Genomic DNA, 49,344 nt, shown 5'->3' on the forward strand with positions numbered 1-49,344 from the left:
GGTCTATCGGGTCCGGCACGACTTCGACGGCTCGGTCGACACGCTCTACCGGCTCACTTCCATCGCCAACTTGGCCGAGAACTGGATCAGTGTGGCGCCGAGCCCGACGCCGTGACGGAGCAACGTCCAGACTGACAGAGGACAGTGACCATGGACGACACCATCCTCGAGATGCGTCGTATCACGAAGACCTTCCCCGGAGTGACCGCGCTGGAGGACGTCAACCTCGCGGTGCGCCGGGGCGAGATCCACGCCATCTGCGGCGAGAACGGCGCCGGCAAGTCCACCCTGATGAAGGTGCTCTCCGGCGTCCACCCATCCGGCTCGTACGACGGCGAGATCCTCTTCGACGGCAAGCCGATGCAGTTCCGGGGCATCCGGGACAGCGAGGCCAATGGCATCGTCATCATCCACCAGGAACTCGCACTGGTGCCCTACCTGTCGATCGCCGAGAACCTCTTCCTGGGCAACGAGCGGCGGGGCCGCAGCGGTCTGATCGACTGGAACCGGGCCAACGCCGAAGCGGCGAAGCTGCTGGCGTCCGTCGGGCTGCACGAGAACCCGGTCACCCCGGTCATCCAGCTCGGCGTGGGCAAGCAGCAGCTCGTGGAGATCGCCAAGGCGCTGTCCAAGAAGGTGCGCCTGCTCATCCTGGACGAGCCGACGGCCGCTCTTAACGACGTCGACTCGGCGCACCTGCTCGGCCTGCTCCGACAGCTCAAGGAGCAGGGCATCACCTGCATCATGATCTCGCACAAGCTCAACGAGATCACCGCGATCGCCGACTCGACCACCGTCATCCGGGACGGTCACACGGTGGAAACCCTCGACATGCGCGCCGACGACGTGAACCAGCAGCGCATCATCCGGGGCATGGTCGGCCGCGACATCGAGAGCTTCTACCCCGACCGCGAATCGTCGCCCGGCGAGGAGGTGCTGCGGATCGAGGACTGGTCGGTGCGGCACCCCACCCAGGAGCGGATGGTCGTCGAGGGCGTCAACCTGTCGGTGCGTGCCGGCGAGGTGGTCGGCATCGCGGGTCTGATGGGCGCCGGCCGGACCGAGCTGGCGATGAGCGTCTTCGGCCGCTCCTACGGCCGCGACATCACCGGCAAGCTCTACATGCACGGTCGGGCGGTCAACGCCCGCAACGTCGCGGATGCCATCCACCACGGCATCGCGTACGTCACCGAGGACCGCAAGCGGTACGGCCTCAACCTCATCGACGACGTCCGGCGCAACGTCTCCGCCGCCGCCCTGGACCGGCTGGCCCGGCTCGGCTGGGTGAACGGCAACGAGGAGATCAAGGTCGCCGAGACGAGCCGGCGGGACATGAACATCAAGACGACAAGCGTGATGGCGGTCGTCGGGAAGCTCTCCGGCGGCAACCAGCAGAAGGTCGTGCTGTCGAAGTGGCTCTTCACCGACCCGGACGTGCTGATCCTCGACGAGCCGACGCGGGGGATCGACGTCGGCGCCAAGTTCGAGATTTACACGATCATCAACCGGCTGGTGGCCGAGGGCAAGGCGGTGATCGTCATCTCCTCCGAGCTGCCGGAGCTGCTGGGGATGTGCGACCGCATCTACACCCTCGCCGCGGGCCGGATCACCGGTGAGAAGCCGGTAAGCGAGGCGACCCAGGAGAGCCTCATGGAGCTGATGACAAAGGACAAGGAGCTCGTCGGATGACCAGCATCAAAACCCCGTCGACGGAGCGCCCGACACCGTCGGACCCCGCGCCGGCGGCCGCTCTGCACACGGGGACGAGCGACCTGCGCGCCCTGGTGCTGAACAACCTCCGGCAGAGCGGGATCTACGTCGCCCTGGTCGTCATCGTGGGGCTCTTCGCGGTCCTCACCGACGGCGTGTCGCTGAGCCCCGGCAACATCACCAACATCGTCCTTCAGTACTCGTACATCCTGGTCCTCGCGATCGGCATGGTCATCCTGATCATCGGCGGTCACATCGACCTGTCGGTGGGCTCGGTGGTCGCGCTGACCGGCGCGGTATCCGCAGTCCTGGTGATCCAGCAGGGCCACCCGTGGTGGCTGGGCGTTCTCGCGGCCCTGGCCGTCGGCATCGCGGTCGGCGCCTGGCACGGCTTCTGGGTGGCGTACGCCGGCATCCCCGCGTTCATCGTGACCCTGGCCGGCATGCTGCTGTTCCGCGGCCTCACCCTGCGGGTGCTCGACAACATCTCGCTGTCGCCGTTCCCGGCCGAGTACCAGAAGGTCGCGGCGGGCTTCCTCAACGGCCTGCTCGGTGGAAACGGGTTCGACGCCTTCACGTTGCTGATCGGCGCGATCGCCGTGGCCGGGTACGCGGTGAGTGGCTTCCGTACCCGCCTGGCGCGTATCCGCTACCAGCAGCCGGTCGAGTCGTTCCCGCTGTTCGTCGCCCGGGTCGTCCTGGTGGGCGCGGTCATCATGTACTTCGCCTGGCAGTTGGCGCACGCCCGAGGGCTGCCGATCGTGCTGATCATCCTGGCGGTCCTGGTGCTCGTCTACGGTCTGCTCACCCGGCGGACGGTCTTCGGCCGTCAGGTCTACGCGATCGGCGGCAACCTCTCGGCGGCGGCGCTGTCGGGCGTGAAGGTCCGCACCGTCAACTTCTGGATGTTCGTCAACATGGGCTTCCTGGCGGCGGTGGCGGGTGTCATCTACTCGTCGCGGTCCAACGGCGCGCAGCCGGCGGCCGGCAACATGTTCGAGCTGGACGCGATCGCGGCCGCCTTCATCGGTGGCGCGGCGGTCACCGGTGGCGTGGGCACCGTGGTCGGCGCGATGGTCGGTGGTCTGATCATGGCGGTGATGAGCAACGGCATGCAGCTGATGGGCGTCGACCAGTCGACGCAGTCGGTGGTGAAGGGCCTCGTCCTTCTCGTCGCCGTCGCGTTCGACGTCTACAACAAGCGTCGGGCGGCCGGCACCCGCTGACACCATGACGGCACGTACGTGTGCCCCTGCCCGAGGTACGGGCAGGGGCACACGTCGTCAGCGGGTCAGTGGCAGTTGCCGGTGCCGCTGTCGGCGTACGTCTGGCCGGCGACGGGCACGAACTGCCAGTCGTAGCTGCCGGAGTGCAGGGTGAACTTCAGGAGCCCCCACGCGGAGCTGTTGCGTGCCTCGCTGTTGGGCTGGATGGTGCCGAAGCCGTAGTGGTCCGCACCGCCCATCCCGGCGACGAAGCTGCGCATCCCGCGACTGGCGTCGTAACTGCCGGACGGGTTCATCGGGCCGAACCGCTCGTACACGTGGTTGTGGCCCCACACCACGACGTCGGCGTTGTAGTCGTAGAGCGCCTGGTACAGCGGGCGCGTCGACGTGGACGGCGAGTGGTCGGAGCTGGACGTGAACAGCGGGTGGTGCCAGTACGCGATCGTGCACGGCTTGCTGCTGGCCGCGAGGTCGGCGCGCAGCCACTGCTCCTGGGTGGAGCCGGCCGACATGCTGATGTTCGAGTTCAGCGACACGACGTGCCAGTTGCCGAGGTCGTAGGAGTAGTAGCCCCGGCCGCTCGGGCCGGCGGTCGTACCGAAGTAGTTGTAGTAGCCGGTCGCGCCGGACGTGTTGTAGTCGTGGTTGCCCGGCGACGGGCGGGTGCGGCTCTTGTGCCGGCCCCAGGTGGGCTCGTAGTAGCTGGCGAACTGCGCCGCGGTGCCGCTGTCGTAGACGTTGTCGCCGGTCGTGAAGACGGTGCCGGAGATGGTGTCGAGTAGCGCGGCGGTGGCCGTGTCGCCGGAGCCGGAGGTGGCGATGTCGCCGGCGCCGACGAGGACCGGGTCACCGGACGGCGGCGTCGTGGTGCCGGTCGTGACCACCAGCTGTGGTGCGTCGCCGCCACTCTCGCGGGTGTCGTAGTACGCGCCGTCGCCGCTGGTCGAGGTGGCGCCGAAGCTGTACGTGCCGTTGCCGGTGACCGCCGAGGTCACGTCGACCTCGTACCAGGTGTTGCCGGAGACCGCGCCCAGCGACCCGAGCGTGGCACCGTCGATGGCCGGCTGGTTGTTCCAGGTGGTGCCGGTCTCCGACCAGGTGGTGCTGGACATCCTCCGGAACGTGCCACCGGCGTCGCTGCCGCTGTTGCCGCTGATCGTGCGCAGCCGCAGCTTGGCGCTGGTCACCGTGCCGCTGACGCCGCTCACCGTGAAGCGCAGGAACATGCGCCGCGACGGTGAGTTGTCGACCACGACCTGCGTGGACGTGCCGTAGTTGGTGGATGCGGTGTCGCTCTGGACGTAGGTGTCGGCGACCGGCGTGAACGTCACGCTCGCCGCGGAGGCCGTGCCCGAGCCGGTCAGGATGACGGCGGCGGTGGCGGTGACCAGTACCGCGACCGTTCCGATCGTCACCGGTGGGCGGGCGATTCGAATGTCCATCCAGGACCCCTTCGTTGCGGGTGGAGAGCGCAAGGAACGTAGGAAGGCCGATGAACCGGCGCACTGCCGCCAGATGAACAGTACGCTCAAACAGCGAAACACTTCGATGTTCGCGTGTTGTTTATCCATCGCACGCCTGCCCGCTGCCCACGCTCTCTTGTGGCCTCCCGCACCGGGTCGTCACGATGGCTGACCGTCACCCGCCGTCGCAGAGGAGATGCGCGTGTACCTGTCGACCGTCTCCCGCCCGGTCGCCGACCCATCCGGGCCACGACGCCGACGGCTCGCGCTGGTCAGCGGCAACGTGGTCGCGCTCGGCACGGTCAGCCTGATCACCGACGTCTCGGCCGAGATGGTGGCCGCCGTCCTGCCGCTCTACCTGGTGCTGGGCCTGCACCTCAGCCCGGTGGCCTTCGGTGTGCTCGACGGCGTCCACACGGGCGCGACCGCGCTGCTGCGGGTCGTCGGCGGTTTCGTCGCCGACCGGTTCCGACGGCGCAAGCTGGTCGCCGGTGTCGGCTACGCGCTCTCGGCGGTCGCCAAACTCGGCCTGTTGCTCGCCGGCCGGTCGGTCACCGCCATCGGCGCGGTCATCGCCGTGGACCGGGTCGGCAAGGGCATCCGCAGCGCGCCCCGCGACGCTCTGATCACGCTGTCCACCCCACCCGAGGCTCTGGGCAGGGCGTTCGGAGTGCACCGGGCCATGGACAGCGTCGGCGCGTTCCTCGGGCCGCTCGCCGCGTTCGCCGTCCTGCTGGCCGTCGGGCAGTCGTACGACGCGGTCTTCGTCACCAGTTTCTGCATCGCCGCCCTGGCCGTGGTCGTGCTCGTGCTGTTCGTGCGGGAGCGCCCGAGCAGCGAGGCGGCCGATGCTCCGGGCGAGCCCCGGGTCTCCGTCGGCGAGGCGTGGGGCCTGCTGCGCAGCCAATCCGTACGTCGGCTGTTGCTGGCCGCGACGATGCTCGGCCTGGCCACCATCGGCGACGGCTTCGTCTACCTGGTGCTGCAACGCCGCGAGGACCTCGGGCTGCGGTGGTTCCCGCTGCTGGCGGTGGGTACCAGCCTCGCGTACCTGCTGCTCGCCGCCCCACTCGGTGTGCTCGCCGACCGGATCGGGAGGCTGCCCGTGGTGGTGGGTGGCTACGTCGCCCTCGGCATGACGTACCTGCTGCTGTCCGGACCGTTGCACGGCTGGCCGGCGCTCGTGCTGACGCTCACCCTGTACGGCACGTTCTACGCGGCCACCGACGGCGTGCTCATCGCGCTCGCCGGCCCGGTCCTGCCACCGCGACTGCGCACCACCGGGATCGCGCTGGTGCAGACCGGGCAGGCGCTCGCGTACCTCGTCTCGTCGATTCTGTTCGGTCTCGCCTGGCAGGCGTGGGGGCCGCAGACGGCGGTCCGGGTGGCGGCCGTGGCGGTCGTCGGCGTGCTGGTGCTCACCGTGTTCCTGCTGGCCTTTCCGTCCCGTCTGTTCCCCCGGAGGGTGTCCCCGTGACCGCGATGTCGACCCGGGCGAAGCTCGGTGTGGTGGCCGCCTCGGTGGTGCTGTTGGGCAGCGGGGCGGTGGGCTACGCGGCCATCGCCGCCGAGCCGCCCCGGACCCCGCCGCCGGCCGCCGCCGGGGACCAGGCGGTCACGCTGACGCCGGGTCCGCGCCTGCTGGCCGTCACCGACAGGTACGTCTCCAGCGTCAGCATCGCCGACCCCGCCGGGCCGCGTACCGTCTCGGGTCTGGAATGCCTACGGGTGTACGCGGCGGCCGGCACCGGTGTCTGCCTGAAGCCGGAGACCGCGTGGTCGTACCAGGTGGTGGTGCTCGACGCGGCGCTGCGCGAGAAGCGGACACTCAGCGTGCCCGGCCTGCCAAACCGGGCCCGGGTCTCGGCGTCGGGCCGGATGGTCTCCTGGACGACGTTCGTCGGGGGCGACTCCTACACGGCGAGCGGCTTCTCTACCCGCACCGGCATCCTCGACACGGTCACCGGCGCCACCGTGACGTCGCTGGAGGAGTTCGCCGTCACGCTTGACGGCCGCGCCCACCGCAGCCCGGACGTCAACTACTGGGGCGTCACCTTCACCGCCGACGACAACCGCTTCTACGCGACCATGTCGACCGGTGGCAAGCGTTACCTGGTACGCGGCGACGTGGCGGCCCGGACCGTCGAGACGCTGCGGGAGAACGTCGAGTGTCCGTCGCTGTCGCCCGACGGCACCCGGATCGCCTTCAAGCAGGCGGTCGACGCCGACCCGAAGAGGGGCTGGCGGCTGTCGGTCCTCGACCTGTCGTCCGGGCGGATCACCGCGACGGCGGAGCAGACAAGCGTCGACGACCAGGCTGCCTGGCTCGACGATGCGACGCTCGCCTACACGCTGCGGCAGAGCGACGGTCGGCCGGACGTCTTCGCCGTCCCCGCCGACGGGTCCGGCACGCCGAAACTGTTGATCCCGGGTGCCGAGTCGCCGTCGCCGCTGACCTGACGGCTCGGCCGTCGAGCCAGGACACCTGACCGCCTTGACGCGGCCAACGTCCCGTCATGTCGGCTTCCGCGCCGCAGCCTTCGCCGTTCATCGACGGCCCCGAAGGTATGGACCATGACAAGGCTGAGTCGTCGCATCTTCGTCCTCGGTGGACTGGCTGCCGCCGGTGCCGCGGTCGCCCCCTCGCAGGGTGCCCACGCCGCGGTGCCGTACCCCTTCAAACTCGGTGTGGCGTCGGGTGACCCGGCCCCCGACAGCGTGGTCCTGTGGACCCGACTGGCACCGTCACCGCTCGACGCCGACGGGCAGGGCGGCATGACCAACGCCGACGTGACGGTCGAGTGGCAGGTGTCCACGAGCGACCGCTTCTCGTCGCTCGTCGCCTCCGGCTCGGTGGCCGCCCGCTACGCCGACGCCCACTCGGTGCACGTCGTCGCGGGCGGCCTGGCGGCCGACTCCGACTACTACTACCGCTTCCGGGCCCAGGGGCAGATCTCCCCGGTGGGGCGGACGCGGACCGCGCCGGCCCCGGGCACGTTCGGCCGCGACCTGGTCATGGCGTTCGCCTCCTGCGCGCACTACGAGGCCGGCTACTACACGGCGTACCGGCGGATGGCCGAGGAGAACCCGGGGCTGATCCTGCACCTCGGCGACTACATCTACGAGGGCGGCGTCAACACCGCGGCGGTACGCCAGCACGTCGGCGCGGAGATCGTGTCGCTGGCCGACTACCGCCGCCGGTACGCCCTCTACAAGTCCGACCCCGACCTCCAGGCGGCCCACGCGGCCGCACCCTGGCTGGTGGTGCCGGACGACCACGAGGTGGAGAACAACTACGCGAACATGGTCCGCGCCGACAGCAGCCCGACCCTGACCGCCGCCCAGTGGACGGCACGGCGCACCGCCGCGTACCGCGCCTACTACGAGAACATGCCGCTGCGGCCGGCCTCCGCGCCGAGCGGCAACAGCATCGCGCTCTACCGCCGCGTACGGTGGGGGCAGCTCGCCACCTTCCACATGCTCGACACCCGGCAGTTCCGCGACGACCAGGCGTGCGGTGACGGCTGGAAGGTCTGCGCGGACGCCGACCTGGCCTCCCGGTCATTGACCGGCGCAGCCCAGGAGGCGTGGCTGCTCGACGGGCTGGCCCAGCACTACGGCACCTGGGACATCCTCGGCCAGCAGGTGTTCTTCGCCCGCCAGTTCGAGGCGAGCGGGGCGGCCAACATGGACGCCTGGGACGGCTACCGGGCCTCGCGCAGCCGCATCCAGACCGGCTGGCAGCAGCGTGGGGTGCGCAACCCGCTCGTCCTCACCGGTGACGTGCACAAGTCGTGGGCCAACGACCTGAAGGCGGACTACGCCAACCCGTCGTCGGCCACCATCGGCACCGAGCTGGTCTGCACCTCGATCACCTCGACCGGCAACGGCACCGGCAGCACGACCATCCCGAACGCGGCGACCAACCCGCACCTGAAGTTCTACTCCGACCGGCGCGGCTACGTCCGTACGACGATCAGCCGCAGCCAGGTCCGCGCGGACTTCCGCGCGGTGAACACGGTGACCGAGCACGGCGCTGCGGCGTCGACGGTGCGCTCGTTCGTCATCCTCGACGGCCAGCCCGGCCTGCAGGCCGGGTAGAAGGAGTACCCCGATGACCGCACTCACGACACTGCTCGCCGCATCCCTGCTGGTGCCGACCCCGGTCGCGCCCGCTCCGAAGGCCATGACCGCCGACGCGGTCACCTGGACCACCGCCAACAGCGTCGCCGCCGGCGACCAGGACCTGCCCGCCATCGCCATGAACCGCAACGGTCAGGTCGCGGTGGCCTGGGAGGACGACCGGGACAGCACCGCCCCCGAGGACGACACCCACACCGAGATCTACCTGCGCCTGTTCCGCGACGGCACGCCCGGCTACGAGCTGAAGCTCTCCACCGGCGGCACCAGCGGTGCCGCCTGGCGGCACATCAGTCCCGACGTCGGGCTCGACGACCGGGGCAACGCCGTGGTCGTCTGGGCCGCCGACGGTGACGGCAACGGCGTCTACAACATCCAGTACCGGGTGGTGTCACCGGCCGGCGCGATCCTCGGATCGGGGCAGGCCAACGCCAGCGACGCCGGCCAGCAGATCTGGCCGAAGGTGGCCGTCGACCCGGACGGCGCGCCCACCAGCGCGGCCGTCGGCTTCACAGTCGTCTGGGAGGACGTGCAGGGGACCGCTCCGGCGACCGTGAAGGCCGCCGGCTTCACCGGCCCCACCACCAAGGGGTACGAGGTGACGGCCTCGCAGACGACCGGCACGCACCACCGCCCCGACGTGGCGGTGTCCGCCACCGGAGAGGCGCTGGTGGTCTGGGACGAGGACGCCGACGCGAACGGGTCGTACAACATCGGGCTGACCCGGTTGGCCCGCTCGAACGGAGCGGTGGTGCTGTCCCGGCGTACCGCCAACGCGCAGAGCGGCGGACAGCAGCAGCGGGCCTCCGTCGCGGCGACCTTCGCCGGTGACTTCACCGTCGGTTGGGAGTCAGACCACGCCGGAACCCGGGGCGTGTGGGCCCGCTCGTTCACCGCCGCCGGCGCCGCCCGGCACGAGGAGGTCCAGGTGTCAACCGGTACCGGGGCCGTCGCCCCCGGTGTCGGCATCGACGACGAGGACAACGTCGTGGTGGGCTGGACGGTGTCCGGCGCCAGCCCGGACGTCTGGGCGCGCGGGCTCAACCCGGACGGCAGCCCCACCGGTCGGCTGGCCGCCCAGGCGTTGAGCCAGACCACGACGGGCCGGCAGGAACACCTGGCCGTCGCCGCCTCCCCGTGGGGCGAGGTGAGCCTCTGCTACACCGACGACAACGACGGCAACGGCTTCGACCAGGTGCTCCTCGGCCTCGGGGCGACGAACTCCACCTGGCTGATGACCGCCGAGGAGTTGCGTCAGCGCAAGGCGCGGGCTGCCGCTCGGGTGAGCTGAGCTGAGCTGAGCGGAGTGCGAGGGACGGGCCGTGACTCGACGTCGGGTCACGGCTCGTCGGTCGTGCGGGTTCCGCCGAAGAGCAGGTCGAGCTGGGCGTCCAGGGCGTCCAGCGCCTGCTCGGCGGTGTACTGCCCACCCAGCAGGTAGACGCCCAGTCCCTCCATCAGCGCCAGCAGGCCGGCCGCGGCGGCCGCGTCGTTGGTGGGCAGGATGCTGGCGATGAACGCGGTGAACTGCGCGGTGTCCTCGCGCAGGCTGGGCGCGGCCGACGGTCGCACCGCCGTGTACGCGAGAAACGCGAGTGCCACCCGACCGTCGTCGCGGGTGTGCTCGTCGAGCGGCAGGAGCGCGGCGATCATCGTGCGCAGCAGCAGTCGTGGCGGAGGGTTCTCGCCCAGACCCGCCACCGCCTCGGTGACGCGGATCTGGCTGCGTTCGCGGACCACGCTCAACGCGAACGCCATCATCTCGTCCTTGGTGCCGAAGTAGTGCTGGACCATTCCGGCGGAGACGCCCGCCTCGGTGGCGACGTGGCGGAGGCTGACGGCCTCCAGGCCCTGGTCCGCGGCGACCCGCATCAACGCGTCCGCGATGAGGGTGCGTCGCTGCTGGTGGTCGACCTTCTTGGGCATGGCCTCGATCGTTTCACAGTGGGCGACCGGGAGCCGCCGTCGCGCGGCGGTCAGCCTTCGGCGCGGGCGTGCCCCGGGCACTGCGCAGCAGACCGTCGGGGTCGTCGGCGTACAGCCGCAGCTCGTCCATCGGCACAGACCGGCCCGTGGGCAGGTCGAAGGCCGTCGGCCGGCGCAGCAGGACGTCGATGCTCGTCTGACTGCCGACCGAGAGGTGCAGGACGCGGCGCTCACCCTCCTGCTCGACCTGGACGGATCTGCTCGACGGCAGGGAACGGTGGCGTTTGCGCAGCGCGGCGACGTCCGCCCAGGGGAGCCAGATGTCGATGCCCGAGTTGAGGCGTACCCGCAGCCCGGCGTCGGCGACGACGTGGGGGTGGATGGTCATGCTGGCCCAGAGGCCGACCATCCAGAGCAGACCCCAGATGCCGAGGCCGAGCACGATCCAGCGGGCCGGCCGCCAGGGCACCACGTGGGTGACGATCAGGTCGAAGATCGGAATCTCGACGGCCGACAGGGCGATGAAGATACCGAGGATCGGTCTGACCACGCCGAGGTAGCCGAACGGCTCGTCGCCCGGGCCGAGCGGCAGGGGACGGCGACGCGCCCACAGGTAGAGGCTGCGCCACATCGCGGCCTCGGTCACGACCGCCCGGCGCAGCAGCGGTCCCACCCTCGCCCTGGTCGGCGTACTCGTGTCGGTCATCTGCGTCGTCCTCGGATTTCGGGGTGCGTGGTCAGTGGACGGTCACGGCGCCGGCGGCGCCGTCGACGGTGACGAGTTGGCCCGTGCTGATCGTCCGGGTGGCGTCCGGCACGCAGATGACGGCGGGGATGCCGTACTCCCGGGCCACCGTGGGACCGTGCGCCATGATCGCGCCGGTCTCGGTGACCAGCGCCGCGGCGGTGAGGAACAGCGGGGTCCAACCGGGGTCCGTGGTCGCGGCGACCAGCACCTCGCCGGGTTCGACGTGGGCGGTGGCCGGATCGTGCACCACCCGGGCCGGGCCGGTGACGCGGCCCGCGGACGCTCCCACGCCGACGAGCGTCCCGTCGTCGCCGCGCTCCCGGGGCAGGACGGCCTCGATGTCGGTGCCGTCGGACAGCAACGCCACCGGCACCGAGCGGCGACGCAGCTCGCGGCGGTACACGGCCCGCCGGGGGGCGACGACGCCGCGGTGGTCGACACCCTCGTGTACGGCGGCACGCACCTCGTCGAGAACCAGGAACATGATGTCGTCGGGGTGGTCCAGCAGCCCGACGTCCGTCAGCTCGGCTCCGATCAGCAGTAGCTGTCGACGGCTCTCCCGCAGCGGGTACAGCCCGGCGAACTTGCCGGCCTCGCGCAGGCCGGCCAACGAACGGGCGCGGCGCAGCAGGAACCCGGCGAGCCGACCGCGCACCGGCCGCCGCCGACGGGCCCGCGCGACCAGCTCCTCCAGTGCCGCCTCCGCCGTGGCCGCAGCCCGATGGAAACGCTGGTCGGGGCCCTGTTCCGGGTCGGTCACCCGCAGGTAGTTGGCGAGTGCGGCGAAGACCGGCGCGGGGTCCTCGGCCCAGCGCGGCACGCCGAGGTCGACCTCGGCCGCACTTCGGTGGCCGTACGCGTCCAGGAAGTCGGCCATCCCGATGTCGGGCAGCGTGCCGCGCAGATGGCGGGCGGCCAGCTCGTCCGGCGAGGTGTCGAGGAGCAGTCGCCGGTGGTCGCCCACCCCTTGGGCGAGTCGCCAGAGCGCCAGGTCCATCTCGATGGTGACGTTGTGCGGCATCCCGCCGAGCACCGCGTGGATCTCGTCCGCGCCGGCGACACCCTTGAGCAGTGCGGACGGAAGCGCTGCGGCGAGCATGCCGGCGACGATCGGCCACATGATGGCATCGCTGGCGTCCGTGTCGTCGCGCGCCTCGACGAAGCGCAGCCGTTCGGCCGCGGTCCGCAGGTCGTCGGGGGCCGCCGAGCGGGCTTTGAGTTGCGCGATCGCCCCGAACATCCGGATGCGTGCCGCGTCCGGGCGGGCCAGGGCGCGCACGATCCCCACCACCGCGCGGCCGGCCGTGCGCAGTGACGCCGCCTGCTGCGCCGCGCCACGTCCGGTGCCATCGTCGGTCGGGGCGAATCGCGGATCCGCCAGGACGTGCCGCATCACCGCCTGCGCCCGGGGGCCGAAGTCGACGGCCATGAGCTTGACCAGTCGCCTCCGGGACGACCTGCTCCTGGCCAGGTCGGTCAGGTCGCCGTAGAGGCGGCCACCGATGTCGACGATCTCCACCCGGACACCGAGCGCCGCGAGCGTCGCGGTGATCTGCGCCCGCAGGGTCGCCATGCCCATCGGGGTGACCGGTCGCAGCATGCCCTGGACGTGGCCGAACTCCAGGAAGACGCGGGGGAGGGGCTTGCCGTTGGCCGGCGGCGGGGGAAAGAGGCTGGTGATCGGGCGTGACTGGAGCAACCACAGCACGTCCTCCGCGTCGATCGCCCACTCGACGTCCTGGGGGAGGCCGAAGTGCCCGGCCAGCCGTTCGCCGGCGGCCCGCAGCCGGTCCAGGTGTGCGGCGCTCAGGCACCCGCTGTCGTCCCGCGCGACGCCGTCGAGGACGTAGTGGTCCACTGCCGTCGCGCCGTCGACGACGGCGGTGCCGAGCCCTGGTGCGGCGTCGACCACCATCTCGTCGCGACGGCCGGTCAGCGGGTTGGCGGTGTGGAGCACCCCCGCCACCGTGGGCGTGACCATGCGTTGGACGACGACCGCCATCGCCACCTCGTGCTGGTCGATCTCGTGGGCCTCGCGGTAGGCGGTCGCCCGGTCGCTGTGCAGCGAATCCCAACACTGCTCGACGGCGGCGATCAGCTCCGCCGTGCCGCTGACGCCCAGCACGGTGTCGTGCTGGCCGGCGAAGCTGGCGTCCGGCAGGTCCTCGGTCGTGGCGCTGGAGCGCACCGCCACCGGACCGCCGCCGAGCCGCTCGTACGCCTCGACGATCTCCACCTCCGGCAGGACCCCGCTCCGGTGGGCGTCGGTGGTGACGCAGAAGCCCTCGGGCACGCGTTCGCCGTGCCGGATCAGCGCGCCCAGCCCGGCGGCCTTGCCACCGACCAGGTCACCCATGTCGCTGGTCACCTCGGACAACGCGAGCACGTACACGCCGGCCTCCAGTTGCAATACGAGTGCATCGCAATCCACCGTAACGTTATGACGATGCGACTGCAATGTGAAAGTGGTGCGGCTCGCTCACGTCTGCCATGCTCGGACCGGTGACGACCGGCCGCCCCACCAGAGTCCGCACCCATCGCCGCCCCCGCCGACGTACCCTCGTCGTTCTGCTCGCGCTCGTCGCGGCGGCGGCCGTCGTCGGCGGCGCCGTGGTCGTCGTGCCGATGCTGCGGCCCGCCGGTCCACGGCCGATCTTCCAGATGCCGGTCGCCTGCGGGGAGACCTGGCAGCTCAGCACCTACCCCGGCCACGACGACTACGACGTCGACTTCTTCCCCATCGAGGGCGACTCGTGGGGTCGGCCCGTCCTCGCGTCCTACGCCGGCACGGTCACGGTGGCCGGCATCAACGGGTCGCTGGGTGGCCGTACGCCGGACAACCCGGAAGGTCCCCGCGGTCGCGGCGGCGGCTACTGGGTGAAGATCGATCACGGCGGCAGGTGGGAGACGCAGTACCTGCACATGCTCGAACCGCCGCTGGTCAAGGTCGGTCAGAAGGTCGTTCAGGGTGAGCAGATCGGGCGGCTCGGCAGCACCGGCAACTCCGGCGCGCCGCACCTGCACTACGAGCAGCGCCGCAGCCGGGACAAGGTGGAGACCCACTTCGACGGCACGCCCTCGGGCATCACCACGGACGAGCGCGAACAGATCCTCCGTCGGGTGAGCAACAACTGTCCGGCCGTCTCCTGAGGACGACGGTTTGCGCGGCACCACCCGGGGCACTGAAAAGGACGACAGTGCAGACGCAGGGGAGGAGCTGGCGATGACCAAGGGCGATGTCGACACCTACCAGGAGAACGGGCAGTGGAAGAACCGCCCGGAGGGCAACGACCGGGCCAGCAGCACGCACGACACCAAGGCCGACGCGCAGGAGCAGGGCCGCGAGATGGCGGCCGACCGGGGCGTCGAGCACGTGATCAAGAAGCAGGACGGCACGATCGGGGAGAAGAACACGTACCCGCGCAGCCGCGACCCGCGCGACATCGCGGGCTGACCCCCCGCTGCCTCCGGACCGGCCCCCTCGTTGTGACCGAGGGGGCCGGTCCGTGTCCGCAGGGGCCGCACCGGCTTTTCGAGTACGCCGATACGACGGAGTTTTGGGGGGATATAGTCCCATTCGGGATTGAAGTGACAGCTGGGAGTGGGCATGGCGTTTCGGCGGCGGCGTCGTCCGATGAGCACCGTGGCCCTGGTGGCCGCCGTTACCGTGGGCGTCCTGACGCTCACACCACTGTCCGCGGCGGCGGTCGGGTCCGTCCTGTTCGACCAGCCGTTTCACAACAACACCGCGAACGGCATCGGCGCGGTCTCGGTGCCCGCCGTGCCCGGCGTCCTCGCCACCAACGCCGCGTGCCTGAGCGCCGCCGGCAACTCCACCACCGGCCCGCTGCTGAGCTGCACCACCTCCACCGACCCGCAGGGCGCGGGCAAGCTGCGCCTCACCCCCGCCGCCATCAACAGGCAGGGTGGAGTGTTCAGCGCGGTCAGCGTGCCCACCTCGCAGGGCCTGCACCTCACCTTCAACACCTACCAGTACGGCGGCTCCACCCCGGGGGCGGACGGCCTCGCCTTCGCGCTGGCCGCCGTCGACCCCGCCAACCCGCGCTCCCCGGCGACCCTCGGCCAGTCCGGCGGCTCGCTGGGTTACTCCGCGGCGTTCAACGGCGTGTCGGCCGGTCTGTCCAACGGCTACCTGGGCATCGGGCTGGACGTCTTCGGCAACTTCAGCAACAGCACCTACCAGGGCACCGGCTGCACGAACCCGCCGTACATCTCGACCACCGGCGGGCGGGTGCCCGGCCAGGTCGTGATCCGTGGGCCGGGCCGGACCAGTGTCGGCTACTGCGCGATCAACAGCACCGCCGGCAGCACCTCGGCGCCCGCCCTGGCGTTGCGGGCCAGTACCCGGGCCGCGTCGGTGGTGCCGGTCGAGGTCGTCATCAACACCACCGCCTCGCCGTACACCACCGACACCGGGATCACCACTCCCGCCGGCCAGTACCGGGTCCGGTTCACCCCGGTCGGCGGGCCCGCGCGGACCCTGGAGGGCCCGCTCCCGGTCGTGTCGCCGAGCCTGTACCCGTCGCCGACCTGGCTGAACGCCAGCGGCTACCCGCGACAACTCGCCTTCGGCTGGGTGGGCTCGACCGGCTCGGTCACCGACTTCCACGAGGTCGACGAAGCCCGCGCGGTCACCTTCAACCAGGTGCCGGATCTGTTCGTGTCGCAGACCAGCTCGGTCGGTGCCACCCCACAACCCGGTGACCCGGTCACCTACTCGATCACCGCGGGGGTCGACGCCGGGGCCCCAGAGACGTCGCCGATCTCGGTCACCCAGACGGTGCCGACCGGTGTCACGCCGCGCGGCGCGTTCGGCACCGGCTGGGTCTGCGGCGCACCATCGGGGCAGACCATCACCTGCACCAACAGCAACGGCCCGTTCCCGGCTGGCAGCTCCCTGCCACCGATCACTGTCGTCGCGACCGTCACCGCCTCCGGCGTGACGCCGACGCTGATCCAGACCGCCACGGTGGCGACCTCGTCGTCCATCGACGCGAATCCGGGCCTGTCCACCTCCACCACGCCCGTCGTGCCCGCCACCGCGCCCAGCGGCGTCACGGTCACCCCCGCCCAGGGCTCGATCTCCGGGGGCGGCGCGGTCACCGTCGGCGGCAGCAACCTCACCGGAGCGACCGCCATCACCATCGGTACGACCGCCGAACAGCAGGCCGGTACCTCGGTGCTGCTGCTGCCCTGCACCTCCGGCCCGGCGGTTGGCTGCTTCACCGTGAACACGGACGGCACCCTCGGCATCTCCTCGATGCCCGCCCGGTCCGGCGCGACACCGGTCACGGTCACCGTGGTCACCAGAGGGTCCGCCGGCTCGGCGAACTACACCTACGCCTCCCTGCCCGGCACCCCCGCCGCACCCACCGCCGTCGCGGGCGTCACCAGCGCCACCGTGAGCTGGACCGCGCCGGCGAGCAATGGCAGTCCGATCACCAGCTATCTGATCACCCCGATCCGGGACGGCGTCACCCAGCCGACGCTCACGTTCGACGCCTCCACCACCAGCCGCACGCTGACCGGGTTGACCGCCGGCTCCTCGTACGCCTTCCGGGTGGCTGCGGTGAACGCGTTCGGCACCGGGGCGGCCAGCCCGGCCTCGGCGGCGGTGGTCCCGTACACCCTGCCGGGCGCTCCGACGATCACCTCGGTAACCGGGGGGACCACCGCCGCCAGGCTGAGCTGGACGACCCCGGCCAACGGGAGTTCACCGATCACCGGTTACACCGTGACGCCCTACGTCAACGGAGTCGCGCAGACCCCCCAGACCTTCAGCGGGACCGCCACGACCCAGCTCGTCACCGGGCTGACCGGCGGCACCACGTACACCTTCCGGGTGGCCGCGATCAACGCCGCCGGCACCGGCCCCCAGTCCGCCCCCTCCGCCTCGGTGACGGTCAACCCGCCGCCGACGCTGAACTTCGCGCCGCCACCGCCGGGCAAGGCGTACGTGGCGTACCAGTACCAGCTCACGGTGGCGGGCGGCACGAGCCCCTTCGTCTGGTCGGTCAGCGCCGGGAGCCTGCCCGCCGGTCTGAGCCTCGACCCGGCCACCGGACTGCTCTCCGGCACACCCACCGCGTCCGGCACGTTCCCGTTCACCGTGCGGGTGACCGACTCGTTCAACCAGTCCGACACGAGGGCTGTGCAACTGGTCATCAGTCCGCTCGGCGGGCTCTCCATCAGCGTCCCGACGATCTCCTCACTCGGCACCGTCACCTCGGACGCGACAGGCGTCTCGGGCCAACTCGGCCCGGTGACCGTGACCGACGATCGTGGCCCCTTCTCGGGACGGTGGGTGAGCGTCGTCTCGACGACGAACTTCGTCACGGGTTCCGGCACGTCGGGCGAGACCATTCCGAACAGCGACATCACGTACGCCTCCGGGGCGGCCATCGCCACCACCGGCGACGGGACGTTCCTGCCGCAGCCCGGCGCGGTGTTGGACACCCCGCGTATGGCCGCTGGCTGGTCCGGCCAGGCCGGCGGCGCGAACTCGGTCACCTGGAACCCGACCCTGGTGGTGAGGCTTCCGAACGGCCTGGTGGTCGGCAACTACGTGGCGGTCGTGACGCACTCGGTCATCTAGGCCGTGTGTCAAGGTCTTCGGTCGAGCCGAGGGGCGGACGGCGGACACCACATTGAGCGTGATGCCTGTGAGTCATCTTGATGACCCACAGGCATCACGCTCAATGGAGCGGGCGGCTCCGATCCGGCCGACCACGGGCCCGCGAGCGGCGGTTCACCAGCGGCCGAAACGGCCGGTCCTCTCGGCCTCCGCAGGCCGGCCAGGGGCTTTGACACACGGCCTCGACGAGTAAGTCTGGCCATCCGCGTTGGCGGACCGCATGTCGATGTGCTGATGAGCGGTATACCTCCGAGGTATGAATGTGACTCTGAGGTATACCGCTCTCGACCACAGTCGCCCCTGCGGAGGTGACCGAGGGTCATCGCCGGCCGCCGGCCGGTGGCTGGTGGCTGGTCTGGAAGCTGTGCCGAAACGACATCGCCCGGCCGTTCCCCTGCGGGAACGGCCGGGCGGTATCGAGCCCTGGCCGGTCAGGCCAGTCGGGTCCGTTGCCGACGGACGAGGTACCAGCCGCAGAGCGTGACCACGACAAGCATGGCGACCACGCCGACCGCGTAGACCAGCCAACCCGGCCCGGTGGCCCGCGCGACCGCCATCGGCGCGGCGACGGGCAGGGCGATCGTGCCGGTCGCGGTGCGCTCGACGGTGCCGCTGGCGAGTTTCGCGTGGACCTCCCAGGTGCCCGCGGGCAGCGACTGGTTGACCTCGACGCGGACCTGGCCGCTCTGACCGGGCAGGATCGTCACGCCGTTGGTCACCTTGAACGGTCCGGCCTGCACCGCCGCCTTGCGCAGTGACACGGTGCCGGTCATGTCCAGGGCGCGCTGGCCGGTGTTCGTGATCTTAGCGGTCACCACGGGAAACTCACCCGTTCCGGGCTCGGCGGCCAGCCCGTCGATGCGGAAGTCCGTCGGTGGCTCACCGCCCGGGCCGACGTCGAGATAGACCCGGATGCCCACCCGGTGGATCTGCGTGACGTTGCCGGTGCGTTCCTTCGAGCTGGTGACCTGTGCCCAGATCGCGGCGTACCGCTCGCCCTTGGACGCCTTCCTCGGCACAGCGATCTCGACCTCGACCGGCTGGCGCTCGCCCGGATCCAGTTCCAGCGTGGCGGTCTTCAACCGGATCCACCCGCTGAGTTCGTTGCCCGTACGCCCCTCGGGCACGGCGAAGGCGTTGTTCTCCACCGAGGCCGCCCCGGAGTAGAAGTCGATCTTCTGCGTCTCGTCCGAGGTGTTCTGCACCTCGACCCGGCGGTGGATTGTCGTACCCGGATTCAGGTGGTCCACGATGTAGACCTGGGCACGCGGGTCCTGCACCCGGCTCGCGGGGATGTCCAGCATGCGGATGCTGATCGCGGCGTCGTCGGCGGGATCCTGTCGCTGTTCCCGCACGGCGACGGCTGGCGCCGCCGAGACCCCGAGCGCCACGAGGGCGACGGAGGCCAGCAGCACCAGCCGGCCGAGCGGCTTAGAACACCGAATGTGTCACCGTCCCCGTGTAGACACCCTGGACGGTGCCGACCGGGATGTTCACCGACAGCGTGGGGTTCCAGGTGGCGAAGTTGTTGCCCGTCCCACCGGTGTGGGTCATCGCCGTGCGCGGTACGTTGATGATCACCGCCTGAGCCGCGGTGGGCTGTCCCGGCGTGAAGGTGCCGCTACCGGCGGTCGCCGTGGCGGGACCGGACCAGTACAGGACGTTGATGTTCGGGATCGTCTCCCCGGACGTGCCGCCGCCGGTGGTGAAGTCGGTGGAGACGACGGTGGCGGTCCAGTTCGGGGTGAGCGACCCGCGCTGGTCCAGCACGGTGACCGGGCCGAGTTGACCGGTGACGGTCGACCCCTCCACACCGTGCCCGATGTTCGCCGTCGCCGGTACCGTGATCGAGAGACCACCGGCGGCGTCGACGGTGAGGGTCACGATCGTGTCGCCCGTCGTGTCGGCGACGGCCGGTCCGGCGAGAGCGAGGGTGGCGGCGATGCCGGCCACGCCCGCGAGAAGTTTCCTACGCATCAAGTCTCCTATCTGAATCGCCCAACGGATGCGAGTCAGAGACTATCTGCGCAAAACTGTATGAAACGGTCAAAAGGAACCACTGTCACCCGGCCGGGGTTCGGCCAGGCCGGGAAGTGGTCAGGCCGGCACCACGTACGGGAACGCCTCGGCGCGGGCGGCCTTCGTGACATGGGGGGTGAGGCCCGAGGTGGTGCCGGTGTTGAGGACCAGGGAGAACATCACCTCGGGCGCGTTGTCGGCCATGGTGCGGCCGTTGTGGACCGCGAAGCCGTAGTTCGCGGCCGTGCCCACCGTGTAGGACAGCACGTCGGGGTAGAGCACCCGGGCGACGCTCCAGCCGTACGCCTGCGGGTCCGGCGCGGTGCCGTTCGCCGCGACGACCCCGGCGACCGCCTTGGCTATCTCCTCCCCGTCCTCGGGCAGGTCCTGGCTGGGGTGCCGAAAGTTCGCCGGGTCCGAGAAGTCGGTGTCGTGCGGCCAGAAGACGGGCCACATCATGGGGTGGCCGGCGCGGTTGATCTGCCGCCACCCGCCCGCGTCGGTGGCGAGCAGGGTTCGACACCAGACCCCGATCTCGGTGCCCTCGCGCAGCAGCGGTTCGTCGTGGGAGACCTCCAGGACGATCGACTCGACGGTCGTGCCGGCGAAGCTGTTCTTGGCCTGCTCGGCCCGCCACGTCGAGCGGTCCACCGTCGCGCCGTTCTTGACCGCGCCGTTGATGGTGGCGAGTTCGTCGAGGTCGATGTAGAAGGGGTCGGTGATCCGGCCCGCCCAGACCCGGACGCGCTGCCCGGTCGTCACCTCGCCGGTCCTGCCCTCGGCGATGGGAGTCCCCATGGCGGCGTCGTCGCGGGCGTCGGCACCGGTGAGTTCGTACAGCTGGAGGGCCTGCGTGGCGTTTCCGTCCGGCTCGCCGAACGCGAACCGGTAGGTCAACTCCTCCATGTCCGAGCCGTTGAAGTGGACCTTGAACTCGTAGCGGGCCTCTGCGTGGAAGCCGCGCTTGATGTCGGCCCTGGTCACGGAGCTGTTGACGTCCATGACGAACACGGTGGCGCGGTCACCGTCGAAGACGTACAGGTCGTCGATGTAGAGCTGGCCGCCCTGGGCGGCGAGGGGGGTGTCAAGGTGGTGCGACATGGGCTCACTCCCGTAACGGCTAATTCGGACCAAGTCCGAACATAGCGGTCACGGTGTGGTTGCCCGACCGAATCGAGGTCCACCCCCGCGGGCAGGATGCCGCACGAGCGGGTGGGCCGTCCGACGGACGGCCCACCCGATCACGCCGGTCTCGTCAGAAGCGGGACCACTTCTGGTTGGACGCGCCGAGGCAGTCCCACAGGTGCAGCTTGCCACCGTTGTTGGGGTTGGCCTCCCGCACGTCCACGCACTTGTTGGCACTGAGGTTGACCAGGTCGCCCGCGCTGTTGAGCGTGAAGCGCTGGGCCGGGTTGCCGTTGCAGCTGACCAGGTTGATCTCGGTGCCGTTGGCCGTGCCGGCCCAGGCCGGGTCCATGCACTTGCCCATCGCCCGGACGGTTCCGTCGGAGGCGAAGGTCCATGACTGCGCCGCGGTCGTGTTGCAGTCCCAGATCTGGAGCTTGGCGCCCTCTACCGGGTTGGCGCTCGGGATGTCGATGCAGCGCCCGCTCTGCGCGCCCCGGATGCGCGTGGTGCCAGGCGTCGGGTTGCCGCCGTCGGAGGTGTAGCTCGATACCCGGACGTAGTCGACGAGCATCTGCTGGGGGAACTGCGTGGAGCCGTCCGGGTAGCCGGGCCAGTTCCCGCCGACCGCCACGTTGAGGATCATGAAGAACGGGTGGTCGAACACCCACCGGTTGCCGCCGAGGCGGGCCGGGTCGACGCGGTGGTACTGCACCCCGTCGAGGTACCAGGTGATCGCGCCCGGCTCCCAGTCCACCCGGTAGTCGTGGAACCCGTCGGCGAGCGGACCGCCGATGCTGCGGCTGCCGGTGATGCCGCCGCTGCCGGAGTAGCCGGGGCCGTGGACGGTGCCGTAGACGGTGTTGGGCTCCCGGCCGATGTTCTCCATGACGTCGATCTCGCCGGAGTCGGGCCACCCGCCGCCGGTGCCGAGCATCCAGAACGCCGGCCAGATGCCCTGGCCGCGCGGGATCTTGATACGGGCCTCGAAGCGACCGTACGTCTGGGTGAAGGTCGCGGCGGTCAGCAGTCGGGCGGAGGTGTACTCGCAGCGGCCGTAGTGGCACTGGTAGTTGGCGGGGTTTTCCCGGCGGGCCGTGATGACGAGGTTGCCCTGGCCGTCGTGTACGGCGTTGCTGGTGCTGTTGGTGTAGTACTGCCGCTCGTTGTTGCCCCAGCCGCCGCCGCCGATGTCGAAGCGCCACTTGTTCGCATCGACGGGCGTGCCGGCCGGGGCGTTGAACTCGTCCTGCCAGGTGAGCGGGCCGATGGCGGCCTCGGCCCGGTCGGACTGTCCCGGGAGGGTGAGGGAGGCGAGGGTGGTGACGAGGGCGACCGCCGCGAGGACGAGAGGACGGAGGCGGCGTGTGGGATGGGCTGTGAACACGGGAGGCTCCTCAGCGAGGTGGATGGTGGAGGTGGCGCGACGGGGGCGGCGCGGCAGGGGGCGCAGAGAGCGCTCTCCAAAGCGAAGCATGTCGATATAGCGGCTTTCTGTCAAGAGTGTTTCCAATGCCGCGACGGTCCGTTACCGCCTGATCACATCCCTCGATAGCGGTCGAATCGACCCTTCCTATTGCCGTGGAGCGTCCACGGGGGACAGGATGACGAGGTCCGCAGGAAACCTCCCCGTAACCTGCGTACTGCTGGTCTCTGTCACAAGGAAGTGGGAGTCAGTCATGAGCGACGCGTCGACGGCGCTGGGTGTGCGCCTCTACCCGGACCTGGTCGAGCGGGGTGGTCTGGCCCCCGCGCTCGTCGAGACCGCTGCCCGCCACCTGCTCGACATCGGCCGGGTGACCGCTCCCGAGCAGGGGCGCGGCCGGTTCACCTGCGCCGAGCTGCACTCCGATCAGGGTGTGGTGTGCGTCGGGCTGGGCTCGCAGGCGCGATACTTCATGATCGATCTCCGGTCCGCCGACGAGGTGCTGGCGCGCGGCGACTGCATGGACCTCGTCCAGGTCGCCCAGGTGGCCTCGGCCTGGCGGGAGGGCGCGACGCTCGCCGAGCTGACCGCCCGGTTCGCGTTCATGGAGGAGATCAAGCACCGCCCGGCGCCGGTGGTCCAGGTCGGCTGACCGGTGGGCGTGTCAGCACCGTAGCCGGGGCGGCAGCGGGGGGCCGGGAACGTCGTCCCGGTCCAGGTAGGACGACTCCACGAAGGCGACGAAACGTTCGGCGTCGGCCGCCGTGGACGCCAGACCGAACGAGACGCGGACCGCGCCGCCGGTCGGCAGTGCCAGCGCGTCGAGGTACTCGTCGATCGTGCCGACCCGGGCCAGCAGACGCCGCCGCAGCGTCTGCCGGGTGATGCCGAACGCCCCCTCGCCGGCGCCCGGATTGCAGAAGCAGCCGGTACGCAGGGAGAAACCGGCCGCGGCGGCCTCACGGGCGACGAGCCGCTCGTCGACAGGGGTGCCGTCCGGGCGCAGGACGTTGAACGTCACCGTCGCGCCCCGGCCCGCACCGGTGACGGGCCCGTACACCCGCGCCAGCGGTTGGCCGGTGCGATGTCGCGCCGCTGTCAGGCGGCCCAGCAACCAGGCGGTGAGCAGGCCGACCCGGGTGTGCACGAGGTCCACGCCGATCGAGTCGAGCCACCGCAGGCCGAACTCCACGTCCGGGATGCTCAGGAAGTTGAGCGTGCCGTCCTCGAACGCCGACTCGTCGTCCATCGAGCGGTGCCAGTCGCCCTGCACACTGACCGCCCGGATCGTGCCACCGGAGAACCACGGACGGCGCAGCCGGGCCAGCGCTTCCCGGCGCGCCAGCAGGGCGCCGACACCGGTCGGATAGCCGAAGAGCTTGTACCAGCTCAGACAGACGAAGTCGGGACGGACCGCGCGCAGGTCCAACCGGTTCGTCGCGGCGAACGCGGCGGCGTCCAGCAGCACGTCGTAACCGTGCCGATGGGCCAGCTCGACCCACGCGAGGGGATGCTGCACGCCGGAGAAGTTGCTCTGCGCCGGGTAGGCGAACAGGCCCCGGCGACCGGATCGACCCCACCTGCCGGCGTCGAGCACCGCGACCACATCGGACTCGGCGACCCGCAACTCCGGCCCGCTCAGCGGCACGTACCGGACCGGTGCGCCAGCCGCTCGGGCGTACTCACGGATGCCGTTGACCGAGTTGTGGTTGTCCCAGGTCAGCGCGAAGGGCGCGGCCCGGCCGAAGGCGTACGCCTCGCCGACCAAGCGGCACGCGCCGCTGGCGTTCGGAGTGAAGACCACCGCATACTCGGCCGGGTCGGCGTGGAAGAAGTCGAGCACCGCCTGCCGAGCCGACTCCACCAGCGAGCCGGCCGCCACGCTGCTGGGGCTCTCCGAGTGGGGGTTCCCGTACAGGTCCGCCAGTAGTCGGTCGTGGTGCGCCCGCACCTGGGCACGTGCGGCCACCCCCGCCCCGGCGTAGTCGAGGTAGACCTGGCCGTGCCGGTCCAGGTGCTGGTACTCCGTGGCGCGTAGCTCGTCGATGCGCGCGGTCTCGGCGTACCCCGGCATCGCGGTCGGGGTTGGGCCGGGAGCGTGCTCAGGACGCACGGCGGGCCTCCCGCCGTACCAGCACCGCCCAGGTCGCCACGAGCGAGAGCAGGACGAAGCCGCCGAGCACCAGCCAGTCGATCCAGACCGGCCGGGAGAAGCTGTCGCCGTACGTCTGCAACAGCGGCGGTCCGAGCGGTGAGCCGCCGTCGCGCCACAGCCGCTCCACCCCGGCGGTGTGCCCCAACCCCTCGAACGCCCAGCGGTTCGACATCGCATAGCTGAGCCATCGTCCGCCGTCCGCCATGGCCGGCACCGGCAGGATCGCCCCGACGAACAGCACCTGCGGGAAGCACAGCATCGGCAGCATGAGGGTGGCCTGGGCCGCGTCCGACACGGCCGCGGAGCAGAGCAGGCCGAGCGCGAGCGCGGCGGCCGAGGAGAGCAGCAGGGTCGCGTACAGGGCCGCGAAATCACCGCCGCCGACCGGCGGCAGCCGGTCCATGCCGCGCAGCACCCCGAGCAGGGCCAGGTCCACCAGGGCGAGCAGCGGCAGGAGCACCGCGACCTTCGCCATCAGGTACGGCAGCAGCCGGACACCCGCCAACCGTTCCCGACGCAGGATCGGTAGCTCGGTGCAGATCTGGAGGAGTCCGTAGGTCAGCCCGAAGAAGAAGCCACCGAACGCGATCCAGAACAGGATCATCACGGTGACGGTCGGGCTGGGACTCGCCGGGTCGAACGCGCCGGGGCGGAACAGCAGCGCGAACATTCCCAGCACCATCAGGGGCGAGCCGAGCAGGATCGCCAGCGTCAACCGGTTCCGGGCGACGATCTCCGTGTTGCGGGCGGCGAGCACCCACCACTGGCGCAGTCGGCCGACCGGTCGCCGCCCGGGTGCCGGGCCGGTGTCCGGGGCGGTCGTGGCGGCGGTCGGTGCCCCGACGCGGTACGCGGCGAACCGTTCGGGCCACACGGTCTGGTCGGACTCCTCGTCGAGCAGGAGGTGCACCTCCGCGAGGGATCGCAGTCCGAAGAACTCCCGGGCGGCGGCGGGTGTGCCGGCGTACGCCAACCGGCCGTCGCGGGTCAGCACGACCACCCGGTCGCAGTGGTCCACGTCGGTGACCTGGTGGGTGGTGAGCACGACCGTGGCACCGGCGTCGGCGAGCGTGCGCAGCGCGCGTAGGAGGTCCACGGCGGTCGTGGGATCCAACCCGGAGGTGGGCTCGTCGAGGAAGAAGACGCCGGGTCGGGTCAACAGCTCGACGGCGATGCTGGCGCGTTTGCGTTCACCGCCGCTGAGGCGGCCCACCGGCACGTCGGCCCGTTCGGTGAGCCGCAGCTCGGCGAGCACCTCGGCCACTCGACGCGACACATCGGCGGGGCTGGTCCCGGACGGCAGGCGCAGCCGGGCGGCGTACCGCAGGGTGCGGGCCAGCGGCAGCTCGCGGTGGATGATGTCGTCCTGCGGGACGAAGCCGACCATGCCGGCAGGGACGCCGTCGTCGTACGACACGGTGCCGGACGCCGGTCGGCGGACCCCGGCCAGCGTCTCCAGCAGGGTGGTCTTGCCGGCGCCGCTGACGCCGATGATCGCCACCAGCTCGCCCGGCGTGACGGTCAGCGAGATGTCGTCGAGGACCCACCGTCCACCTCGGACGGTCTGGCCGAGGCCGCTGGCCATGATGCTCAGGCCGGTGCGCGGTGCGGTGGTCTGCTCGGTCGTCATGACGAAGGTGCCCGATCCGGTCGGTGACGTGTGCGCCTGACATCGTGCCTCGCCGATGCTACGTCGCCCGGCGCGCTGCCCCGTCTTGCGATCACGGTGGCATGAACCGGTCGACCGGGGGAAGACCGACGCTGCACCCCACCGGAGGGGAGTCGGGCATGAGAGCCGTCGTCTACGTGGACGTTCGGGACGTCGCGGTGCGGGAGGTGCCCGACGCGGGGTTGGAGGCGGCGACCGACGCGCTCGTACGGATCACGTCCACCGCGCTGTGCGGCACCGACCTGCACATGTACGACGGGCGCACCGGCGCCGAACCCGGGCTGGTGTTCGGTCACGAACCGCTGGGTGTGGTGCAGGAGGTCGGCTCGGCGGTGCAGACCGTACGCCCGGGCACCCGGGTGGTGATCCCCACGCACCTGTTCTGCGGCACCTGCGTGATGTGCTCCCGAGGACTCTCGGCGGCCTGTCTGCGAGCGCGGGCCGAGGGGCCGGGCGCCGCGTACGGCTACGCCGGGATGGGCCCGTACCGGGGTGCCCAGGCCGACCTACTGCGGGTGCCGTGGGCCGATGCGAACTGCGTACCGGTGCCGGGGGAGCCGGGCGACGCGTACGAGGACGACTTCGTGCTGCTCGCCGACGCGTTCGTGACCGGGTGGCATGCTGCGGCGACCCTGGCCGAGGTGCAGACCGGCGACACCGTGGCCGTGTTCGGCGCCGGCACCATCGGCCTGCTCGGCGCGTACTCGGCGTTGCTGCGGGGCGCGCGGGTCGTCTACTGCGTCGACGGGGTGGACGCCCGTCTCGACAAGGCAGGTGAGCTGGGGGCGGTTCCGGTCGACTTCCGCCTCGGCGACCCGGTCGAGCAGATCCGCGCCGACCGCGCGCGGGCCGGCCTGCCGCTGGGCGAGGAGAAGCTGGGCGGGATCGACCGGGTCATCGACGCGGTCGGCTTTCAGGCGCGCGACCGCGAGCACCCCGACCGGGAGCGTCCGAACCAGGTGATCGCCGACGCCGCTCGACTGGTCAACCCCGCCGGCTCGATCGCCGTCGCCGGGGTCTACCCGGAGAAGGACCTGCACCCGCGCCCCGGCGCGAGCGCGCACGAGGAACTCGTCGCGCCCTGGGGCACCCTGTTCACCAAGGGCGTCGCCGTGCGCTTCGGGCGCACGCACGACCGCCGCTACACGGTGCTGCTGCGGGACCTGGTCGTCGCCGGTCGCGCCCGGCCCGGCGCGATCGTGACCCACCACGGCACCCTCGACGACGCGCCGGAGCTGTACCGCAGCTTCGACCGTCGGGAGGACGGGGTGATCAAGGCGGTGCTGCGCCCGAGCTGATCGGGCGGCTCTCCCCGATCCGGACTCGACGGACATCCCGGTGGAAGTGGCGCGACGGCAGCCGTCGACGCCGTCATCCGGCAGAGGCGTGGGTCACAGGCCGGTCGAGGATGGTCGAGGCATCATTGACGCGGCACCGGGCGTCGCGGCCAGATCATGATCGTTCGATGGCGGCGCAGCCGAGGGTGCGCCGATATTTCGCCGGCCTGTGTGCATCGTGGCTGGTGGCGGGCCTGGTGATGATGATCGGAGCTGATCGGTCCGCGGCTCAGCATTTGACAACGTTGCCAGGAGCAGGCCATGGTGCCATCGGCGACTCATGAGGCGATTGTGACAGGCGAATACTCTGCTTCGTCTATATTGCCGGATTGTTACATTTTCAACACGTCCTCGCCTTGCGGATGGCCTGCTCGCCGCAATACGTTGCCGTCAACAACAAAACCAAGTGAAGGTTCAACCTTCCGGAGGCAACCGATGACGTTGGCGAGGTGGTACGAGCGATGAGCAACGTGCCGATCCTCCTTGAGATGCGCTCCATCACCAAGGAGTTCCCCGGAGTCAAGGCCCTCTCCGACGTCAACCTGGTGGTTCGCGCCGGCGAGATCCATGCCATCTGCGGCGAGAACGGTGCGGGCAAGTCCACGCTGATGAAGGTGCTCAGCGGGGTCTACCCGTACGGCAGCTACGACGGCCAGATCGTCTACCAGGGTTCGGAGAGCAAGTTCTCCGACATCCGGGCGAGCGAGAGCGCCGGAATTGTGATCATCCACCAGGAGCTCGCGCTCATCCCCGGGATGTCGATCGCCGAGAACATCTTCCTCGGCAACGAACCTCGCAGGCGGGGCGCGATCGACTGGAAGGCCGCGAACCGGATGGCGCTGGACCTGATGGCCCGGGTCGGTCTGGAGGAAGACCCGGACACCCTGGTCAAGGACATCGGCGTCGGCAAGCAGCAGCTCGTGGAGATCGCGAAGGCGTTCGCCAAGGACGTGAAGCTGCTCATCCTGGATGAGCCGACGGCCGCGCTGAACGAGGCGGACTCCCGGCACCTGCTGGACCTGCTGCGCGGCTTCCGCTCCCGCGGCATCACCTCGATCATGATCTCGCACAAGCTGAACGAGATCGAGGCGATCGCCGACCAGATCACGATCCTGCGGGACGGCCGGACCGTGGAGACCCTCGACGTCAAGGCCGACGGGGTCGACGAGGACCGGATCGTGCGGGGCATGGTCGGTCGCGAGCTGAGCAGCCGTTTCCCGGACCACACCCCGAAGATCGGTGAGGTCTTCTTCGAGGTCCGCAACTGGAACGTCCGGCACCCGATCTCCGCCGACCGGCAGGTCTGCAAGAACGAGAGCTTCGTGGTGCGCCGCGGCGAGATCGTCGGCTTCGCCGGCCTCATGGGCGCGGGCCGCACCGAACTCGCGATGAGCGTCTTCGGCCGCTCCTACGGGGTGTACGAGTCGGGAACGATCATCAAGGACGGCAAGGAGATCGTCCTGAAGTCGGTGGCCGACGCCATCGACCACGGGCTCGCGTACGTCAGCGAGGACCGCAAGGCGCTCGGCCTCAACCTGCTCGACGACATCAAGACGTCGACGGTGGCCGCCAAGCTGTCCAAGATCTCGCACCACGGCGTGCTGGACGAGGTCGAGGAGTACCAGGCGGCCGAGGCCTACCGCAAGGAGTTGCGGACCAAGGCCCCGACGGTCGACGAGGGCGTCTCCAAGCTCTCCGGCGGCAACCAGCAGAAGGTCGTCCTGGCCAAGTGGATGTTCAGCGACCCGGACCTGCTGATCCTCGACGAGCCGACCCGTGGCATCGACGTGGGCGCCAAGTACGAGATCTACGGCATCATCCAGCGGCTCGCCGACCAGGGGAAGGGCGTTGTCGTCATCTCCTCGGAGCTGCCTGAGCTGATCGGGCTCTGCGACCGCATCTACACCGTGTTCGAAGGCGCCATCACGGGCGAGATCGCTCGGGCGGACGCGGACCCGGAGACCCTCATGAAGCAGATGACCTCGACGAAGAAGTTGGCCACCCGATGAGCCGTATCAAGGACCTTCAGAAGAACCTGTTTGGAGGCACGACCTCCAACGCCCGCCAGTTTGGGATGATCTTCACTCTGGTGGCGATCGTCCTGATCTTCCAGATCTGGACTGATGGGCTGACGCTGCGGTCGGACAACCTGATCGCGCTGTTCCAGCAGAACTCGTACATCCTGATCCTGGCCATCGGCATGCTCATGGTGATCGTCGCCGGGCACATCGACCTCTCGGTCGGCTCGGTAGCGGCGTTCACCGGCATCCTGGTCGCCAAGTCGATGACCGAGTGGAATCTGCCCTGGCCCGCTGCCATCGCGTTCGGCCTCGCCATCGGCGCGGTGATCGGCGCCTGGCAGGGCTTCTGGGTCGCCTACATCGGGGTGCCGGCGTTCATCGTCACCCTGGCCGGCATGCTGCTCTTCCGCGGCGGCAACCAGTTCATCGGCAACGCGCAGAGCATCCCGGTGCCGGAGGGCTTCCGGGAGATCGGCTCCGGCTTCCTGCCCGAGTTCGGTCCGGACACCGGCTACAACAACGCGACGCTGCTGCTCGGTCTGGCCGCCGCGCTGGCGGTGGTGTGGCGCGAGATCCGGGCCCGCAACACCCGGCGGGCGATGGACGCCGACCCGGCGCCCCTGTGGATCTCGATCCTGCGGATGGCCGTCATGGTCGGCGTGATCGCCTTCGCGGCGCTGCGCTTCGCCAGCGGTCGCGTCGGCACCAGCTTCCCGATCTCGGGCATCATCCTGGTGGCGCTGGTCATCGCGTACTCCTTCTACACCCGCAACACGGCCGGTGGCCGGCACATCTACGCGGTGGGCGGCAACTCCCGGGCGGCCGAGCTGTCCGGCGTGAAGCTCAAGCGGGTCAACTTCCTCGTCATGATGAACATGTCCGTCCTGGCCGCGCTGGCCGGCATGATCTTCGTGGCCCGTTCGCAGGCCTCCGGCCCGCAGGACGGCAACGGCTGGGAGCTGGACGCCATCGCCGCGGTCTTCATCGGTGGCGCGGCCGTCGCCGGCGGCATCGGCACCATCAGCGGCTCGATCGTCGGTGGTCTGGTCATGGCCGTGCTCAACAACGGCCTCCAGCTCGAGGGCGTGGGCACCGACAAGGTCCAGATCATCAAGGGCCTGGTCCTGCTGCTGGCCGTCGCGATCGACGTCTACAACAAGAGCCAGGGGCGCTTCTCCATCATCGGAAGCCTGATGCGGCCGTTCCGCCGCGAGGACTCCACCCCACCCGCCTCACCGCCGGACGCGGAGCGCGAGCCCGCCAAGGCAGCGGTGTCCGGCTGACGGCCACCAACCTCTCCACCCGTCTCACATCCAGAAAGGCAAGTCCTCACCATGCGTAAATTCTTCGGCACGTCGGTGGTGGCCATCAGCGCCGCCGCCATGTTGGCCCTGGCCGGCTGCGGCTCCGGCCGTGACGGCGACGACTCGGGCTCCAAGGGCGGCGACGCCAAGGGCTTCGCGGCGAACTCGCTGATCGGCGTGGCCCTGCCGGCCAAGACCTCGGAGAACTGGGTCCTCGCCGGTGACCTGTTCAGCAACGGTCTCAAGGAGGCCGGTTTCCAGGCTGACGTGCAGTACGCCGGCGCGTCGACCACGGTTGCCGACCAGCAGGCCCAGATCACCGCCATGACCACCAAGGGCGCCAAGGTCATCGTCATCGGCGCGACCGACGCCGCGCAGCTGGCGACCCAGGTCGCGGCCGCTCACGCCGCCGGTGCCAAGGTCATCGCGTACGACCGCCTGATCAAGAACACGGCTGACCTCGACTACTACGTCGCGTTCGACAACTTCAAGGTCGGCCAGCTCCAGGGCCAGGCCCTGCTGGACGGCATGAAGGCCAAGAAGCCGAACGGCCCGTACAACATCGAGCTGTTCTCCGGCTCGCCGGACGACAACAACGCCGGTGTCTTCTTCGACGGCGCGATGAGCGTGCTCAAGCCGGAGATCGACAAGGGCAACGTCGTCGTGGCCTCGGGTCAGAAGGACGTCAAGCAGACCGCCATCCAGGGCTGGAAGGCCGAGGGTGCGCAGGCCCGCATGGACCAGCTGCTGACCTCGACCTACGGCAGCAAGGAGCTGGACGGCGTCCTCTCCCCGAACGACACCCTGGCCCGCGCCATCCTGACCTCGGTCAAGGGTGCTGGCAAGCCGACCCCGATCGTCACCGGCCAGGACTCCGAGGTCGAGTCGGTCAAGTCGATCGTCAAGGGCGAGCAGTACATGACGATCAACAAGGACACCCGCAACCTGGTGAAGGAGACCATCAACATGGTCAAGGCTCTCCAGGCCGGCAGCGCCCCGCAGGTGAACGACACCAAGTCCTACAACAACGGCAGCAAGGTCGTGGACACGTTCCTGCTCCCGCCGGTCGCCGTCACCAAGGCGAACGCGGCCGAGGCGTACGCGAACGACCCGAAGCTCGCGCCGCTCACCAAGTAATCACCGCACGGTAGGCAGCACCGCCGATGGGTCCCGGGTCTCCTCTTCCGGGACCCATCGTCGTCCGTGCCTCATCGTTCACCCGGCACCGCTCGAAGAAGGAGGTCTGACCGTGGCAACACCGGTGCGGTCCAGGCCAGTCGGCGCCGGCCGTAACCTCGACACCCCACTGCCTCCGGTCCCCGGTGCGAGCCAGGAGGAGATCCGGCGGCAGAACCTCGGCGCCGTGCTGCGGTACGTGCACCTGCACGGGCCGACGTCGCGGGCCGAGCTGACCAGCCGCCTCGGCCTCAACCGCAGCACCATCGGCGCCCTCGCCGCCGACCTGACCGCCAGCGGTCTCGTCACCGAAGAGGCACCGACCACGAGTCGCCGCGCGGGCCGTCCATCCCTCGTGGTCAGCCCCCGTTCCGACCGGGTCTACGCGCACGCGCTCAGCATCGACGCGGACCGGCTGCGGGCGGCGCGCATCGGCCTCGGCGGTCGCATCCTCGACCTGCGGGAAGTTCCCCGTCCCGGCGGCATGTCGGCCGTCGACGCGGTCCGCCCGCTGGCCGACCTCGTGCGCGGAATGGAGCGCACCACGGCCGCCGGCGCGCTGCTGGTCGGCGGCGCGGTCGCCGTCACCGACACCACCCGGGACGCCGACGGCGGCCTGCGGATCGTCGGCGTCGAGGAGGGCCTGAGCGCCGCACTCGAGGCCGAGCTGACCGACTGCCCAGGATTCGTGGCCGGGGATCTGGCCGACATCGCGGGCCTGGCCGAGCACATCCGGGGCGTGGCCCCCGGCATCGACGACCTCATCTACCTGCACGGCGACCTCGGCATCAGCGCCGGCATCGTGGTCGGCGGCCGACTGATGATCGGCCACCGGGGCCACAGCGGCAAGGTCGGCCACATGGTGGTCAACCCGAACGGCCTGCCCTGCGGCTGCGGCTCCCGTGGTTGCTGGGAGACCGAGATCTCCGAGGCCGCGCTGCTGCGGCACGCCGGCCGCGACCCCGACGACCGCGCCGCGGTGGCCGACGTGCTGCGCGCGGCGGCGGACGGCGACCCGACCGCCCTCGCTGCCGTCGAGCAGGTCGCCGACTGGCTCGGCTTCGGCGTCGCCAACCTGGTCAACGTGGTCAATCCCGACGCCGTGGTGTTCGGTGGCTCGCTGCGCGACATCTACATCGCCGGCGCGGACACCGTGCGGCGGAGGCTGGACGCCATGCCGCTGCCGGCCTCCCGTGAACACCTGCGGCTGCGCGCGGCGGCGCTCGGCCGTGACGCCGTCCTGATCGGGGCGGCCGAGTTGGCCTTCGACAAGCTGCTGGCCGACCCGCTCAACGTGGGCGTCGCCGGTCCGTCGAATCCCGCCGAGTCGGTCTAGGGAATCTCCCGCACCACGCTGGTGCCGTTGCCCGTCCGGGACTCCCACACCCAGGACTCGTGCAGCTCCAGGCGACCGTCCGTCAGTACCCGCACCTCGGTCGCGCAACGGCCGGTGGACGTCTGCCCCTCGGCGTTGAGCTGGACGTAGCGGAAGTCCAACCGGTCGCCCGCACGGGTGCCGACGAGGTAGCCGCGCCGGATCGACCCGCCGGCGTACTCGGCCCAGATCTCACCGGCCCGCTCCCGGTACGCGAAGACCGTCTCGGTGCCGACCTCGCCGGCCACCACATCCGCCACGGCGGCGAATCGCCGACCGTCCAACGAGATCGTCATGCCGACGACGCTAGTCGAGTCGGCGCTCCCGGCCGAGGCTGGCGTCGTCGGCGATCGGTGGCTGCTGAGCGGCTCGACACGCCGGGGTGTTACTGCTGAGCCGGCAACCATCGAATCGGCCGGCCGCTTTCGCCGACCGTCACGCGCCCGCGCAGGCGGGTGATCGCCGGGGCCCCCGTGGCTCCGGCGATCACCCGCTCGGTTACGCGATCCGGCGGACCCGACGCACGGCGAGGTAGAGCAGGAGTACGGCGAGGGCCACGAAGATGCCCGTCTCGATGCTCTGGAACAGCCAGAAGCGGTCGGCCGGCTGGTACATCTCCCAGTTGTACGCACCCGGCCCGAGGCCCAGGTCGGCGCCGCAGGCTCGACCGTCCGGGCCCTTGCCGCCCGGCGGGCACTGGATGCGGGTGTTCTCCGCGACCATCGTCCCGTCGGCGTCGCGGATTCCCACGGCGAGAACCCAGTTGCCCCGGTCGCCCTCCGGAATCCCGCCCCCCTCGATCGGGAAGGTCTGGGTTTTGGCCGGCTGATAATGCGGTCGGGCCAGGATCTCCACCGCAGCCCGTACACCGATGTACCCGGCCAGGGTGATGCCCATGGCGGGCAGCATCCGCTTGAAGACGGTGCCGGCGAAGATGCCGAGCGCCACGGCGAACAGGGTGTACCCGATCGGCACGATGCCCTGAAGGTCGAAGACGATCACGCCGAGTCGACCCTCGTGCGCTGCCTTGGTGAGCGGTTCGACCCACCACGACATGCCCAGTCCGTAGCCGACCGCGAGGAGCACGACGGCGCCGCCGACCAGCCCGAACTTCACCAGCGCCCAGCGGGTGCGGCCGACGCCCTGGGTCCAGACGAACCGGTGCGTGCCCTGCTCCACCTCGCGAGCCACCAGCGGTGCGCCCCAGAACAGGCCGACCAGCACCGGCAGGGTGATCAGCAGCACCGCCACCAGGTTCAAACTGTCGTACCGGTCGCTGAAGCGGCGCAGGCCCACCTCACAGGTCTGTGCGGCAGTCTCGCTGAGGGTGGACGGGCGTAGACACTGCGCGAGTCCGAGGTCGGCGAAGGTGTGCCGCATCGACAGGCCGATCGGCACCAGCACCGCGGCGAGCACCAGGAATCCCAGCAGGGTGTAGAACGCCAGCTTGCGGTGTTGCCGCCAGGTCAGCCAGATCATGCCGCCACCCCCCACTCGCTGTGACTGGTCTGCGCGACGCCGTCGGCCAGGTAGGCCAGGACGACGTCCTCCAGGCTGACGTCGCGGATCGTCCAGGCGGGATCGGTGACGGGACCGTCGGTGCGTACCAGCAGCGTGGACTGCCGGTCGGTGTGGCTGGCCCGGACCACGTGCGCGACGCCCCCGATCGGACCGCCGTCGTGCCGCGGACCGACGAGCTGCCGGTGCCCGGCAACCAGGTCGTCGACCGAGCCGGTGAGCTGCACCTGGGCCGCGTTGAGCACGATCAGGTAGTCGCAGACGCGCTCCAGGTCGGCCAGCAGGTGCGAGGAGAGCAGGACGGTGGTCCCGGAGTCCGCCACGCTGCCCATCAGCGACTGGAGGAACTCCCGACGGGCCAGCGGATCGAGGCTGGCCACCGGCTCGTCGAGCAGCAGCAGCCGGGGTTGTTTGGCCAGCGCGAGGGCGAGCGCCACCTGGGCCCGTTGCCCGCCGGAGAGTTTGCCGACCGGCTTGTCGGGCGGTATCCCGAGCTGCGCCAACCGGGTCCGGGCCAGCGCCGCGTCCCATCGCCGGTTGAGCTTGCCGCCGGCGACGACCAGCTCGGCAGCGGTGAAGTCCCGGTACAGCGGGGTGTCCTGGGCGACGAACCCGATGTCGGCCAGCCCGTCCGTGTCGCCGTACGGCGACCTGCCGAACACCCGCACCGCGCCCTCGTCGGGCTTGAGCAGCCCGACGGCCAGGTGCAGCAACGTGCTCTTGCCCGCGCCGTTGGGCCCGACCAGCGCGGCGATCCGGCCGGCCGGAAGGTGCAGCGAACAGTCCCGTAGCGCCCACGTTCTGCCGTACCGCTTGCCCAGCCGGTCGGCCTCCAAGACCATCTCCATCCTCTGTCCTCTCGTACTGCTCACGCGGGTTCCTTCTGTGGGGCGTCGTCGGTGAGGGTGGCGCGCAGCGTGGTCTCCACCAGGGCGACGACGTCCTCGGCCGTGAGGCCGGCGGCCCGCGCCCGCTGCAACCACGCCACGAGGTCGTCACGCAGCTCGGCCTGGTTGGGCAGGGACGCGCCGGCCAGGGTGCGCTGGACGAACGTGCCCACCCCGGGTCGGCCGCCGACCAGGCCCTCGATCTCCAACTCCCGGTACGCCTTCAACACCGTGTTCGGGTTGATCGCCAGTGACTGGGCGACGTCCCGAACCTTCGGCAGCTGATCGCCGGGTGCGAGCAGACCGACCCGCAGCGCCTGCTTCACCTGCTGCACGAGCTGCATGTAGGTGTTCACCTTCGACCGGCTGTCGAGCACGAACTCGATCACTCGTGATGATCCTTCCTGTTGTCCTACGACAGTAGGACTAATAGACAGCTTGGTCGGACCGAGGGCGGCTGTCAAGCGCGAGGCGACCGTGGCACCCGTGGGCCAGCCCCTGGCACCGACGGGTCAGCCCTGCGGGAAGGGAACAGGCACGCGATCCGTACTCGAGGGGGAGGTGCTCGATGGTCACCAACGAACTCACGGCGACGACGGCGACGCCGCTACAGATCGCCCGGACCCGGGCAACTTCGCCACCAACTCGGCGGCCGGTGCCCGCTACGGATACCTGCTCGTCTGGGTCGTGGTGGTGGCCAACCTGATGGCCATGCTGGTCCAGACGCTGACCGCCAAGCTGGGCCTGGCGACCGGCCGCAGCCTGCCGGAGCTGTGCCGCGAGCGCCTGCCCCGCCCGGTCAACCGGATGATGTGGGTGCAGGCCGATGGGGACGGGCCGGACGGGGCTACTCGTCCTCGTCCATTGGGCGGGGGCGTCGGTGCTCGGCGATGTACTTCTCTACATCAGCCTTGAGCCAGATCGAACCGACCGACAGCCGGGCGTAGGGAGCCGGAAAGTGTGGCGACTGCTGGATCTGGCGGAACCGTGAGCGGCCCACCCCGAGCATCGCCAAGACCTCGCCCGCCGCGACGAGTTCGCCCGGTCCATCTGCCATGCGAACGAAGGTAGACCGCCGGTACGGCACTCCCCGGTCCGGCCGTTTTGGTTCTGCGCGTCCTGCGTACATCCCTGGCCGTGCGAGCAGGCGAAAGTCGAACTCGTGGCCGACTACTCGGACGAGCCGAAGCTGCTAGGGGTGGACATGGTTGGCTGCCTGACTGAGGCGAGCCGGGACCTGACCGACTTGTACTGGACCGCACCCCGGTCCGGTGGAGCACTACTACCGCCGATTCTTGGGCTGGGTCAAGCAGGCCTTGGCCGCCCACCGACCCCGCGGCTCCGGTCACTTCCACTGGTTCTAAGCCACGTACCCCCGCCCGGAGGGTCGGGGCGCAGCCAGCAGGCAGTCCCCAACGGCGAATGCGGCGCGACCGACGGGGTCAAGTGCGGCCGGTCACGGGCGGGGTTTTCCAGCGGGGCGCGACCGGCGCGATCAGGTGCGGCGTCCCTCGTCCCGCGTCGGGATCTCCTGACGCTGTTCGAGGGCGTCCGCCGGGTTGGCGTCGGCCGGCAACGACGTCACCTCCTCCAGAGCGCCGGCCGGCAGCGCGCCCTGCTCGGCCAGGTCGGCCTCGGACGCCTCCGGGTCCACGTCGCCGGAGACCCGGTCCGGCGGTCCCACGTCGAACGCGTCCTGCCGCTGCTCGGCGGCGTCGGCCTCCGGAGGAGGGAACTGATCGCCCTGTTCGTCCCGGTACGTGCTCATCGAAGCCTCCTACCCGGCGGAAGTCGACATGACGCCGGGCCGCTGCCTACCCGTCGCCGTCGCACTCACGCCTGGCGCGCCACCCGCGCGGCGACGGCCTCGACCGACTCGGGATGCCTCGCCAGCAGCCCGGCCACCCCGCCCTGCTCGGCGGCAGCGTCGTCGACCGGCAGCCACCCACCGTCGTACCCGAGCAGACCGGAGATCGCGTCGACCACCTCGGGATGCGCGGCGAGGAGGACGCCGACCCGCCGCCGTGGCCCGGAGGCGGCACGTTTGTCGTGCAGCCGCCTCACAGGTGGGGCCGCGACCCACGGCGGCACCCAGGAATCCAGCTCCGGCAGCGACTCCGGGAAGGTGCGTCCGGCCTCACGGATCAGGAGCGGAACCAGCTCCGGGCCCTGCTCCCGCAGTGTCGTGATCAGGGTCGGCAACCAGGGCAGCAGCACCGGATCGGGCAGTCGGGCGAAGGCCGTGGAGATCGTCTCGACGACGAACGGCGCGAGACCCGGCACCGGTTCCAGCGCGTGCACGAATCCGGCCAGGTACTGCGGGAAGGCCGGCACCACCAGCGGGTTGGCCAGCAGCTCGGCACACCGGGCCCGCAGATCGGCCACCGACAGCAGGCCGAGCTGGTGTCGGCCCGCCCAGAGCAGGGCCACCTTCGCCGGCGCGGTCGGGTGCGACTGCGCGACCGCCAGTTCCAGCTGGGTTCGGTCGCAGCCCAACGACAGCGCCAGACCCTCCATGGAGAACAGGAAGCCGAGCATCGCGCCGACCTGCCGCACGTTGGTCTCGTCGCTGGTGATCGCGGTGGGCAGCAGGGTGCAGTAGTGCGCGTACCCGGTCGTCACGAATGCCTCACACCAGGCCGGCAGGGTCGGCGCGGTGGCCCGGTGATGCGCCAGCAACCGTCGGATGCGGCGCAACACGTCGGGAGCGTCGTCGACGGTGCGCGCGGTGGCGAGCAGCTCCACCGCCCGCGCCCCCAGCTCGTTGACCAGGCGCGGACTGTCGAGCAACCGGATCGCGTCCTCGACCGCGGCCAGGGCGCCGGCGGCGGTGGCGTCAGGGCCACGCACCGCCCGGCGCAGTCGTTGCTCCAGCACTTGCTCGACGGTCACACCCTCGTAGCCCAGCTCGATCAACGCCCGCTGATGGTGACCGAGCGCCAGGTCCCAGCTCTCCTGGACCGAGCGCTTGCCGAGCCGCCGCTCACCCATGATCGGGCGGACCGCGGCCGGTGGCAGCAGATGACGCAGGATCCACAGCAGGTCCGAGCAGCGGGCCAACGCCGGCTCGGCGTTCAGGTCCAGCAGCGCCCGTTGGACGGTGCGCTTCTCCAGGGCCAGGCCGAGCGGTTCCAGCCGATCGAACACGTCGCGGGCCAGCGGCGGCAGAGCGTCGTAGCCGACCTGACCGATCCGGTCGCCGCCCAGCAGGATCTCGCAGAGCCGCCGGACGTCCCGCCGGCCGGGCACCACGTCCTTCTCGATGCAGGTGACCGCGGCGTCGGCGAAGTCGTACGGGGTGGGCCGGGCCCGGTTGCGCAGACCGGCCAGCAGGACCGACGTCTCGAAGACCGCGATCGCGTCGGCGGTGCTCGCCAGGTATCCGTTGCGGCGAGCCAACCGGACGATGTCGACACACCAGCCGCGCAACTCCGCCTCGTCCAGGCCGTCCAGGCGTGGTGGCGCGGCGAGGAAGCCGCTGAGTCGGTCATCGACCGGCCCGGCGGGGGAGGGAACCGTCGTGACCCGGCCGCGCCGCCCCCGGGCGGTGGTCGTGCGTTGGCCGCCGAGCTGGTACGGCGACAGCCCGTGGCGGCGTACCTCCTTGGCCCAGGTCGCCGAGGCGATCGACACCGAGCCCGACGCCAGCCCGAACTGTGCCTCGATCGCCGAGTGGCTGGACGGGATCAGCCCATACCGCCAGCGGGTGTCGGTGCGCGGGGTGATCTCGAAGTCGTCCGCGGCGGAGCCCAGCCCGAACTGCTCGACCCGGCTGGCGGCGTGGAACGCGCCGCAGACGTAGAGGCAGTCAGCCGGATCGACGCCGGAGGTGGCCAGGTGCTGACGCATCCGCGTCCACATGTACCGCTCGCGGTCCTCGTCGCGATCGAGCCGATCCGCGTCGGCCGGGCGCAGCCGCCGGAACAGGCTGCCGATCAGCACCATCACCTGCCGGTACGTGTCGTGGTCGGCGTCGGCCAGCGGGCGTTCGACGTACTGGTCCCACCATTCCGACCAGTGCCGCACCTTGCCGTGGTGCAGCAGGTACGCCTCCAGCTCCGCGAACCGGGGTCGCAGGTCGCCGATCTCCACCCCGACCGCGTCGCCGTGCAGTCCCGATTCGGCAGCGGTGTCGGTCGGCCCGTTCGCGCTGCTCGCGCCGGTCGGCTGTTCGCGCGGCGACCACTGGAAGACGTGGTCGGTGGAGCGGTCCACCAGCACCAACTCCACGCCGGGGGTCTCCAGCGCGTACGCGATGGCCTGGTATTCCGCCGACGCCTCGGTGATCGGTGCGACGACACTGAGCGGCCCCCAGTCGGCCGGAAAGCCGGGCAGCTCCGACGCGAACGCCTGCACCGCCACGGGCAGGCGGCAGTTGCGCAGCTCGCCGAGCAGCGGCTGGAGATCCTCGCACAGCTCCAGGTAGATCACCCGGGGCTGTTTGGCGCGCAGCCGGCGCACCATGGCCAGCGCGGAGGCCGGCGAGTGGTGGCAGACCGGGAAGATCTCCAGCCGCTCGCCGAGCGCCCGGTCGACATCGTCGACCATGCCGGCGAGGATCGCGCCGAGCGCGTCGGGGGAGCCCGCGAACGCGGTCGCCGCATCGGTGAGCTGCTCGCGGAGCGCGCCGAACGTGCCGGCGACTGTCTTTGCGGTCACGAGAGGGACGCGATCGCCTGACGACCACCGTCCAGGAAGCCCGCCCAGCCGTCGTCGTCCTTGCGGGCCCGTGGCTCCACAACGCCGTGCAGGTACTTGTTGAGGATTGCCAGGTCTTCGGGGCTGCGGCGGGCCAGCGACCCGACCAGCGACCCGGCGAGCGTCGCCGCGCGCAGCGTACGGTCGCCGAAGAACTGGCTGTGCAGGATCGCGTCCTCCAGCACGCCGATCTGCTCGGCGGTCGACAGCGCCGACTCCAGCTTCTCGTCGTCGCTCGTGGCCGCCGCAGCACCGGCGCGTAGGTCGGCGAAGCTCTGCAACAGGATGTCCAGCAGGGTGGGCGGCACGTCCAGCTCGATGCGGTGCCGGCGCAGCAACTCCTCGGTGCGGAACCGCACGATCTCGGCCTCGCTGCGTTTGTTGGTCACCACCGGAATCCGGACGAAGTTGAACCGCCGCTTGAGCGCCGAGGAGAGGTCGTTGACGCCCCGGTCACGGCTGTTCGCGGTAGCGATGATCGAGAAACCGGGTTGGGCGAAGACGATGTTGTCCTGGTCCAGCTCGGGGATGGAGACGTACTTCTCGGACAGGATCGAGATCAGCGCGTCCTGCACGTCGCTGGTGGAGCGGGTCAACTCCTCGAAGCGACCGACCACGCCACGCTCCATCGCCGTCATGATCGGCGACGGGATCATCGACTCCCGGGACTGGCCCTTGGCGATCACCATGGACACGTTCCACGAGTACTTGATGTGGTCCTCCGTCGTGCCGGCGGTGCCCTGCACGACCAGGGTCGAGTTGCGACAGATGGCCGCGGCCAGCAGCTCGGCCAGCCAGCTCTTGCCGGTGCCGGGGTCACCGATCAGCAGCAGGCCCCGGTCCGAGGCGAGGGTCACGATGGCGCGTTCGACGAAACTGCGGTCGCCGAACCACTTCTGCGGGATCTCCCGCGACAGGCCGTCGGCCCGTTCCGACCCGAGGACGAACAGCCGGACCATGCGCGGGCTCAGGCGCCACGAGAACGGCTTCGGACCGGTGTCGACCGATTCGAGGAAATCCAGCTCGTCGGCGTACGTGACCTCGGCGGGGGCGCGCAACATCTCGGACATGAGGGAGTGCTCTCCTAGGTGAGGAAGTTCTTCAGCTCGACGACGAGCTTGCGAATGTGGCCGGAGATGACCGGGGTGCCCTGGTCCTTCAAGCGTTGCCGGAACCAGGGGTTGACGCTCTGCTGGCCCGAGCTGCTGACCGAGCCCACCGGAATGACCTTGGCGCCGGAGCGGTGGACGGCCTGCAGGCCGTCGAAGACCGCGTGGTGGTTGACCTCGTAGAAGTCGGAGATCCACACCAGCACCGTGTTCTTCGGCTCGGCGATCTTCGGCCGGGCCAGCGTCAGCGCCGCCGTGCCGTCGGTGCCGCCACCGAGCTGGGTACGCAGCAACACCTCGAACGGGTCGTGCACCCACGGAGTGAGGTCCAGTGCCCGGGTGTCGTAGGCGATCAGGTGCACGTCCACCTTCGGCAGGCCGGCGAAGATCGAGGCGAGGATCGTGCAGTTGACCATCGCGTCGACCATCGAGCCGGACTGGTCGACCACGACGATGAGCCGGGACGGCGTGGTGCGCCGTGCGGTGTGCCGGTAGTAGAGCCGGTCGACGTAGAGCCGCTCGTCGTCCGGACTCCAGTTGGTCAGGTTCTGCCAGATGGTCCGGTCGAGATCCAGGTTGCGGAACACCCGCTTGGGCGGCACCGACCTGTCGAGCGCGCCGACACTCGTCTGTTGCACCTGCGTCCGGAGCACCTCGGCGACCTCGTCGACGAAGCGCCGGATCAACGCCTTGGCGTTGGCCAGCGCCAGCCCGGACAGGTTGGCTTTGTCCCGTAGCAACTGCTCGATCAGCGACATGCTCGGCGTCAGCTGGCTGGCCAGCGCGGGGTCGGCAAGCACCTCCCGCAGGTGCATCCGCCGGACCAGGTCACCCTCCAGCCCAGCGAGGGTGCCGCCCAGCCCGCCGCTCTGGCGGCGCAGCTCGCCGGGCTCGCAGCCGAGTGCCTGCTCGAACCAGCCGGCGTCGGACTGCCACCGGGCCAGCTGGTTGGCGCTGACCGGGCCGGAGCCGGTGGCGAACACGTTCAGCAGCACCTTCGACACCAGCGCGGCGCGGCGTACCTCGGCCAGGCCGGGCCGATAGTCCGAAGCCTCGCCCGGCGGGTCATCGGCCGGAGTGGCGTCGTCGGATTCGGCGTCGCGGGGCCCGGAACTCCTCTGTTCAGCGCCGTCCGGCCCGTCTTCGCGCGGCCCGTCTTCGCGCGGCCCGTCGTCTCGTGGCTCGGCGTCGGTGGGGGTGAGCAGGCCGCGCAGCTCGGCCGCGAGCGTCGGGAAGCGCTGCACGATGGTGTCCACCGAGACGGCCGGGTCCAGCAGGGCAGCCGGCAGCCCGAGGTCGTCGACCACGGCCACGCTCGCCGACTCCAGGCTGGGCTGCTCGTCGTGGTCGAAGAGGCGGGACAACAGCCGCCAGTAGAGGACCTGACGGCGGTTGGCGTCGGCGAACCCGCCGGTGGGGATCGGCGTGGTCATCGGCGCAGCAACCGTCCCGCGCGTTCGCGCAGCACGGCCACGGCGTCGCCCGCCCGCGCCTCCTCCTTGGCGATCTTGGGATCGGTGACGCCGCACGCCCAGTCGCCGTTGTGCGCCTGCACCGTCCGCCGCTTCACCGTGCCCAGCACCGCCAACGGCTGGAGCTGCCACCGGCCGTCGTCCCAGCGCAGGAGCCCCAGGCAGGCGGACGCGGTGGCGACCAGGTCGACGGTCAGCGGACCGGCGGCCGGCAACCTGTCGACGGCCAGCGGTATCCGTTCGCCGTCCACCTCGACGGCGAGGGCGTCGGCCTCGTCCCGGATCACGGGCCCCTCCACGAGGACGGGCTCGGCGATGCCCGCCGGGTGCCGGTCCAGGGGGTCGGTCGCGGCCGTGGTCGCGGCGGGCAACAGGACCCGGGCCGTGGCGAACGGGTCGGCGGGCTCGTCGAGCCGGACCCGGTCGTCGACCCAACTCAGGTCGCCGCCGCGCAGCGGCAGGTCGGTCACGGTCAACGCCCGCTTGTCGGCCAGCGCGGTGAGCAGCGCCGGGTGGTGCGACAGCAGCCGCCAGATCGCCGGACCGACGATGGTGTCGACCTTCGCCGCGGTGACCGCTGTGCGGACCAGCCGCGCCGGGCCGCCGTCCGCCGGCTCCAGGATGGCGTGCAGTTGGACCTGCACCGCGGTGTCGTGACTGTGCACGTCCACACCGAGCGGCAACAGCCGCCCGGAGACCGAGGGTGTCGCATCGGGCGGTGGCGTGCCCTCGGCGAGCAGGACGCCGCGAGCCCAGAGATCGGCCCACCGACGTGCCGGCACCTGCGCCATGGTGGCGACCGGGACGCAGGCCCGCAGCTCGGCGGCGAGCCCGTCGAGCAGCACCGCGATGCGTCGTAGCTCCGGCACGAGGAGGCTGGTCTCGACCACCCCGGCGGCGACGGAGAGCAGCTCGTGGTCGACGCCCCGCCAGCCGGTGAGCGCCACCTCGTGCCACCACGCCCGCGCGCCGGCGAGCGCCGCCGGCGCCTCGGAAGGCACGCTGGTCGGTGTCGTCCACGGCGACCGCGTGCGGCCGAGTGTCTCGTCGAGCTGAGCGAGCAGGGCATCGTGTGCCGCGCCGAGCAGCGCCGAGCGCGCTCCGGCGAGCGCGGCGAGGTGCTGCGGGGCGACCGACCCGGCGATGACCGCGTCGACCGCGACGGCCACCGGGGCGCCCAGTGGCGTGCCGGTGAACGCGTCGGCGAACGCGGTCAGGGCGGAGGCGCCCCGCTCGCCGACCCGGCCGAAGCCGTCGACGAGGGCGTCGTCGAAGCCGGCCACCACGTCGAGCGCGTCGGTCAACCCGGCCGGGGCCGCACGCAGTGGCGCGACCTGGGCGCCGCGCATCAGCGGCCCGCCCGGGTCGCCGGGAACCAGTGCAGCTCCGGCTGCGGGGCCGTGCTGACGGGAACCTCCAGGTAGGCGAGGTGGCGCAGGAAGCGGCTGAACACCACCGCCGCCGACGCCGGCTCGGGCTGACCGTCCAGCCGGGCCAGCAGCTCCGCGCCGCTGGCCACCCCGTCGCCGACATCGACCCGCAGGTAGCGGGCGACGCGGTCGACGCCGTACTGGAGGAGGGCCTCGTCCGCGAGCGCGTGCAGATGCTTGCACGGGGTGGCGCGCAAGCCACCGCAGGGTCGGTTGTTGTTGGTGCTGCACTGGTAGGCGTGCGTGTCGGCCGCTATCGAGGAGACGTAGACCCGCTCGACGTCCGACCCGCTGGAGACCACGCCCTGCAGGCGTCCGTCGGCCAGCTCGACGAAGGGCACCTTCGCCAGCTTGCGGGGGCGGGCCGGCGGCAGTACCGCCACCACGCTGCGCCGCCGCCAGTCGGCTTCGTCGGCGTTCGTCACGTCACGGCCTCCCACATCGAGAAGAATCCAGGGTGGTGCGCGCGCGGCCGGTGTCGGCGGCGCTGCGACGACACGATCATGGACCACGGGTACGACAGATCCGGTCGCGACGCGGATGCGGCGATCGCGCGGGCCCGGAGCGTGGATGTCGTCGGGTCCGCGCGGTTGGTCGCCGCCGCCGGCCCCGATCGGCCAGGATGGGCGGGACGGCCGGGCCACGGGCCGCGACGAGGAGGCGGACGATGCGGGTACGCGGCTGGGTGACCCGGGGGCGGCGCGTCCGCGCGGCAGCGACACTGGGGGCTCTCCTGGTCGGGGCGGCGCCGTTGGCCGTGGCGTCCGTGCCAGGGGTGGCCGGCGCGTCGGCGGCCAGGGCGGGTGCGGCGGTGTGCGAGATCCGCGACGACCGGCTCAACGAGATCTCCGGGATGGTCGCCACCGACGACGGGTACGTCGTGGTCAACGACGGCGCCGACGACGCGGCCCGGCGGCGGATCTTCTTCCTCGACGAGCGCTGCGCGGTGGCGCGGACCGTCAGCTACCCCAGCCGGCCCCGCGACACGGAGGACCTGGCCGTCGGCCGGGACGGCACCATCTGGGTGGCCGACATCGGTGACAACGACCGCAACCGCGAGACGATCGCGCTGTGGCGGCTCGCGCCGGGCGCGGACCGGCCGGTGCTGCACCGGATGACGTACCCGGACAATCCGCACGACGCCGAGGCCTTGCTCGTGGACGCGACCGGGCGGCCGCTCATCATCACCAAGGGCGGCAGCGGCACCGTCGTCCTGTACGCGCCGACCACCGCTCTGAAGTCCGGGGCCACCACACCGCTTGCCTCCGTGGGCAAGGTCGTCCTGCCCTCCACCACCACCAGCAACCCGTTCTCGTTTCTCGGGCGGGGCGTCGTGACCGGCGCGGCGAACGCCCCGGACGGCCGCCGGGTGGTGCTGCGCAGCTACGCCGACGCGTTCGAGTACGACGTGGCCGGCGACGACATCGTCGCCGCGCTGACCGGCGGTACCCCACGGATCACGCCGCTGCCGGACGAGCCGCAGGGCGAGTCGATCACCTACAGCCGCGACGGCCGCTCGCTGCTCACCGTCTCCGAGGCCGCCGACCAGCCGGCCGGCACCCGGCCGACGATCCTGCGGTATCCCGCGACGGTGGCCCCCGCCGCTCATCCCGCGGAGTCCACCACGGCGGCCCCGACGTCCCCCGCCGCAGCCCGACCGGCGGCGCAGGCGGCCGGCATCGGTGGCGGGCGGGTGGTGTCCCTGGCGGCCGGTGCGGGGACGCTGCTGGCGCTCGTCGCCGTGGCCGGACTGCTGTGGCGGCGGCACACCGACCGACGCTGACCCACGACGACGCCAGGCGGACCGACGCGGTACGGCAGGATGGGTGGATGTCCGTGCTGTCCGCGCTGCGCCACCCGATCGTCGTCGCACCGATGGCCGGTGGTCCGTCCACGCCGGCTCTCGTCTCGGCCGTCTCCGCCGCCGGCGGACTCGGCTTCCTGGCCGCCGGGATGATCGACAGCGGCCGGCTGGTCGCCGACATCGCCGAGGTGCGCGCCCGAACCGACCGGCCGTTCGGGGTCAACGTCTTCCTTCCCGGCGACGGCCGGGTCGACGAGGCCGCCATCTCGGCGTACGCGCGACGGCTCGCCCCGCAGGCCGACCAGGCCGGTGTGACACTCGGGGAGCCGGTGGGCGGCGACGACGCGTACCCGGAGAAGATGGCCGCGCTTCTCGCGGACCCGGTCCCGGTGGTGTCCTTCGCGTTCGGACTGCCGGACCGTGCCGCCGTGGCGGCGCTGCGGGAGCGGGGCACCGAGGTGTGGGCCACTGTCACCCGCCCGGCCGCGGCCACCGCCGCCGCCGAACTGGGCGTCGACGCCGTGATCGTGCAGGGCACCGAGGCCGGCGGGCACCGCGGTGGTGTGCCGGACGACGACGACTACGCGCTGCTGCCGCTGCTCCGGCTGGCTGCCGCCGGATGCGACCGGCCGTTGGTGGCCGCCGGTGGGATCGCCGACGGTCCTTCTCTGGCGGCCGCGTTGACCGCCGGGGCGGTGGCGGCGCAGCTCGGTACGGCGTTCCTGCGCTGCCCGGAGGCGGGCACGTCGCCGCTGCACCGCTCGGCGGTGGCCAGCGCCGAGCCGACCGGGCTGACCCGGGCGTACACCGGCAAGCGGGCCCGTGGCGTGGTCAACGAGTTCCTGCGGACGCACGACGCCCAGGCGCCGGTCGGCTACCCGCAGGTGCTGCACCTGACCCGTCCGCTGCTCGCCGCCGCTCGACGCGACGGCGATGCCTCGGTGGCCAATCTGTGGGCCGGGCAGGCGCACCCACTCGCCCGGGACGTGCCGGCGGCCGAGTTGGTCGCCGAACTCAGCAACGCTGCCCGGGAGGCACTGACGGCGGCCGCCGAGCGGGCGACCCGCTGGGGCTGAGCGGACCGCCGGCCCGGGAGCCTCCTGGCCACCCGTTAGAGTCTCGCCGTGATCGAGATCGGCGCGCACGTCGACCTGTCCCACCCGTCCGACCGGGTCTGGCTCGCATTGACGGATCGGGAGTTGCTCGGCCGCTGGTTCGCCGAGGCGGACATGGTGGAGGGAGTACCGGACCGGCTGCTGCTGCACACGGCCGATCTGCCCGGCTTCGACGCCGACGTCGAGGTCGAGGTGACCGAGCGGCGGGTGCCGGAGCTGCTGGCTCTGCGGTGCGACGAAGCCGGTCGGCTCACCGAGCTGACCTGCGCCGTCACCTCCACCAAGCAGGGCAGTCGGCTGGCCGTGCGGGAGGTGCCGACCCACGGCACCTGGTCGGACGAGCAGCACGACGCCCGCGAGCAGCAGCTGCGGCAGGCGCTGACCGTACGCTTACCGGCCATTCTGGACTGGCTCGCGTTCCAGCAGGTCGACCTGCGACGGGGCGAGGCCGGCAGGACCACCGAACTGCCGGTGATCAGCACGCCCGGCCCGGCTCGGCGTCGTCGGCGTGCGGTCGTCGTCGGGCTCGTCGGAGTCGCGCTGGCGGCGGGGACGGTGGCGTGGCTGACGCTGCCCGGTGAGCCCGAGCACGTGGCCGCGCCGAGCCCGTCGGCGACACCGACGACGCCGCTGCCGAGCGTCGTGGAGGCGGCGGCGACGACCGCGCAACCCAAGGTCACGCCCTCGGCGCGCCCGTCGCGTACCGTCGCCCCGACGAGCGCCCGTCCGACGCGTACCCCGTCGGCGAAGCCCACTCCCTCGCCCACGCCGACCGGACCGCCGCCGCCACCGCCGCTGGCCGCGCGCTACGACACCTCCTCCAGCCGGCTGTTCGGCTACACCGGCGAGGTGGTGGTGGACAACCCGGGGCCCGCCTCCGTCGAGCAGTGGGTCGTGGTGGTGACCCTCGCCGACGGCAGCAGCGTCGACGACGTCGATGGTGCGGACTGGAGCAGGGACGGGCAGGCTGTCACGTTCACCGGCTCGGCCGTGCCGGCCGGCGGGTCGCGGACGATCCGGTTCGACGTCCGTGACAGTCGACCGAAGGCTCGGGAACCGGAGGGCTGCACGGTGGGGGGCAACCCCTGCGCGGGGTTCTGACTAGGCTGCGTGGGCATGGCACTGCTGCACCGGGCGACACTGCGCCCCACGAAGCTCGAACTGCTGACGACCTGGCTGCCCGGCCGACCCTGGTATCAGGGGCCTGCCGGCGTCGACGTGGTGAGTCGGGGGGCGTACCGCTTCGACGACCCGGCCGGCGAGGTCGGCATCGAGACGTTTCTGGTGAGTGCCGGTGACGGTCCGGTCCACCAGGTGCCGCTGACCTACCGCGCCGCGCCGCTCGCCGACGCCGACGAGTGGCTGGTCGGGACGATGGAGCACTCGGCGCTCGGCCGCCGCTGGGTGTACGACGGCTGCGCCGACCCGGTGTACGCGGCGGTGCTGACCCACGCCGTCCTGAGCGGCGCCGGGCAGGCCGAGCAGTACTTCGAGGTCGACGGTCGGCGCGAGGTGCGACCCTCCACGGTGACGATCGCCGTCGACGGCGGTGGCGGGGACGTGCCGGAGGTCGGCGCGATCCGGCAGGTGGTCGACGAGGACGACACGGTCATCGTCACCGACCCGGTGGAGGTGGTCGTCGTCCGCCGGCCGGTCGCCGGGGCGGTCGAGGCCCGGGGCGTCACCCTGCGCGGCACCTGGGAGGGACAGCCGACGGCAGTGCCGCTGGCGTACGTCCGCGAGCGTTGACGGCGGTGGGCGGCCCGGTCGACCGGGCAGGGACACCGGCCACCTGCGACCCGACTTCGTCCTGGACGACCTCATCCTCATCCTGAT

The 49,344-nt window shown here is 71.1% G+C and carries 39 protein-coding genes and 3 pseudogenes; 20 read left to right on the top strand and 22 right to left on the bottom strand.

Going from position 1 to position 49,344, the window contains the following annotated elements:
• The first annotated feature begins 150 nt into the window (after window positions 1–150).
• Window positions 151–1,689: a multiple monosaccharide ABC transporter ATP-binding protein gene (mmsA, locus tag ABZU91_RS29775; protein ID WP_355247619.1), complete on the top strand. Its 1,539-nt coding sequence runs from the start codon at window positions 151–153 to the stop codon at window positions 1,687–1,689.
• The gene (mmsB, locus tag ABZU91_RS29780; RefSeq protein ID WP_355247622.1) at window positions 1,686–2,936 is read left to right on the top strand and encodes a multiple monosaccharide ABC transporter permease; all 1,251 of its coding nucleotides are present in this window, start codon (window positions 1,686–1,688) and stop codon (window positions 2,934–2,936) included. The genes mmsA (ABZU91_RS29775) and mmsB (ABZU91_RS29780) overlap by 4 nt, the downstream gene beginning before the upstream one ends.
• A 65-nt stretch (window positions 2,937–3,001) precedes the next feature.
• Here mmsB (ABZU91_RS29780) and ABZU91_RS29785 read toward each other — a convergent pair whose 3' ends face one another.
• A complete protein-coding gene (locus ABZU91_RS29785) occupies window positions 3,002–4,378 on the bottom strand; it encodes a DNRLRE domain-containing protein (protein WP_355247625.1) in 1,377 nt (458 codons plus the stop codon).
• 223 nt (window positions 4,379–4,601) lie between these two features.
• Here ABZU91_RS29785 and ABZU91_RS29790 point away from each other — a divergent pair, with 223 nt between their 5' ends.
• The 4 genes from ABZU91_RS29790 to ABZU91_RS29805 all read left to right on the top strand — a co-directional run bounded on the left by ABZU91_RS29790 (window position 4,602) and on the right by ABZU91_RS29805 (window position 9,830).
• Window positions 4,602–5,876, top strand: coding sequence for an MFS transporter (locus ABZU91_RS29790; RefSeq protein ID WP_355247628.1), 1,275 nt, complete (start codon window positions 4,602–4,604; stop codon window positions 5,874–5,876).
• 5 nt (window positions 5,877–5,881) lie between these two features.
• Window positions 5,882–6,859 carry a hypothetical protein gene (locus tag ABZU91_RS29795; protein WP_355247717.1) on the top strand — a complete coding sequence of 326 codons (978 nt, stop codon included), beginning with the start codon at window positions 5,882–5,884 and terminating at the stop codon, window positions 6,857–6,859.
• A 114-nt stretch (window positions 6,860–6,973) separates the two neighbouring features.
• Complete coding sequence (locus ABZU91_RS29800; protein WP_355247631.1) at window positions 6,974–8,500, top strand: alkaline phosphatase D family protein; 1,527 nt, start codon at window positions 6,974–6,976, stop codon at window positions 8,498–8,500.
• A 13-nt stretch (window positions 8,501–8,513) separates the two neighbouring features.
• Entirely contained in the window at window positions 8,514–9,830 is a 1,317-nt protein-coding gene (locus ABZU91_RS29805) for a hypothetical protein (RefSeq protein WP_355247634.1), read from the top strand.
• Window positions 9,831–9,877: 47 nt separating this feature from the next.
• On the opposite strand, the gene ABZU91_RS29810 is transcribed toward ABZU91_RS29805, so the two are convergent.
• From ABZU91_RS29810 to ABZU91_RS29820, 3 genes are read right to left on the bottom strand one after another with little or no spacing between them, the layout of a single operon-like run.
• Window positions 9,878–10,465, bottom strand: a complete 588-nt coding sequence (locus ABZU91_RS29810; protein WP_355247637.1) for a TetR family transcriptional regulator — start codon at window positions 10,463–10,465, stop codon at window positions 9,878–9,880.
• A gap of 13 nt (window positions 10,466–10,478) precedes the next feature.
• Window positions 10,479–11,171, bottom strand: coding sequence for a hypothetical protein (locus ABZU91_RS29815; RefSeq protein WP_355247640.1), 693 nt, complete (start codon window positions 11,169–11,171; stop codon window positions 10,479–10,481).
• Between the two features lie 31 nt (window positions 11,172–11,202).
• Window positions 11,203–13,644 (bottom strand): PEP/pyruvate-binding domain-containing protein, encoded by a 2,442-nt coding sequence (locus ABZU91_RS29820; protein WP_355247643.1) that lies wholly within the window; start codon window positions 13,642–13,644, stop codon window positions 11,203–11,205.
• A 59-nt stretch (window positions 13,645–13,703) separates the two neighbouring features.
• Here ABZU91_RS29820 and ABZU91_RS29825 point away from each other — a divergent pair, with 59 nt between their 5' ends.
• The 3 genes from ABZU91_RS29825 to ABZU91_RS29835 all read left to right on the top strand — a co-directional run bounded on the left by ABZU91_RS29825 (window position 13,704) and on the right by ABZU91_RS29835 (window position 17,829).
• Complete coding sequence (locus ABZU91_RS29825) at window positions 13,704–14,363, top strand: M23 family metallopeptidase (RefSeq protein ID WP_355247646.1); 660 nt, start codon at window positions 13,704–13,706, stop codon at window positions 14,361–14,363.
• A gap of 73 nt (window positions 14,364–14,436) precedes the next feature.
• On the top strand, window positions 14,437–14,667 hold the full coding sequence (locus ABZU91_RS29830; RefSeq protein ID WP_355050424.1) for a DUF2188 domain-containing protein: 231 nt from the start codon (window positions 14,437–14,439) through the stop codon (window positions 14,665–14,667).
• Window positions 14,668–14,847: 180 nt separating this feature from the next.
• The gene (locus ABZU91_RS29835; RefSeq protein WP_355247649.1) at window positions 14,848–17,829 is read left to right on the top strand and encodes a fibronectin type III domain-containing protein; all 2,982 of its coding nucleotides are present in this window, start codon (window positions 14,848–14,850) and stop codon (window positions 17,827–17,829) included.
• Between the two features lie 470 nt (window positions 17,830–18,299).
• On the opposite strand, the gene ABZU91_RS29840 is transcribed toward ABZU91_RS29835, so the two are convergent.
• The 4 genes from ABZU91_RS29840 to ABZU91_RS29855 form a co-directional block, all read right to left on the bottom strand.
• Complete coding sequence (locus tag ABZU91_RS29840) at window positions 18,300–19,283, bottom strand: hypothetical protein (protein WP_355247652.1); 984 nt, start codon at window positions 19,281–19,283, stop codon at window positions 18,300–18,302.
• A 16-nt stretch (window positions 19,284–19,299) separates the two neighbouring features.
• Window positions 19,300–19,845 carry a hypothetical protein gene (locus tag ABZU91_RS29845; RefSeq protein ID WP_355247655.1) on the bottom strand — a complete coding sequence of 182 codons (546 nt, stop codon included), beginning with the start codon at window positions 19,843–19,845 and terminating at the stop codon, window positions 19,300–19,302.
• 120 nt (window positions 19,846–19,965) lie between these two features.
• Entirely contained in the window at window positions 19,966–20,988 is a 1,023-nt protein-coding gene (locus tag ABZU91_RS29850; protein ID WP_355247658.1) for a DUF4331 family protein, read from the bottom strand.
• A gap of 154 nt (window positions 20,989–21,142) precedes the next feature.
• Window positions 21,143–22,399, bottom strand: coding sequence for a family 16 glycosylhydrolase (locus tag ABZU91_RS29855; RefSeq protein ID WP_355247661.1), 1,257 nt, complete (start codon window positions 22,397–22,399; stop codon window positions 21,143–21,145).
• A gap of 292 nt (window positions 22,400–22,691) precedes the next feature.
• Between ABZU91_RS29855 and ABZU91_RS29860 the strand changes: the two genes are divergently transcribed.
• Window positions 22,692–23,090 (top strand): hypothetical protein, encoded by a 399-nt coding sequence (locus ABZU91_RS29860; RefSeq protein WP_355247664.1) that lies wholly within the window; start codon window positions 22,692–22,694, stop codon window positions 23,088–23,090.
• A gap of 12 nt (window positions 23,091–23,102) precedes the next feature.
• On the opposite strand, the gene ABZU91_RS29865 is transcribed toward ABZU91_RS29860, so the two are convergent.
• Window positions 23,103–24,551 carry an aminotransferase class V-fold PLP-dependent enzyme gene (locus tag ABZU91_RS29865; protein WP_355247666.1) on the bottom strand — a complete coding sequence of 483 codons (1,449 nt, stop codon included), beginning with the start codon at window positions 24,549–24,551 and terminating at the stop codon, window positions 23,103–23,105.
• Window positions 24,541–26,223: an ATP-binding cassette domain-containing protein gene (locus ABZU91_RS29870; protein WP_355247669.1), complete on the bottom strand. Its 1,683-nt coding sequence runs from the start codon at window positions 26,221–26,223 to the stop codon at window positions 24,541–24,543. Before ABZU91_RS29870 ends, ABZU91_RS29865 begins: the two co-directional genes overlap by 11 nt.
• A gap of 158 nt (window positions 26,224–26,381) precedes the next feature.
• Here ABZU91_RS29870 and ABZU91_RS29875 point away from each other — a divergent pair, with 158 nt between their 5' ends.
• From ABZU91_RS29875 to ABZU91_RS29895, 5 genes are all read left to right on the top strand, one after another.
• On the top strand, window positions 26,382–27,560 hold the full coding sequence (locus ABZU91_RS29875; protein ID WP_355247672.1) for a glutathione-independent formaldehyde dehydrogenase: 1,179 nt from the start codon (window positions 26,382–26,384) through the stop codon (window positions 27,558–27,560).
• A gap of 500 nt (window positions 27,561–28,060) precedes the next feature.
• Window positions 28,061–29,608, top strand: a complete 1,548-nt coding sequence (mmsA, locus tag ABZU91_RS29880) for a multiple monosaccharide ABC transporter ATP-binding protein (RefSeq protein ID WP_355247675.1) — start codon at window positions 28,061–28,063, stop codon at window positions 29,606–29,608.
• Complete coding sequence (gene mmsB / locus ABZU91_RS29885) at window positions 29,605–30,903, top strand: multiple monosaccharide ABC transporter permease (protein ID WP_355247677.1); 1,299 nt, start codon at window positions 29,605–29,607, stop codon at window positions 30,901–30,903. Before mmsA (ABZU91_RS29880) ends, mmsB (ABZU91_RS29885) begins: the two co-directional genes overlap by 4 nt.
• 51 nt (window positions 30,904–30,954) lie before the next feature.
• Window positions 30,955–32,061: a sugar-binding protein gene (locus tag ABZU91_RS29890; RefSeq protein ID WP_355247680.1), complete on the top strand. Its 1,107-nt coding sequence runs from the start codon at window positions 30,955–30,957 to the stop codon at window positions 32,059–32,061.
• Between the two features lie 169 nt (window positions 32,062–32,230).
• Window positions 32,231–33,436, top strand: a complete 1,206-nt coding sequence (locus ABZU91_RS29895; RefSeq protein WP_355247720.1) for an ROK family transcriptional regulator — start codon at window positions 32,231–32,233, stop codon at window positions 33,434–33,436.
• Here the strand turns inward: ABZU91_RS29895 and ABZU91_RS29900 are convergent.
• The 4 genes from ABZU91_RS29900 to ABZU91_RS29915 all read right to left on the bottom strand — a co-directional run bounded on the left by ABZU91_RS29900 (window position 33,433) and on the right by ABZU91_RS29915 (window position 36,269).
• The gene (locus tag ABZU91_RS29900; protein ID WP_355247683.1) at window positions 33,433–33,771 is read right to left on the bottom strand and encodes a hypothetical protein; all 339 of its coding nucleotides are present in this window, start codon (window positions 33,769–33,771) and stop codon (window positions 33,433–33,435) included. The two genes, ABZU91_RS29895 and ABZU91_RS29900, sit on opposite strands and share 4 nt — an antisense overlap.
• A gap of 202 nt (window positions 33,772–33,973) precedes the next feature.
• On the bottom strand, window positions 33,974–34,954 hold the full coding sequence (locus ABZU91_RS29905; protein ID WP_355247686.1) for a transporter: 981 nt from the start codon (window positions 34,952–34,954) through the stop codon (window positions 33,974–33,976).
• Window positions 34,951–35,841, bottom strand: a complete 891-nt coding sequence (locus ABZU91_RS29910; RefSeq protein ID WP_355247689.1) for an ABC transporter ATP-binding protein — start codon at window positions 35,839–35,841, stop codon at window positions 34,951–34,953. Before ABZU91_RS29910 ends, ABZU91_RS29905 begins: the two co-directional genes overlap by 4 nt.
• A gap of 20 nt (window positions 35,842–35,861) precedes the next feature.
• Window positions 35,862–36,269: a GntR family transcriptional regulator gene (locus tag ABZU91_RS29915; RefSeq protein WP_355050404.1), complete on the bottom strand. Its 408-nt coding sequence runs from the start codon at window positions 36,267–36,269 to the stop codon at window positions 35,862–35,864.
• Between the two features lie 172 nt (window positions 36,270–36,441).
• Between ABZU91_RS29915 and ABZU91_RS29920 the strand changes: the two are divergent.
• Window positions 36,442–36,708: pseudogene (locus ABZU91_RS29920) on the top strand (Nramp family divalent metal transporter); the annotation flags it as partial.
• A gap of 19 nt (window positions 36,709–36,727) precedes the next feature.
• Here the strand turns inward: ABZU91_RS29920 and ABZU91_RS29925 are convergent.
• The 8 genes and pseudogenes from ABZU91_RS29925 to ABZU91_RS29960 form a co-directional block, all read right to left on the bottom strand.
• On the bottom strand, window positions 36,728–36,937 hold the full coding sequence (locus ABZU91_RS29925; RefSeq protein WP_355247693.1) for a hypothetical protein: 210 nt from the start codon (window positions 36,935–36,937) through the stop codon (window positions 36,728–36,730).
• Between the two features lie 438 nt (window positions 36,938–37,375).
• Window positions 37,376–37,648, bottom strand: coding sequence for a hypothetical protein (locus ABZU91_RS29930; RefSeq protein ID WP_355050400.1), 273 nt, complete (start codon window positions 37,646–37,648; stop codon window positions 37,376–37,378).
• 65 nt (window positions 37,649–37,713) lie between these two features.
• Window positions 37,714–40,539, bottom strand: a complete 2,826-nt coding sequence (locus tag ABZU91_RS29935) for a hypothetical protein (protein ID WP_355247696.1) — start codon at window positions 40,537–40,539, stop codon at window positions 37,714–37,716.
• Window positions 40,536–41,648 (bottom strand): AAA family ATPase, encoded by a 1,113-nt coding sequence (locus ABZU91_RS29940; protein WP_355247699.1) that lies wholly within the window; start codon window positions 41,646–41,648, stop codon window positions 40,536–40,538. The genes ABZU91_RS29935 and ABZU91_RS29940 overlap by 4 nt, the downstream gene beginning before the upstream one ends.
• A 14-nt stretch (window positions 41,649–41,662) precedes the next feature.
• Window positions 41,663–42,724 (bottom strand): annotated as a pseudogene (locus tag ABZU91_RS29945) (VWA domain-containing protein); the annotation flags it as partial.
• Between the two features lie 159 nt (window positions 42,725–42,883).
• Window positions 42,884–43,120 (bottom strand): annotated as a pseudogene (locus tag ABZU91_RS29950) (VWA containing CoxE family protein); the annotation flags it as partial.
• Window positions 43,117–44,508 carry a hypothetical protein gene (locus tag ABZU91_RS29955; RefSeq protein WP_355247702.1) on the bottom strand — a complete coding sequence of 464 codons (1,392 nt, stop codon included), beginning with the start codon at window positions 44,506–44,508 and terminating at the stop codon, window positions 43,117–43,119. The gene ABZU91_RS29955 and the pseudogene ABZU91_RS29950, both read right to left, overlap by 4 nt.
• Window positions 44,508–44,975, bottom strand: a complete 468-nt coding sequence (locus ABZU91_RS29960) for a hypothetical protein (protein ID WP_355247722.1) — start codon at window positions 44,973–44,975, stop codon at window positions 44,508–44,510. The genes ABZU91_RS29955 and ABZU91_RS29960 overlap by 1 nt, the downstream gene beginning before the upstream one ends.
• A gap of 281 nt (window positions 44,976–45,256) precedes the next feature.
• Between ABZU91_RS29960 and ABZU91_RS29965 the strand changes: the two genes are divergently transcribed.
• Genes ABZU91_RS29965 through ABZU91_RS29980 form a run of 4 tightly spaced genes read left to right on the top strand, consistent with a single transcriptional unit; the run spans window position 45,257 to window position 49,257 of the window.
• Complete coding sequence (locus ABZU91_RS29965; RefSeq protein WP_355247705.1) at window positions 45,257–46,372, top strand: hypothetical protein; 1,116 nt, start codon at window positions 45,257–45,259, stop codon at window positions 46,370–46,372.
• Between the two features lie 47 nt (window positions 46,373–46,419).
• Window positions 46,420–47,469 (top strand): nitronate monooxygenase, encoded by a 1,050-nt coding sequence (locus ABZU91_RS29970; RefSeq protein WP_355247708.1) that lies wholly within the window; start codon window positions 46,420–46,422, stop codon window positions 47,467–47,469.
• Between the two features lie 48 nt (window positions 47,470–47,517).
• On the top strand, window positions 47,518–48,609 hold the full coding sequence (locus ABZU91_RS29975) for a cellulose binding domain-containing protein (protein WP_355247711.1): 1,092 nt from the start codon (window positions 47,518–47,520) through the stop codon (window positions 48,607–48,609).
• Between the two features lie 15 nt (window positions 48,610–48,624).
• The gene (locus ABZU91_RS29980; protein WP_355247714.1) at window positions 48,625–49,257 is read left to right on the top strand and encodes a hypothetical protein; all 633 of its coding nucleotides are present in this window, start codon (window positions 48,625–48,627) and stop codon (window positions 49,255–49,257) included.
• The last annotated feature ends 87 nt before the right edge of the window (window positions 49,258–49,344 follow it).

The organism is Micromonospora sp. NPDC005174 (assembly GCF_040608495.1).
Lineage (GTDB): Bacteria > Actinomycetota > Actinomycetes > Mycobacteriales > Micromonosporaceae > Micromonospora.

Coding starts and splice junctions, on each gene's coding strand:
- ABZU91_RS29955 (WP_355247702.1), bottom strand. CDS start 44,508: ATGCGCGGCGCCCAGGTCGCGCCACTGCGTGCGGCCCCGGCCGGGTTG.
- mmsA (WP_355247675.1), top strand. CDS start 28,061: ATGAGCAACGTGCCGATCCTCCTTGAGATGCGCTCCATCACCAAGGAG.
- ABZU91_RS29850 (WP_355247658.1), bottom strand. CDS start 20,988: ATGTCGCACCACCTTGACACCCCCCTCGCCGCCCAGGGCGGCCAGCTC.
- ABZU91_RS29870 (WP_355247669.1), bottom strand. CDS start 26,223: ATGACGACCGAGCAGACCACCGCACCGCGCACCGGCCTGAGCATCATG.
- ABZU91_RS29940 (WP_355247699.1), bottom strand. CDS start 41,648: ATGTCCGAGATGTTGCGCGCCCCCGCCGAGGTCACGTACGCCGACGAG.
- ABZU91_RS29835 (WP_355247649.1), top strand. CDS start 14,848: ATGAGCACCGTGGCCCTGGTGGCCGCCGTTACCGTGGGCGTCCTGACG.
- ABZU91_RS29875 (WP_355247672.1), top strand. CDS start 26,382: ATGAGAGCCGTCGTCTACGTGGACGTTCGGGACGTCGCGGTGCGGGAG.
- mmsB (WP_355247677.1), top strand. CDS start 29,605: ATGAGCCGTATCAAGGACCTTCAGAAGAACCTGTTTGGAGGCACGACC.
- ABZU91_RS29800 (WP_355247631.1), top strand. CDS start 6,974: ATGACAAGGCTGAGTCGTCGCATCTTCGTCCTCGGTGGACTGGCTGCC.
- mmsA (WP_355247619.1), top strand. CDS start 151: ATGGACGACACCATCCTCGAGATGCGTCGTATCACGAAGACCTTCCCC.
- ABZU91_RS29910 (WP_355247689.1), bottom strand. CDS start 35,841: ATGGAGATGGTCTTGGAGGCCGACCGGCTGGGCAAGCGGTACGGCAGA.
- ABZU91_RS29785 (WP_355247625.1), bottom strand. CDS start 4,378: ATGGACATTCGAATCGCCCGCCCACCGGTGACGATCGGAACGGTCGCG.
- mmsB (WP_355247622.1), top strand. CDS start 1,686: ATGACCAGCATCAAAACCCCGTCGACGGAGCGCCCGACACCGTCGGAC.
- ABZU91_RS29830 (WP_355050424.1), top strand. CDS start 14,437: ATGACCAAGGGCGATGTCGACACCTACCAGGAGAACGGGCAGTGGAAG.
- ABZU91_RS29810 (WP_355247637.1), bottom strand. CDS start 10,465: ATGCCCAAGAAGGTCGACCACCAGCAGCGACGCACCCTCATCGCGGAC.
- ABZU91_RS29860 (WP_355247664.1), top strand. CDS start 22,692: ATGAGCGACGCGTCGACGGCGCTGGGTGTGCGCCTCTACCCGGACCTG.
- ABZU91_RS29905 (WP_355247686.1), bottom strand. CDS start 34,954: ATGATCTGGCTGACCTGGCGGCAACACCGCAAGCTGGCGTTCTACACC.
- ABZU91_RS29825 (WP_355247646.1), top strand. CDS start 13,704: ATGCTCGGACCGGTGACGACCGGCCGCCCCACCAGAGTCCGCACCCAT.
- ABZU91_RS29925 (WP_355247693.1), bottom strand. CDS start 36,937: ATGGCAGATGGACCGGGCGAACTCGTCGCGGCGGGCGAGGTCTTGGCG.
- ABZU91_RS29900 (WP_355247683.1), bottom strand. CDS start 33,771: ATGACGATCTCGTTGGACGGTCGGCGATTCGCCGCCGTGGCGGATGTG.
- ABZU91_RS29965 (WP_355247705.1), top strand. CDS start 45,257: ATGCGGGTACGCGGCTGGGTGACCCGGGGGCGGCGCGTCCGCGCGGCA.
- ABZU91_RS29805 (WP_355247634.1), top strand. CDS start 8,514: ATGACCGCACTCACGACACTGCTCGCCGCATCCCTGCTGGTGCCGACC.
- ABZU91_RS29890 (WP_355247680.1), top strand. CDS start 30,955: ATGCGTAAATTCTTCGGCACGTCGGTGGTGGCCATCAGCGCCGCCGCC.
- ABZU91_RS29795 (WP_355247717.1), top strand. CDS start 5,882: ATGTCGACCCGGGCGAAGCTCGGTGTGGTGGCCGCCTCGGTGGTGCTG.
- ABZU91_RS29845 (WP_355247655.1), bottom strand. CDS start 19,845: ATGCGTAGGAAACTTCTCGCGGGCGTGGCCGGCATCGCCGCCACCCTC.
- ABZU91_RS29930 (WP_355050400.1), bottom strand. CDS start 37,648: ATGAGCACGTACCGGGACGAACAGGGCGATCAGTTCCCTCCTCCGGAG.
- ABZU91_RS29980 (WP_355247714.1), top strand. CDS start 48,625: ATGGCACTGCTGCACCGGGCGACACTGCGCCCCACGAAGCTCGAACTG.
- ABZU91_RS29815 (WP_355247640.1), bottom strand. CDS start 11,171: ATGACCGACACGAGTACGCCGACCAGGGCGAGGGTGGGACCGCTGCTG.
- ABZU91_RS29970 (WP_355247708.1), top strand. CDS start 46,420: ATGTCCGTGCTGTCCGCGCTGCGCCACCCGATCGTCGTCGCACCGATG.